We start from the raw sequence: 47,888 nt of genomic DNA, 5'->3' as shown, positions 1-47,888 counted from the left end.
CGTGTCGATGGAGGCGCATTATAGGGAGTCGACTCAGGAAGACAAGCGGAAAAATGCATTTTTGTTTCAACCGCTCACCTTTTATCCATAACGCTTACTTTTGCTGCTTTTTTATCGCCATTGGCAGGTCCGCCAGACTATTTAGCACTAAATCTGCCGCATTTTCTGCTTCCGGAGTGACTGGCTTGCCTGTGCGCACTAATACCTTCGTTCCTACATTTGCAGCTGTCGCCGCCTGCATATCTTCTATTTTGTCGCCCACCATATAAGAAGCGGCCATATCGATGTGCAGAAAGTCGCGGGCGGAGATCAACATGCCCGGATGCGGTTTACGGCAGTCGCAGACCTGGCGGTACTCTTCGACTGTGCCCTGCGGATGATGAGGACAATAATAGATACCATCCAGATCAACATCGCGATCGGCCAATGACCAATCCATCCATTCCGTTAACGTTTCGAATTGTGCCTCGGTAAATTTGCCACGGGCAATACCAGACTGGTTCGTCACGACAATCAGCGCATAACCCATCTTTTTAAGTTCACGCATAGCATCAATGACACCGTCGATAAATTCGAACTCGTCGATCTCATGGACGTAGCCGTGGTCCACATTAATAGTGCCGTCACGGTCGAGAAAAATTGCGGGTACAGACTTTGCCACCTTTTATAGCTCCTGAATAAGGCATGTTGCTCTAGTATCGCATGTTTCGGCGGGCAAGAAAGTGCTCATCGTGCAAAGCCCGATTGATTTAGACGTCTGGATGCCTTAACATCCATCTTGTTGACGGCGTCGACCGTACCAGACAGACGAAAATGCCACGGCTAACTTAATTACGATAATAAATAACTAATGATTAAACTTTCGAATATCACCAAAGTGTTCCAGCAGGGGACTCGCACCATTCAGGCGCTAAACAATGTCAGCCTGCATGTTCCTGCCGGACAGATTTATGGCGTTATTGGTGCCTCCGGTGCCGGTAAAAGCACACTCATTCGCTGCGTAAACCTGCTCGAGCGCCCAACTGAAGGTAGCGTTCAGGTCGGCGGTCAGGAGCTGACGACGCTTTCAGAGTCAGAGCTGACTAAAGCGCGCCGTCAAATTGGCATGATTTTCCAGCACTTTAACCTGCTCTCCTCCCGTACTGTTTTTGGCAACGTTGCGCTGCCACTGGAGCTGGATAACACGCCAAAAGAAGAGATTAAACGTCGTGTGACGGAACTGTTGGATTTGGTTGGCCTTGGTGACAAGCACGACAGCTACCCGGCGAACCTTTCCGGTGGTCAGAAGCAACGTGTGGCGATTGCCCGTGCTCTGGCAAGTAATCCCAAAGTGTTGCTGTGCGATGAAGCCACCAGCGCCCTCGACCCAGCGACGACCCGCTCGATTCTCGAATTACTGAAAGATATTAACCGTCGCCTGGGGCTCACCATTCTGCTGATTACTCATGAGATGGACGTTGTAAAACGTATCTGTGACTGCGTCGCAGTCATCAGCAATGGTGAACTGATTGAGCAGGACACCGTCAGTGAGGTGTTCTCACACCCCAAAACCCCGCTGGCGCAGAAGTTTATCCAGTCCACGCTGCACCTGGATATTCCGGAAGATTATCAGGAACGTTTAAAAGCTGAGCCGCAAGCCGACAGCGTGCCCATGCTACGCATGGAGTTCACCGGTCACTCTGTTGATGCCCCATTACTCTCGGAAACGGCCCGCCGCTTTAATGTGAATAACAACATTATCAGCGCGCAGATGGATTACGCCGGCGGCGTGAAGTTCGGCATCATGCTGACTGAAATGCACGGTACACAAGAAGATACACAAGCAGCCATTAGCTGGTTGCAGGAACACCACGTAAAAGTAGAGGTACTGGGTTATGTCTGAGCCGATGATTTGGCTGCTGGTTCGCGGCGTATGGGAAACGCTGGCAATGACCTTTGTGTCCGGTTTTTTTGGCTTTGTGATTGGCCTGCCCGTGGGCGTACTGCTGTACGTGACGCGTCCAGGACAAATCATTGAGAACGCGAAGTTGTACCGCACGCTTTCTGCGCTGGTTAACATTTTCCGTTCCATCCCGTTCATTATTTTGCTGGTGTGGATGATTCCGTTCACCCGCATGATTGTTGGCACATCTATCGGGCTGCAGGCCGCTATCGTCCCGCTAACCGTCGGCGCCGCGCCATTTATTGCTCGTATGGTGGAAAACGCCCTGCTGGAAATCCCGACCGGGCTGATTGAGGCCTCGCGTGCGATGGGCGCTACGCCGTTGCAGATTGTACGTAAGGTATTACTACCAGAAGCGCTGCCAGGACTGGTCAATGCGGCCACCATCACCCTCATCACGCTGGTTGGTTACTCGGCGATGGGCGGTGCCGTCGGTGCCGGTGGCCTTGGCCAGATTGGCTATCAGTATGGCTACATTGGGTATAACGCTACCGTAATGAATACAGTACTGGTATTGCTCGTCGTTCTGGTTTATTTAATTCAGTTATCCGGCGATCGCATCGTCCGGGCAGTCACGCACAAATAACGTTACACACAACACTAAAAACTCATTAAGAAAAGGAAATAAGCATGGCGTTCAAATTCAAAACCTTTGCGGCAGTTGGAGCCCTGATCGGTTCTCTGGCACTTGTGGGTTGTGGCCAGGATGAAAAAGATCCTAACCACATCAAAGTGGGTGTTATCGTTGGCGCAGAGCAGCAGGTTGCTGAAGTCGCACAGAAAGTGGCTAAAGAAAAATACGGTCTGGATGTTGAACTGGTAACGTTCAACGATTATGTCCTGCCCAATGAAGCGCTAAGCAAAGGCGATATCGATGCTAACGCCTTCCAACACAAACCGTACCTGGATCAGCAGATCAAAGATCGTGGTTACAAACTGGTTGCCGTAGGCAATACCTTTGTTTATCCGATTGCAGGCTACTCCAAAAAAATCAAATCACTGGATGAACTGCAGGATGGCTCTCAGGTCGCTATTCCAAACGACCCGACTAACCTCGGCCGTTCCCTGCTGCTGCTGCAGAAAGTCGGTTTGATTAAACTGAAAGATGGCGTTGGCCTGCTGCCAACCGCGCTGGACGTGATTGAAAACCCGAAAAACCTGAAGCTGGTTGAACTGGAAGCGCCGCAGCTGCCACGCTCACTGGACGACGCGCAAATCGCACTGGCAGTCATCAACACCACCTATGCCAGCCAGATCGGCCTGACTCCGGCAAAAGACGGGATCTTTGTTGAAGATAAAGATTCCCCATACGTAAACCTGATCGTGACGCGTGAAGACAATAAAGATGCTGAGAACGTGAAGAAATTCGTTGAAGCATACCAGTCAGACGAAGTTTACGAAGCGGCAAACAAAGTCTTCAACGGCGGTGCTGTTAAAGGCTGGTAATTTTAGGCTGTTTTCACAATCTGTAATATCATCAGGACGGGCGCTTGCCCGTCTTGTCATTTATGCAAGCACCTGATTCAATATCTGACGTTTAGATCATTCATTGAGGAAATATTATGCGTGCTTTACCGATCTGTTTAGTAGCACTCATGCTGAGCGGCTGTTCTATGTTAAGCAGATCCCCTGTTGAACCCGTTCAAAGCACCGCTACCCCGCCAAAAGCGGAGCCGGAAAAACCAAAAGCACCGCGCGCGACGCCGGTCAGAATTATCACCAACGCAGAAGATCTGGTCGGTAAACCCTTCCGCGATCTTGGCGAAGTGAGTGGAGAGTCCTGCCAGGCATCCAACCAGGATTCCCCTCCGAGTATTCCAACCGCACGCAAACGCATGCAGATAAACGCATCCAAAATGAAAGCCAATGCGGTATTACTGCACAGCTGCGAAGTTACCAGCGGGACGCCGGGCTGCTATCGTCAGGCGGTTTGCATTGGTTCTGCCCTGAATATTTCGTCTAAATGAGTCATTTTCAGTTCGAGCAAATAGGCGTTATCCGCTCTCCTTATAAAGAAAAGTTCGCTGTGCCACGCCAGCCGGGTCTGGTGAAAAGCGCCAACGGCGAACTGCATTTGCTCGCGCCCTATAACCAGGCCGATGCTGTTCGCGGCCTGGAAGCATTCAGCCATTTGTGGGTGATTTTTGTTTTTCATCAGACAATGGAAGGCGGATGGCGACCCACCGTGCGCCCACCCCGTCTGGGTGGTAACGCCAGAATGGGCGTCTTTGCCACGCGTTCAACCTTTCGTCCTAACCCTGTCGGCATGTCGCTGGTTGAGCTAAAAGAAATTGTCTGCCACAAAGAGAGCGTCATTCTGCAACTGGGGAGTCTGGACCTGGTCGACGGAACGCCGGTGGTCGACATCAAACCTTATCTGCCATTTGCAGAAGCACTGCCTGACGCCACTGCCAGCTACGCGCAGCATGCGCCGGTTGCCGAAATGGCGGTAAGTTTCACTACAGAGGTTGAACAACAGCTTCTGGCGCTGGAAAAATGTTATCCATTGCTGAAAACATTTATCGGTGAAGTACTGGCACAGGACCCACGTCCTGCGTATCGTAAGGGTGAAGAGACAGGCAAAACGTATGCCGTCTGGCTACACGATTTCAACGTGCGCTGGCGCGTAACGGAAGAAGGTTTTGAAGTCTTTGCGCTTGAACCCCGCTAATTTCGTGCCCTTCTCTTTTGACATCCCTTTCTCGCTGGTAAACTAAACCACTTTTTTTGTGTCAGGCTGGCATCCAGCCTGTTCGATCGTTCAACTGGAACCGTAACAACATGCGTACTAGCCAATATCTGCTCTCCACTCTGAAGGAGACACCTGCCGACGCCGAAGTCATCAGCCACCAGCTGATGCTGCGCGCCGGGATGATCCGCAAGCTGGCCTCCGGGTTATACACCTGGCTGCCGACCGGCGTGCGCGTCCTGAAAAAAGTCGAAAACATCGTGCGTGAAGAAATGAATAACGCCGGTGCGATCGAGGTGTTGATGCCGGTCGTTCAGCCTTCTGAACTGTGGGAAGAGAGCGGTCGTTGGGAACAGTACGGCCCGGAACTGCTGCGTATCGCAGACCGTGGCGATCGTTCATTCGTACTCGGCCCAACGCATGAAGAAGTCATCACCGACCTGATCCGTAATGAGCTGAGCTCTTACAAACAGCTGCCGCTGAACTTCTATCAGATCCAGACTAAATTCCGTGACGAAGTTCGCCCACGCTTCGGCGTGATGCGTTCCCGCGAATTCCTGATGAAAGATGCCTACTCTTTCCACACCTCTCAGGAATCCCTGCAGGAAACCTACGACGCGATGTACGCTGCGTACAGCAAAATCTTTAGCCGTATGGGGCTGGATTTCCGTGCAGTACAAGCGGATACCGGTTCTATTGGCGGCAGCGCCTCTCACGAATTCCAGGTGCTGGCGCAGAGCGGCGAAGACGATGTGATCTTCTCCGACTCTTCCGACTATGCGGCGAACATCGAATTCGCCGAAGCCGTTGCGCCGAAAGAGCCGCGCGCAGCAGCAACCCAGGAAATGACGCTGGTTGATACGCCGAACGCGAAAACCATCGCCGAACTGGTTGAGCAGTTCAACCTGCCTATCGAAAAAACCGTGAAAACCCTGCTGGTGAAAGCGGTTGAAGGCAGCAGCTACCCGCTGGTTGCTCTGCTGGTTCGCGGCGATCACGAACTGAACGAAGTTAAAGCAGAAAAACTGCCGCAGGTTGCCAGCCCGCTGACTTTTGCTACTGAAGAAGAAATCCGTGCCGTCGTGAAAGCAGGTCCGGGTTCCCTTGGTCCGGTTAACATGCCGATCCCGGTGGTTATCGATCGTACCGTTGCGGTAATGAGTGATTTTGCCGCCGGCGCCAATATCGACGGTAAACACTATTTCGGTATCAACTGGGATCGTGACGTAGCTACCCCTGAAGTTGCTGACATCCGTAACGTAGTCGCCGGCGACCCGAGCCCGGATGGCAAAGGTACGCTGATGATCAAACGCGGTATCGAAGTGGGCCACATCTTCCAGCTGGGTACCAAGTATTCTGAAGCGATGAAAGCTGCCGTTCAGGGTGAAGATGGCCGTAATCAGATTCTGACCATGGGCTGCTACGGTATCGGGGTGACTCGCGTGGTGGCTGCCGCTATTGAGCAGAACTTTGACGATCGCGGCATTGTATGGCCAGACGCCATCGCACCGTTCCAGGTCGCTATTCTGCCAATGAACATGCACAAATCCTACCGTGTGCAGGAACTGGCTGAGAAGCTGTACGCAGAACTGCGTGCACAGGGTATCGAAGTGCTGATGGACGATCGTAAAGAGCGTCCGGGCGTGATGTTTGCCGATATGGAACTGATCGGTATTCCGCACACTATCGTGCTCGGCGACCGTAACCTCGATAACGATGATATCGAATACAAATATCGTCGTAACGGCGAGAAACAGCTGATTAAAACCGGCGACATTGTCGACTATCTGGTCAAAGCCATTAAAGGCTAATATCAGCAAAAGGCCCTGATAATCAGGGCCTTTTTTTCATCAATTAATTACATCCTTTACCGGGGATAAATTTCGCATCTTTATCCGCCATCAGCGTTTTCACTTTTTCGCCGGTGTCCGGGTTCGCCTCCAGCGTGAAATGCGCTTCCAGCGTCAGCAATACAGATTGTCCGTTTTCCGCGCGCGCGGCTAAATAGTCACGTTCAAGCTGGGCGTTGTTCGCCACCGGCATCCGTTTACCCGTTGCGCAGTCGGTAAAGATTGCGGCATCCGCCATGTAGAAATACATTCCCCGCATCGGCATTGGCGTCACCGGTAGGCTGGCAGAAACCGGCTGCAAGGTGTAGTTGAGCTGTGACTCAATGGGATTGCCTTCACGATCGAGCATTTCCAGCGCTTCGCCTTTTGCCCGGTAGTAAGATTTTTCACCTTTGCTGTCGGTCAGCACCAGCTTGTCAGCCGTACGCGCCCACGAGCCATATGAAGCAAACGAAGACGGTTCATCACGTACGCCCTGATAGCGTTCGTTCATGACCCATGTTCCATCTTTTTCGAGGAACAAAGAGGTTTCAATCCCTTCGCAGTCCGCACACGGCAAGATGCCACGCCAACTTTGCTGCATCGGTTTTAATTCTGCCGCTTGCGTCGGTTGCAGAACATCAACTTCAGAGCGATTGTTACAGCCGATCAAGGCAAAGAGTGTAAATACAGCTGCTAATGACAGTATTGCTGTTTTCACCACAGATTCCTTCTCAATATTGTATTCCTATTCGTCAGTCCTGTGGACGACGAACTTTCCCGCGCAGTGCCTTCACCGTGGACTTTTGCGCCTTCGATGACAATCTGCGCTCTTTTGAAGCGCGTGTCGGGCGCGTGGCCTGCCTACTTTTCTGCACTGCGGTTAATTCTTTAATCACCGCCACCAGCCGGGATATTGCCGCTTCCCGGTTCAACTCCTGGCTACGGTATTCCTGAGCCTTAATAATAATGACACCCTCGCCGCAGATCAGATGATGGCTGGCAGCTAACAGGCGTTCCTTGTAATACTCTGGCAGGCTGGAGGCCCGAATGTCAAAGCGCAAATGAATAGCCGTTGAGGTCTTGTTAACGTGCTGACCGCCCGCGCCCTGTGCCCGAATCGCCGTGATTTCCAGCTCATTGTCAGGGATAGAGACGTTTCGGGAGATAACAATCATCAACGCGGCTGCCACGCGGTCAGATGAATTTCCAGATTGTTCTGAGAGTCGGACAGCCAGATAGCACCGTCCTGGATAGTTGCCTGCAGCGCCATTGTACGACCAGCAAAATCACTCAGTTGCGCCAGTTGTTCATCATCCAGGTACCACACGGTGAGATTTTTAAACTGCGCACATTTGTTCTGGTTTTGCTGCCACCAGATCTGAGCCGCACGGCTGTTGTAGGCAAACAGAGCAACCTCGCCAGACTGGTTACAGGCTTTTTTAATACGGCGCTCATCCGGCAGACCCAGCTCAATCCAAAGATCGATGCCCAGATGATCGTTACGCAGCCATGCTTCAGGCTCGTCTTCCGCGCTCAGGCCACGCGTGAACTGCAGCCGTTCATCGGCATATTTAATCCAGGCCAGCAGGCGCAACATCATGCGTTCCTGGGTTTCTGAAGGGTGACGCGCCAGCGTCAATGTCGCGTCAAGAAACTGGTTGCGGTCGAGATCCGCTACGTTGACGACGGCTTTATAGATTGTCGCTTTAAGCGCCATGGGAAAACTCCTTTTGAATCAGGCTGCCATTGTAGCGAAAACGGCGGCAAAAGGCTGCTAACGACTAACGTGTGTACCGTCCATCAAGGCGCTGATATTGCTTGAATGAGTATGGTATAGTCACCTTGCTAAACAGAGTTTATCTTCGTAGGCTTAGACTTGCATCCACGGTTAAGTCAGAGTGCTGACAGGAGGGCATGTGGAAAAATATTGTGAGTTAATACGCAAGCGGTACGCGGAAATCGCCAGCGGAGACTTAGGGTATGTCCCGGATGCGCTGGGTTGCGTATTGAAGGTACTTAATGAAGTGGCGGCAGACAGCGCCCTTTCAGAGTCGGTCAGGGAAAAGGCGGCCTATGCTGCCGCGAACTTACTGGTGAGCGATTATGTCAATGAATGAAACGTATCAACCCATCAACTGTGATGATTACGACAATCTTGAACTCGCCTGCCAGCACCATTTGTTACTGACGCTGGCGCTCAAAGATGGCGAAGTTCTACAGGCAAAAGCAAATGACCTGGTTTCACGCAAAAATGTGGAATATCTGGTCGCCGATGTCGCGGGTGAAACCCGTGAGCTTCGCCTCGACAAAATTGCCAGTTTCAGTCACCCGCAAATCGGTACCGTGGTCGTCAGCGAATCTTAACCTTTCTTGCACCTTATCCGGCCTACTTTCCATGCGATACGTAGGCCTGATAAGCACAGCGCCATCAGGCATGCCACATCAGACTCACGCCTTCTTCATCTACCGCCGCCCCTTCCCGCGTGACAAAAACCCCTGCTGCCGCAATCAGCGTGTCACCATAAAACAGTAATGGCGTGGTATCTCGCCGCCAGGGAGGAATACCCTGCTCCTGCCAGATTTTTTTAAGCTTACGCCCACCGTTGCGCCCGACAATATGCAATAACCCAGGCGCTTTAAAACGAATACTAACGGGTTCATCCGCACGCGGCATACGCAGCTCACCAGCTGGGAGTAATTGTATTTCTCCCAGCCCGGCTGGCAGCGTCAACGGCGTTTTCCAGGATTGCCACGGAATGACGGTTTCACTTTGCCCACCAACCGGCTTCACCCACCACAGCTGTGACTGATAACGGCGGACGTCATACTCACCCAGGCGAAAACAGGGCGATGCGTCCTCACGTGCCAACGCGACTTCCTGCCAGATACGTTCTAACGCATCACGGGAAGGCATCGGTGCATTTAATCCTGCCAGCCAGCGACGAAGCAGCGCAGCACGCCGTACGGTACTCATCGTCATTAATGGCCCGAGCAAGAGTGTACCTTGCGCCGTAACGCAGTTGGCTAAATCGCTGGCCAGCAGCTCATCCAGTAAGCTCTCCTGCTCAGCGCACAGCGCGGCGCTACGAGCCGTGGCTTGCGCGAAGTGCGGCCAGCGCTGTTGGAGCAATGGGGTAACGCGCAATCTGAGGAAATTGCGATCGTAGGCGTCATCCTGATTACTTTCATCTTCAATCCAGCGTAATTCATGCTGGCGCGCCCATGTTGCAAGCGCCTCTCGCGTTTGCGCCAGCAACGGTCGAATCAGTTGGGTTCCGGCGAACGGCGAGTTTTCCCCCATGGCGGAAAGTCCGGCAGGACCGCTGCCACGCTTAAGCGCTAACAAAAATGTCTCACATTGATCGTCCAGATGCTGAGCGGTCGTCAGCACCTCTCCAGGCAGCAGCGTCTGCGCAAAGGCCTGATAGCGCGCGCGTCGCGCCTGCGCTTCGATGCCCAGGCCATCATCCTCAAGATGGACCCGTTCAACCACCAGCGGCACCTGCCACTGCGCACATACCGACTCACAGTGCTGTACCCAACTGTCTGCGTGCGGGCTTAATCCGTGATGAATATGGATTGCGCGTAGGGCGACATCAGGATGCTGCATTCGCCACAGCACCAGTTGGTGCAACAGCACGGTAGAGTCGAGGCCGCCGCTAAAAGCAACGAGGATCGCGTTAGTGTTCAGAAGTGAAGTGTTCAGCGTAAGTGTCGTCATGATGATTGCTTACAATAGCATTGCCCGGCACGTTACCGGGCAAACGCCACAATGACAAGCCTTACAGCTCGTACAGTTCAAGCGGTAATCCGTCTGGATCGTTAAAAAACGTAAAGCGTTTACTGGTAAAGGGATCGATGCGCACCGGCTCACATTTCACGTGGTGGGCTTCAAGATGAGCAATCGACTTTTCCACATCCTCGACGCTGAACGCCAGATGGCGTAAACCGCAGGCTTCCGGTCTACTGGGGCGACAGGGTGGGAAAGGAAAAGAAAAGAGCTCAATCACGTACTGGCCGTTCAGCGCCAGATCGCCTTTCCAGGAGTCACGTTCTTCCCGGTAGGCTTCACTCATCAACGTGAAGCCTAATACATCACAGTAAAATGCCTTACTGGCCCTGTAGTCCGTCGCAATAATGGCAATATGGTGAACCTGTTTTAACCCCAGCATGTTCTTCGCCTCTTTAATTTTACTCTCAGCACGTTACTCGTGCGCAACGGGTTCCGGCAAGTCGTTATGCCATTTTCAGGACTCTCACGCGATACACGCCGTCCTCACCCAACTTAGCCCCATGAATGTCAGTTTCAAATCCAGGGTAGCGCTGCCCCACCGAGCACAGCATCAGCAAGAAATCGAGTACTGACCGGCTTTTTTCTGTGATCATTTCTCCGGGCATCAGCAGCGGGACACCTGGAGGATAAGGCAAGATCATATTGGCGGAAACACGCCCCACCAGTTGATCAAGAGTAACTGTCTCGACGTCACCTTTAATTTGCCGCTGCCAGGCCTGATGAGGCGTCATTTTCATTTCCGGCAACGTGTCGAATGCCCGCAGCATCAACCTGGAGAGATCGTGTTGGCGGATCAATCGATGGATTCCCTGAGCCAGATCCTGAATACGCATAGTGCGATAAAAATCGGGATCCTCAGCATACAGATCCGGCAGCATGTTTTTAACGCGTAAATTCAGATCGTACGAACGTTTAAATTCCGTTAGTCCACGTAGCAAACCCATCGCCCGGGTTTTATCAATACCAATACTGAACAGGAACAACAGATTATACGGGCCCGTTTTCTCGACGACGACGCCGCGTTCATCAAGGAATTTCGCCACCAGCGCAGCGGGGATCCCCTCTTCGCTCATATTTCCCTGCTCATCCATCCCTGGCGTCAGAATGGTCACTTTCACCGGGTCGAGGAACATGTGGTCGGCGTCAGCATCGACAAATCCGTGCCAGTCTTCACCAGGCGCTACTGGCCAGCACTCTGCTTCATCCACCTTTTCCGGCTGCCAGATATCAAAGAACCAGCCATCTGATTCTTCGCGTAGCCGCTGCACTTCTTTGCGAAAATGCAGTGCTCGTTCCACCGAACGATTGATTAACCGCTTACCTGAATTACCACGCAGCATTGCCGCCGCCGTTTCTATCGACGCCACTATCGGGTAGCTTGGAGACGTGGAGGTGTGCATCATAAAGGCTTCGTTGAACGTCTCTTCGTCATAATCGCCTTTAATATGAATCAGCGAAGCCTGCGACAGCGCCGCCAGCATCTTGTGGGTGGACTGGGTTTCAAAAATCACCTTCCCTGGCACCCGTTCACCGCTCATCCCGCTTTTCCCCTGATAGATCGGATGAAAATGGGTATACGGCACCCAGGCCGAATCAAAATGAATAGAGGGCACATCCAGCGTTTGCTTGATCCAGTTAGTGTTGTAGAGCAACCCGTCGTAAGTGGAGTTAGTAATTACCGCATGCACCGGCCATTGCGCCTGTACCGTCTCGGTGACCTTGCGCTCGATACTCTCCCGGGTAAATTCACGCTTAGGTATACCGCCAAGGATACCCAGCGCGTTGCGCGTCGGCTTGAGCCATACGGGCACGACATCGCTCATCATCAGCAAATGCGCCAGAGACTTATGACAGTTGCGGTCAATCAGTAGCGTACTTCCCGAAGGTGCGGCATACATGCCGACAATTTTATTCGATGTCGAGGTACCATTTGTGACCATATAGCTTTGCTCGGCACCAAACGTGCGCGCAATATACTCCTCCGCTTCGAGGTGCGGACCAGTATGGTCGAGCAGCGATCCCAACTCAGTCACCGAAATGGAGACATCAGCCTTAAGCGTATTGCCGCCAAAGAAATCATAGAACAGGCAACCGACCGGGCTTTTCTGGTATGCCGTTCCCGCCATATGCCCTGGGGTACAAAAAGTGTACTTTCCCTCTTTCACATAGGTAAACAGCGCTTTGGTAAAAGGTGGCGTAATGTTGTCGAGATATTCATTGGTGTACTGGCGAATACGCGTGGCAATATCGTCAGACTGACCCAGCGCATACTCAAAGAACCACAGCGCCATGCGCAGATCGTGTGCGCTGACATCCATCGTCGAATGAGTATTAATAAAGGCGTAAAGTGGGAGGTATTCGTTAAGCTGGTTGATGTCACTACACAAATCCAGGCTGTATTCATCCCAGTCAAAAATAACGCCACAGATACGCGGATTGTGCTCAATAAATTTCAGCAGGTCGTTGCTATTCTGCGGCCAGATTATCTGAAACCCCTGCTGCTGTAGCGCACGTTCAAGCTCCTTGATGGGCTCATCTTTGTAAAAGACGCCATGCGGTCCCATGATGGCAATGATATTCATGCGTTCCTCCTGGAAAAACCTTAGTTAATCATAGCCTGGTCAAACCGCAGGTAAAAAAAAGGGCCACAACGTTGTGGCCCTTTTCAGAATAAATGCAGTTTAGGCGTAGCCGTAGCTCATCAGACGCTGATAACGACGGTTTTTCAAATCATCTTTGCTTAACACGTCAAGATCGGCAAGATCGGCCAGCAGCTGTGCTTTCAGTGATGCAGCCATCACTTCCGGGTTGCGGTGTGCGCCACCCAGCGGCTCCGGGATAATAGAGTCGATAAGCTTCAGCTCTTTCAGACGCGGCGCGATAATTCCCATCGCTTCTGCAGCCAGCGGGGCTTTGTCTGCGCTTTTCCACAAAATAGAAGCACAACCTTCCGGGGAGATAACGGAATAGGTGCTGTATTGCAGCATATTCACTTTATCACCCACACCGATCGCCAGTGCGCCACCGGAACCACCTTCACCGATAACGGTACAGATGACCGGCACGCTCAGACGTGACATCTCACGCAGATTACGCGCAATCGCTTCAGACTGGCCACGTTCTTCCGCGCCCACTCCCGGGTAAGCCCCAGGGGTGTCGATGAAGGTAATGATCGGCATATTGAAACGCTCAGCCATTTCCATCAGACGTAGCGCTTTGCGATAGCCTTCCGGCGCTGGCATGCCGAAGTTACGACGAATTTTCTCTTTGGTCTCACGGCCTTTCTGATGACCGATGATCATCACCGGACGGCCATCCAGACGCGCGATGCCGCCGACAATAGCCTTGTCATCCGCATAGGCACGATCGCCCGCCAGCTCATCAAATTCATCAAACGCCAGGCGGACATAATCCAGGGTGTATGGACGCTGTGGATGGCGAGCCAGCTGGGCTACCTGCCATGCGCCAAGATCGGCGAAGATTTTACGCGTCAGTTCTACGCTTTTTTCACGCAGACGATGCACTTCTTCATCGATGTTAATATCCAGTTTCTCATCCTGACGGCTAACCGCAGTCAGAGAATCGATTTTTGCTTCCAGCTCTGCAATCGGCTGTTCAAAATCAAGGAAATTCAGACTCATAGTATTCCTGTATTAGTCAAACTCCAGTTCCACCTGCTCCGAACCAATAAGGCCACGGAGATCGTTTAACAAACGATCGCTCGGAGAGACACGCCACGTTGCGCCAAAACGCAATCGTGCTCGTGCATCCGCCCTCTGATAGTAGAGATGTACTGGAATTGTCCCCGAGCGGTGGGGTTCCAGAGACTGACGGAGTCGGTTTAAAAGCTGGTCATCAATTTGCCTGTCCGTCAGCGAGATAGCAAGCCCGCGAGCATATTTTTCCCGGGCTTCGTCAATATCCATGACTTCACGGGCCATCATTTTAAGCCCACCGCTGAAGTCATCAAAGCTGACCTGTCCGCTGACGATAAGTATGCGGTCTTTTTCCAGCAAATGCTGGTATTTATCCAGAGCATCGGTAAATAACATCACTTCCAGACGCCCGGAACGGTCATCCAGTGTACAGATGCCGATACGATTGCCGCGCTTGGTGACCATTACCCGCGCTGCAATGACGAGCCCCGCAGCCGTGGTAACTTTACCACGTTCTGTCGGATGCATGTCTTTCAGCCTGTAGCCTCCGACATAGCGCTCAATTTCTTTTAAATACTGATTGATAGGGTGTCCCGTCAGGTAAAGCCCTAACGTTTCACGCTCACCGTCCAGTACCACCTGTTCCGGCCACGGCTGGCAGCTGGCATAGGATTGCTCAATTTGTTCCGGCTCTTCCGCCAGTACGCCAAACATATCGGCCTGACCGATAGCTTCCGCTTTCGCATGTTGATCGGCGGCTTTAAGCGCATCGTTCAGTGAGTTCATCAGTGCTGCGCGATGCGGCCCCAGGCGGTCAAACGCCCCGGACATAATCAGCTTTTCCAGCACCCGGCGATTGAGTTTTTTGATATCCGTGCGGGCACAGAGATCAAACAGCTCGCGGAAGTAACCGCCTTTATTACGCGCCTCAATGATAGCTTCAATTGGCCCCTCACCCACGCCTTTTATCGCGCCGATACCGTAGACAATCTCGCCATCATCATTAACGTGAAAATGGTACAACCCGGAGTTGATATCTGGCGGCAGGATTTTCAGCCCCATACGCCAGCATTCATCCACTAATCCCACCACTTTCTCGGTGTTATCCATATCGGCCGTCATCACCGCCGCCATAAACTCAGCGGGGTAATGCGCTTTCAGCCACAGCGTCTGGTAAGAGACCAACGCATAGGCGGCGGAGTGCGATTTGTTAAATCCATAACCGGCGAATTTCTCCACCAGGTCAAAGATTTTCATCGCCAGCTCGCCGTCTACACCACGCTTTTTCGCCCCTTCTTCAAAGGTGCCACGCTGCTTAGCCATCTCTTCCGGCTTTTTCTTACCCATCGCACGACGCAGCATATCCGCGCCGCCAAGGGTGTATCCGGACAGCTCCTGGGCAATCTGCATAACCTGTTCCTGATACAGGATAATTCCGTAGGTTGGCTCCAGTACCGGTTTCAGACACTCATGCTGCCACTGCACATCCGGGTAAGAGATCTCTTCACGCCCGTGCTTACGGTCAATAAAGTTATCTACCATCCCCGACTGTAGCGGACCGGGGCGGAACAGTGCCACCAGGGCTATCATATCTTCGAAGCAGTCAGGCTGCAGTCGCTTGATAAGATCTTTCATACCGCGGGATTCAAGCTGGAAGACGGCTGTCGTCTCCGAGCGTTGCAGCATGTCAAAACTTTTCTTGTCGTCCAGCGGAATCGCGGCGATATCCAGCGGCGGTTCGCCGTTCTTCTCACGCCGCGCGTTGATCATCTCCAGCGCCCAGTTAATGATAGTGAGCGTGCGCAGGCCGAGGAAGTCGAACTTCACCAGGCCGGCGTATTCCACGTCGTTCTTATCAAACTGGGTAACCGGGTGCAGCCCCTGCTCATCACAGTACAGCGGTGCAAAATCAGTAATTTTTGTCGGGGCGATAACGACACCACCAGCGTGTTTACCCGCGTTACGCGTGACGCCTTCCAGCTTGCGCGCCATATCAATAAGCGCCCTAACCTCTTCATCTGCCTCATAGATTTCCGGCAGTTGGGGTTCAGCTTCAAAGGCTTTCGCCAGCGTCATGCCTGGATCGGGCGGCACCAGTTTCGAAATACGGTCAACGAAGCCGTACGGGTGACCGAGCACACGGCCCACGTCGCGGATAACCGCCTTCGCCGCCATCGTACCGAAGGTAATAATCTGCGAAACCGCATCACGACCGTACATTTCCGCGACGTGTTCAATAACCTGGTCGCGTTTCTCCATACAGAAGTCAACGTCGAAATCAGGCATCGAGACACGTTCCGGGTTCAGGAAGCGTTCGAACAGCAGGTCAAATTCCAGCGGATCAAGGTCGGTAATTTTTAACGCGTAAGCCACCAGCGAGCCCGCACCAGAACCACGTCCTGGGCCTACCGGTACACCGTTATCTTTCGACCACTGGATAAATTCCATAACGATCAGGAAGTAGCCCGGGAACCCCATCTGGTTGATAACTTTAAGTTCAATCTCCAGACGTTCGTCGTAAGGCGGGCGCTTCTGCGCGCGAACTTCAGGATCGGGGAACAGAAACGCCAGACGTTCTTCCAGGCCTTCACGCGATTTCGCGACGAGGAAATCCTCGGTGGTCATGTCGCCGGTCGGGAATTGCGGCAAGAAGTATTCGCCCAGGCGCACCGTCACGTTACAGCGTTTGGCAATCTCGACGGTGTTTTCCAGCGCTTCCGGGATATCGGAGAACAGCTCGCACATCTCCTCTTCGCTGCGCATATACTGCTGCGGCGAGTAGTTGCGCGGGCGTTTGGGATCATCAAGCGTAAAGCCGTCGTGGATCGCCACGCGGATTTCGTGTGCGTCAAAGTCACCGGTTTCAAGGAAGCGAACATCGTTGGTCGCGACCACTGGCAGGCCACGTGTTTCGGCCAGCGCTACTGCAGCATGCAGGTAATTTTCTTCATCCTGGCGACCGGTACGGATCAGCTCAAGGAAGTAGCAATTAGGGAAATGCTCTTCATAAAACGCCACGCACTCGTCAACCAGTGCGCTATTACCGCGCAGCAGGCTGCGTCCGACATCGCCCATGCGACCGCCGGAGAGCAAAATCAAACCTTCTTTTAGCTCGACCAACCAATCCCGGTCGATAACCGGTCCTTCTGCGCCATAACCGCGCTGATAGGCTTTCGAAATCAACAACGTCAGGTTCTGGTAGCCCGTATTATTAGCCGCCAGTACCGTCAGTTGCGTGAGTTCATCACCCAATAGTTCGCTACGGACATGAAAATCTGCGCCAACAATCGGTTTAATACCTGCGCCATGACCCGCTCCGTAAAACTTCACCAGACCACACAGGTTGGTAAAATCGGTGATCGCCAGCGCAGGCATGCCCAACGCGGCCGCCTTTTTCACCAGCGGCCCGGTTTTCGCCAGCCCATCGATCATGGAGTAGTCGCTGTGCACCCGCAGGTGGACGAAACGAGGTTCAGACATCTTCAGATTCCTTTAACACAAGAATCAGGACGTGAGTCCCAGTGCGCGTTTGACAGGAGCAAAACTGCGACGATGGTGCTCAATTGCACCATGCTCAGCGAGCGCAGCCAGATGAAAAGCGGTTGGATAACCTTTGTGCTGAGCAAAACCATACTGCGGGAACACCTTATCCAGCTCGGCCATTTCAGCATCGCGCGTTACTTTCGCCAGGATGGACGCTGCGCTGATTTCCGCAACGCGGCTGTCACCTTTTACCACCGCCATCGACGGTACCGGCAATGTCGGGCAACGGTTTCCGTCGATCAGGATGTATTCCGGCGCAATATGCAAACCCGCAACCGCACGCTGCATTGCCAGCATCGTGGCGTGCAGAATGTTCAGCTCATCGATTTCATGCGGTTCCGCACGACCCAGGCTCCAGCTTAACGCTTTATCTTTGATTTCATCAAAAAGCGCCAGCCGACGCTTTTCCGACAATTTTTTGGAGTCGTTAAGACCCACTATCGGACGTGCCGGGTCAAGAATAACGGCGGCAGTCACTACCGCGCCAACCAATGGGCCACGTCCAACTTCATCCACACCCGCCACCAAATGCGTATGTGGATAAACAAATTCAATCATTGTGCTAACTCCAGAACTGCATCCGCTGCCTGCTCATCCGCATTGCAACGGATCTGCTGATGCAATTCGCGGAACGTGTCGTGCATCGCATGGCTGGTTTTACCGTTCGCCAGCAGAGGCAGCAACGCGTGCGCCAGCGCCTGCGGTTCACATTCATCCTGCAACAGCTCTTTGACGAGTTCTCTTCCCGCCAGCAGGTTAGGCAGTGATACGTAATCGGTCTTCACCAGACGTTTTGCCAACCAGAAAGTGAAAGGTTTCATACGATAGCCGACAACCATTGGGCATTTCGCCAGCATACATTCCAGTGCAGCCGTGCCTGAGGCTAACAGCGCAGCATCACTGGCGATCATCGCTTCACGTCCCATTCCGTTGAGCATATGCACGGAAAGCTCCGGGGCAACCTCAGCCTTGATACGTTCAAATTGCTCGCGCCGTTTGGCATTGACCAACGGCACGACAACTTCGAGATCCGGATAATGCTGACGTAATAGCTGCGCCGTTTTCAGGAAATCGGCGCTGAGCATCTCCACTTCTGCACCACGACTCCCAGGCAAAAGCGCCAGGCAGTGAGCATCATGAGGAATGCCTAACACATCACGCGCCGCGTTTTTATCCGGGTCCAGCGGCATGGCGTCCGCCATGGTGTGACCGATAAAGCGACACGGGACGTTAAATTTGTCATAAAACGCTTTTTCGAAAGGCAGAAAGGCCAACACCATATTGGTGGATCTGCCTATTTTGAAAACGCGTTTCTGTCGCCACGCCCATACAGAGGGGCTGACATAATGAATGGTTTTAATACCCTGCGATTTCAGGTTACCTTCAAGGGTAATGTTGAAATCAGGCGCATCGATCCCGACGAAAACATCCGGCTTAAGGTCGGTGAATCGGCGAGTGAGATCGGCACGAATATGCAGTAAACGGCGCAGGCGCCCGAGCACTTCTACAATGCCCATTACTGCCAGTTCTTCCATTTCGTACCAGGCTTCACAGCCTTCCGCCTGCATCAATGGCCCCGCAACGCCAACAAAACGCGCATTGGGAACACGAGCCTTGAGTGCACGAATTAAACCGGCACCAAGAATATCGCCGGAGGTTTCTCCGGCGACAAGGGCAATCGTTAAAGGACGCTGCTCAGTCATTAACGAATCAGACCACGCGTTGAGCGTTCAAAAAAGTCACTAAAAGCCTGAACATCGGGGTACTGCTTCGCCAGTTCGGCGATTTCAGGTTTCACTTCCTCAAGCGTTTTACCGCTGCGATACAGCGCCTTATAGGCGTTGCGGATCGCGGTAATCGCTTCACGGGTGAATCCACGGCGTTTCAGACCTTCGATGTTAACGCCAAATGGCGTTGCGTGGTTGCCCTGGGCGATAACGTACGGCGGGACGTCCTGGGCTACGCCAGAGCAGCCACCCACCATTACGTGTGCACCAATAATGCAGAACTGATGCACCGCGGTCATGCCGCCGATGATAACAAAATCATCCAGCGATACATGTCCGGCAAGTGTCGCGTTATTCGCCAGAATGCAGCGGTTACCTACCGTACAATCATGCGCAACGTGTGCGTTGATCATCAGTAAGTTATCGCTGCCCACCTTCGTCAACCCACCGCCTTGCACTGTGCCACGATGAATGGTGACGCTTTCGCGAATGCGGTTGCGATCGCCAATTTCCACACGGGTCGGTTCACCAGCATATTTCAGGTCCTGGTTCACTTCACCAATGGAGGCAAACTGATAAATCTCGTTATCGCGACCAATTTTTGTGTGGCCATTCACGACAACGTGAGACTTCAGTACGGTACCCTCACCAATTTCAACATGGGGTCCAACAATACAAAATGGGCCAATGTGAGCATTAGCGCCAATGCTGGCGCCGTCTTCGACAATGGCAGTTGGGTGAATAAAGGCGGATTTATCAATCACGTATCAGGCCTCCCGGCTACGGGCACACATCATCGTTGCTTCGCACACAACTTTACCGTCGACCAGCGCAACCCCTTTGAAACGGGTCAGGCCGCGGCGCGTTTTCTCGAAAGTCACTTCCATGATCATCTGATCGCCAGGCACGACGGGACGCTTAAAGCGTGCTTCATCAATACCGGCGAAATAATACAGTTCGCCTGGCTCCAGTTTTCCTACGCTTTTAAACGCCAGAATACCCGTAGCCTGCGCCATCGCTTCCAGAATCAACACGCCCGGAAAAATCGGTTTACCCGGGAAGTGGCCCTGAAAGAAAGGCTCGTTAACGGATACATTTTTCACTGCGCGCAGAAAACGACCTTCTTCAAAATCCAGCACGCGGTCTACCAGTAAAAACGGAAAACGGTGCGGCAGAAGTTCTAAAATCTCTTCAATATGCAGAGTATGAGTGTTAGTAGTCAAAATACTCTTCCTGTCTAAATATACTAAAAGGCAATAATAACACGGCCTGCCGCAATCCCAGGAATGTGACAGGCCGTAAAGTCAGACATGCGTAAAACGATGTATTAGTCTTGTTGATTAACCTTGCGCTCAATCGCTTTGAGGCGCTTGCTCATATCATCAATGTTCATCACCAGTGCAGCTGTTTTACGCCATACCTTGTTGGGTTGTAGCGGAATGCCTGAGGAGTAGACGCCAGGTTCTGTGATAGGACGCATCACCATACCCATGCCAGTTACCGTGACTTTGTCGCATATTTCCATATGCCCATTAATCACGCTGGCGCCGCCAATCATGCAGTAACGGCCAATCTTCAGGCTACCCGCCATAATGACGCCACCGGCTACCGCCGTATTGTCGCCAATCACGACGTTATGCGCAATCTGGCACTGGTTATCAATGATAACACCATTACCGATCACGGTATCGTCCAGCGCACCACGGTCAATCGTGGTACATGCGCCAATCTCAACACGATCGCCAATAATCACGCGACCCAGTTGCGGGATCTTCACCCAGTTACCGCGATCGTTCGCGTAACCAAATCCGTCGGATCCGACAACAGTGTTGGACTGGATCAGGCAATTTTCACCGATCTGAATGTCGTGGTAAATCGTCACATTCGCCCACAAGCGTGAACCTGCGCCGATTTTTGTGTTTTTTCCAACGAAGCAACCTGCGCCGATAACCACGTTATCGTCCAGTTCTACGCCAGACTCAATGACCGCATTCGCGCCCACTGAAACATTGTTACCCAACTTCGCCGTTGCATCGATCACTGCACTGGGTGCAATGTTTTGCGCAGGCTGAGGCGTGGTATCTAAAATTTGCGCCATTCGTGCATAGGTCAGGTAGGGATTCTTCACTACCAACACAGCACTCTTAGCAAACGGAAGGGAGTCCTGCGTCATCACAACGGCAGAAGCCTGGCATGCACTCAGGTGCTCACGGTACTTTGGATTCACCATGAACGTGATGTTGCCAGTTTGCGCAGATTGCATGGACGCTACGCCGGTGATGACGATATCGCCATCACCGTGTAATTCTGCATCCAACTGCTCTGCTAAATCAGCCAGTCGAATTGAAGGCATTACTTATTTAACCTGTTTCAGTACGTCAGCGGTGATGTCTTTTACATCGCTGCTGTTGTATGCAACGGTGTTCGCGTCAACAACCAGATCGATGCTCTGGCTGCTCGCAACAGATTTCACAGCTGTCTGGATACGATTAACCAGCTTGCCGCGTTCTTCGTTAGAACGACGTTGACGATCCTGCTCGAAAGCCTGCGCTTTCTGAGAGAAAGTCTGGCGCTGAGCCATGACGTCTTTTTCCAGCTTGGTACGGTCGCTGCCTGCTTTCATTGATTGCAGACGCTGCATTTTAGATTGCAGGTCGGATTCCATACGCTGCAGTTCGCTGGCACGGCCTTTGAACTCATTTTCCAGCGTAGTAGAAACACCCGTCTTCTGTGCAACCTGTTGGAACAGGCTACCCATGTTGACGATTGCAATTTTGTCAGCAGCCTGTGCGGACGTTGCCATCGCTAAACCGAGACCTGCAGCTAATAACCACTTTTTCACAATTAACTCCTTACCATCCCATTTGCACCCGAAGGTGCAGTTCTTTGCGTGGCCAGGCGATCCCATGCAAGATCGCCTAAAGTCAGCGCTACACTACCACTACATTCCTTTGCGAAGAACAATTACCAGGTTTTACCAATGTTAAACTGGAACTGTTCCGCTTTGTCTCCATCGTACTTCTTGAACGGTTGGGCGTAGGAGAAAACCAACGGCCCCAATGGGGACATCCATTGTAACGCGATACCCGCAGACATACGGATATTATTCGGATCACTGTAGTCTGGTACGCCAATTGCACGAGTGTCGGCAGTGTTCTGCCAGTTTGTATCCCACACGGTACCCATATCCCAGAAGAAGGAGGTACGCACCGAGTTAGCATATTTATCGCTGATAAACGGCGTAGGTGTGATGAATTCCAGGCTGGCTACAGCCATGGCGTTACCGCCGACCGCATCGTCTGATTTACACAACGCAGCGCCCGTACACTCTTCGTAGTTGTTATTATTGTCTCTATCGCCAGAATAAGCCCCGTTCTTATAGACGGCTTTCGGGCCGATAGTATTGGACTGGAAGCCACGCACGGTACTGGAACCACCCGCGTAGAAGTTCTCATAGAATGGCATCTCTTTACTGCCAATGCCATCACCATAGCCCAGCTTGGTACGTCCCAGAACCACCCACTTGTGGTCGTCATCGATCGGCACATAGGTCGCCGTATCCAACGTCGCTTTGTAGTATTCGTTATCAGACCCCGGAACAGTCACTTTACCGTTCAGGTTGACACGCGTACCTTCCGTAGGGAAATACCCACGGTCCAGCTTGTTGTAGGTCCAACCGTAGTTGAAGGTGAAGTCATCCGCGGCAAAACTGCTGGTATCATCTTGTCCCATTGAATCAAGATAACGATCCATCGCAATCTGCGGCTGCATGTTGGACAGTTTGTTATGCACATAACCCAGGCCTGCGCGCAACGTGTTGTATTCGTTGACCGGGAAGCCCAGCGTTACGTCCGTACCATAGCTTTTGTTGGTATAGTCGGACAGATCTGCATCATCTGCCTCAAAGTCGTTATAGAAGACACGACCACCGAGACTCACACCATCGACGGTGAAGTACGGGTTGGTGACAGACAGTTCAGTATAGGTCTGATAGTCGTTTTTGGTACCGCTAATCCCGACGGAATAACCGGTACCTAACCAGTTATCCTGCTGAACGCCCGCCTGGAAGCTCACGCCACTTTCTGTGCCGTAACCCACACCGAAGTTAAAGCTACCGGTGTTGCGTTCTTTCACCTTATAGACCACATCAACCTGATCAGGACTGCCCGGAACACGTTGAGTATCGGTATCGACAGTTTCAAAGTAACCCAGGCGGTTCAGACGCTCTTTACCCTGGTCAACCAGATCGCTGCCCAACCAGGCACCTTCCATCTGGCGCATTTCGCGACGCAGCACGGAATCTTTCGAGGTGTCGTTACCTTCAAAACGGATCTTACGCACATAGAAACGGTTACCCGCATCCACGTTTACACGCAATTTAACGGTTTTGTCTGCATCGTTGATTTCAGGCTGCGACTGTACACGCGGGTAGGCATAACCATAGCGTCCCAGAAGCTTCTTGATATCATCTTCCATTTTGGTCACTTTGGTGCCGTTATAGAGTTCACCCGGTTCGATTTTCGTCAGGGTCTCAATTTCGGCAGAGTGTCCAGCCAGGTTACCACTCACCTGGACCCCAGAAAGCTTGTACTGCTCGCCTTCTGTGATGTTAACGGTGATATAGATACCTTTTTTATCCGGCGTCAGGCTAACCTGCGTGGAATCGATATTAAAGCGAGCATAACCGCGATCCAGATAGTAACTGCGCAGGGTTTCAAGGTCGCCCGCCAGTTTCTGTTTCTGGTATTTACGATCGCCCACCACGTTCCACCACGGTACTTCATCGCGCAGTTGGAAGTGAGAGATAAGCTCGTCGGTTGTGAAGGCATGGTTGCCGACGATATTGATCTGTTGGATCTTCGCCGAAACGCCTTCCTGGAAGACCAGTTTGAGGTCAACGCGGTTACGCGGCAACGGCGTGACCACCGCTTTCACACTGGCGCTGTATTTACCGACGCTATAGTAGAAATCTTCCAGGCCTTTTTCGATATCGGCAAGCGTTGTGCGATCCAGAGACTCGCCAACACGTACGCCAGACGCCTCGAGGTTTTGCTTCAGCATGTCATCTTTCACCGATTTGTTACCGGAGAAAGTGATGCTGGCAATCGTCGGACGTTCTTTTACCTGAACCAGAAGGGTATCACCATCGCGCAGGACGCGGACATCCTCAAAGTTACCGGTGGCGAACAGAGCACGAATGGTATTACTGATATCTTCATCATTAACCGTGTCGCCTGTGCGCACCGGCATACTGAGGAGAGCCGCACCAACGGCGACTCGCTGTAGGCCTTCGAAATGAATGTCCTTCACTACGAACCCTTCAGCACCGTATACGGTGGCGCTGCTAAACAGCAGCGACGCTATGAGCAACTTTTTCATCGCCATCGTTATTATGCGTTCTTCCTAACACTCTCTTACAACCGAGAGAAATCATTGAAAAGTGCAAGCCCCATTAACAACACCAGCAAGATAGAGCCAATGCGATAACTAAAGTCTTGAACCCGCTCGGATACCGGACCGCCCTTCAGCTTTTCAATCGCCAGGAACAGCAGATGCCCCCCGTCAAGAACGGGCAACGGAAACAGGTTAATTATCCCTAAGTTCACGCTGATAAGCGCAAGGAACATCAGGTAATAAATAACCCCGAACTCCGCTGACATCCCAGCCCCCTGGGCGATAGAAATCGGCCCACTGAGGTTGTTCAGTTTTACATCACCGGTAATCAATTTTCCCAGCATACTGACCGTTAGCTTCATCAACTGCCACGTTTTATCCGAGGCTTCGAGGATGGCGCTGAATGGCCCATACTGGCGTACAGTCTTATACTCATCAGGCAGAGGGATAATTTTAGGCACTACGCCCGCAAAACCTTCGGCCTTTCCGTTACCCGGTTTTGAATCCGGGATTAACGTCAAAGACAAGGAGTCCCCTTGTCTTTCAATTTCTAGCGCTAACGGCTTATCCGGATTATCGCGCACCAACGTCACGAACGTCATCCATTGCGTCAGCGGCTGACCATTGACTTTAACGATCCTGTCGCCAGCTTGCAAACCCGCCTTACTTGCCGCGGAGTTAACCTGCACTTCTGACAGCACCGGTTCAATCTGCGGACCACGTGGACGAATGCCCAAACTAGAGACGGGATCCTCTTTGTCTGGCTCAAATGCCCAATGGCGTAAATCCAGCGTTTTGTCCTGTCGCTGGTCACTGCCAAACTGCGCCACGCTGAGGGTCGTATGCTCATCACCAATTTTGGATACCAGCTGCAATCGGACAGTATCCCAATCAGGGGTTTCGATACCATCAACCGCTTTTAGTTCCGTACCTGGCTGAATTTGCGCCTGGGCAGCAATCGAGTTGGGTGTTATTTCACCAACAACCGGGCGAACGCCAGGGACACCGATGATAAAGACCAGCCAGTAGGCAAAAATAGCGAAGAGGAAATTTGCAATTGGGCCTGCAGCGATAATAGCCGCGCGCTGCCCAACTGTTTTATTGTTGAAAGCGTAGTGGCGCAGCTCCGGTACAACTGGCTCAGCGCGCTCATCCAGCATTTTGACGTAACCGCCAAGGGGAATTAAGGCGATAACGTATTCCGTACCCTGTTTATCGGTACGGCGCCAAAGCGCTTTTCCAAAGCCAATGGAAAAGCGCTCGACGCGGACTCCGCAGCGCCGCGCAACCCAGAAATGACCAAATTCATGCACGGTGATAAGCACACCAAGTGCAACGATGAATGCAGCCAGATTCCAGAGAATACTCAGCATAAGACCATCCGTTAGAGCGTCCTGAATACCAGTAACAACAGGCAAGCAAAGACCGGCACCGCAGCCGTCAGGCTGTCAATACGATCCAGAATACCGCCGTGCCCTGGGATTAAGTGACCACTGTCCTTAATACCTGCTTCACGCTTAAACATACTCTCGGTCAGGTCACCCAGCACGGAGGCCAGGGCTGCAACGATGGAGCAAATGAGCAAGGTGACAGGCGCAACTTCAAGATTCGCCCACATACCATAACCCCACGAGATTACAGCTGCAGTGGCAAGTCCGCCAATAAAACCCTGCCAGGTTTTACCAGGAGAAACCTTCGGCGCCAGTTTATGTTTGCCAAACATCTTACCAAACATATACGCACCTGAATCCGCTCCCCAAACGAGGATCATGACATAGAGCAGCCATAGCGCGCCACTATAATGATTCTCATCATAGTGCCAGGCACGTAGCGCCAGCATTCCCCAAAAGAAAGGAACAATGGTTAACACGCCGAAAATTATGCGTAATGTTTTGGAATTACGCCAGACCGAGGCTGAACCGGGGTAAAACAGCACCAGTAATAACGCCACGGCCCACCAGCCCAGCGACGCCCAAAGCGACACTTCAACCAGCGGTTGGTGAATATTATGATGATACTCAGGCAGCAAAAACAGCATCAGTGCCAGCAATAGCCCGCACAAAACCGCCAACCAGACTCGCTGTGTACGCGTAGTAAAACCGCTTAACTGTCCCCATTCCCAGGCGGCCAGCATACAGACGACCAGCGTAACAATGGCGAACCCCACCGGCGGCAGCAAAAACAACGCCGCGATGACAACGGGTATTAAAACAAAAGCAGAAATCAGGCGATACTTCAGCAAAAGCGACCCCCATCAGGCTTTTTCATCACCGGGCTCGGTGCCGCCGAAACGACGCTCACGATTAGCAAAGGCATGTAGCGCACCTTCAAAGTCTTGTTCATCGAAATCGGGCCAGAGAACATCCGTAAAGTAAAGTTCGGCATAGGCAATTTGCCACAACAAAAAATTACTAATTCGATGCTCTCCCCCAGTCCTTATCACTAAATCCACAGGAGCCAGCTCATGCATACACACTTGCTGACCAAGCATCTCTTCATCAATTTGCTCTGGACGCAACAGACCTTCCTGCACCTGTTGTGCCAGTTGCCTGACGCCCTGGACAATATCCCACCGTCCACCGTAATTCGCGGCAATATTCAGCGTTAACCCGGTATTCTGGGCGGTAAGCGCTTCCGACTTGCGAATCCGTTCTTGCAAACGAGTGTTAAATCGACTGATATCCCCAATAATACGCAGGCGCACGTTATGGCGGTGCAGGTTTTTCACTTCGCTATCAAGTGCCCACACAAACAACTCCATTAACGCACTGACTTCCTGCGCTGGTCGGTTCCAGTTCTCACTGCTAAAGGCATACAGCGTTAACGCATCAATACCGTTATTGGCAGCAAAAGAGACAGCCCGGCGGACGGATTTTGCTCCGGCCTTATGCCCAAAGGCACGAATCTTCCCTTGCTTTTTCGCCCAGCGGCCATTGCCATCCATGATAATTGCGACATGGCGACAACCATGTGCTGGCAAATTTTCGCTTAATGGTTTAGTTGCAGACAACATAACGCGTTTTTAGTCCCTGAAAGGATTATACGGTACTCAGGAATACTGAAGCCTATCCACAAAAAAGCCGTGTCAAACCACGGCTTACCCGATCGAAAAAAAGCAAATACCTGCGATCAGGTGGCGCAGACTATATCACCGAAGCCCAACGCTAACAAATAGCACGATCCCTCACAGAGGGATTATCATCAGCTTGAGAGTCGTGTCACTTGTTTTGTCGCGACATCTCTGGCGATGGCATCGACCCTCAGCACATCATCAACGCTCTGCGGTTCCTGCAAATCCATCTTATCCAGTACGGACAAATTAAGATCGGCGATATCCGTAAATCGAATCTGCTGCGCCAAAAATGCGGCAACGGTAATCTCATTTGCGGCGTTCAGCGCAGTTGTCGCAGCCTGTCCTTGCTCAAACGCGTCCATCGCCAGTTTCAGGCACGGATAACGCTGATAATCAGGTGCGGAAAACGTCAGCGCACTGAGTTGGCAAAAATCGACAGGCTTAACGCCAGAGCTCACACGTTCCGGCCATGCCATCGTATGGGCGATAGGCGTGCGCATATCAGGCTCACCCAACTGAGCCAGAACGCTACCATCCTGATAACGGACCATCGAATGAATAACCGACTGTGGATGGATCAGCACTTCCATCTGGCTTGCACTGGCATTAAACAACCAACGCGCTTCAATGTATTCCAGACCTTTATTCATCATGGTGGCAGAATCGACGGAGATTTTTCGTCCCATCGACCAATTCGGATGACGGCATGCCTGATCGGGAGTCATTAGCGCCAGATCGGGCAATGGCGTTTCACGGAAAGGGCCACCAGACCCGGTAAGCAGAACAGACACAACGCCGTTTTGCTCAAGGTCAGCGTATCCCAGATTGTGTTGGATAGGTTGCGGTAAACTCTGAAAAATCGCGTTATGTTCGCTATCTACCGGCAAAAGCCGCGCTTTATGCCGTTTCACGTCGTCCATGAACAGACGCCCGCAGGTTACCAGAGACTCTTTATTCGCCAGCAAAATATTTTTGCCCGCGCGGATTGCCGCAAGCGTTGGCAACAAACCTGCCGCGCCGACTATCGCCGCCATGACCTGATCGACATCATCCAGCGCGGCCATATCACAGGCAGCCTGCTGCCCGCACATCACCTCGGTACGGCTTCCCTGCTCGCGCAATGCGGCTTTCACCAGCGCTGCACTTTTTTCGTCATCCATCACCGCGTAGCGGGGGGAAAACTCCAGACATTGCTCCACCATACGGGCGACATTTTTACCCGCTACCAACGCAGCAACACGAAATTTATCCGGGTTATGGCGTACTACATCGAGCGTACTGCAACCAATAGAGCCGGTTGAGCCCAGGATGGTTAATTGCTTCATGAGACATCCAGAAGAATTGAGACAGGATAAAAAGCAAAACGCCGCCATCCAGCCTTCTCAGGCCTTCTAAGCGGCGTTTTTAGCGTACAGGCGAATCAGAACTGCATCAGTTCCGCTTCTTTCTCTGCCAGCGCCGCATCAACTTTCTTGATTGCAGCATCGGTCAGTTTCTGTACGTCGTCCTGAGAACGGCGATCGTCATCTTCGCTGATCTCTTTATCTTTCAGCAGCGCTTTCACTTTGTCGTTGGCATCACGGCGTACGTTACGCACAGCAACACGAGCACCTTCAGCTTCGCCACGAACGATCTTGGTCAGATCTTTACGACGCTCTTCGGTCAGCGGTGGCAGCGGAACGCGGATGTCAGAGCCCGCTGAGCTTGGGTTCAGACCGAGGTCGGAAGCCATAATCGCTTTCTCAACAGCAGGACCCATAGAGCGGTCAAACACGTTGATTTTCAGGGTACGGGAATCTTCAACCGTTACGCTTGCCAGCTGGCGCAGCGGAGTCGGCGTGCCGTAATATTCCACGATAATGCCATCCAGCAGGCTGGGAGAAGCACGACCCGTGCGAATTTTGCTGATTTGATTTTTGAATGCTTCAACGCATTTGTCCATGCGTACTTCAGCATCTTTTCTGATATCGTTGATCACGTTACGAATCCTTGAAAGCTTGTTTCAGTCAGACCATACCCACTACGCAAGGTGTGACAAGTATAGTCTTGATTAATTTTGAGGGACGTATCCCGCGACATTAAAGCGGAATATTACCTGCATTTAGCCGCAACGGGAATTATTCCGTGATTAACGTGCCTTCTTTTTCACCCATCACTACACGGCGCAGCGCACCCGGTTTGTTCATGTTGAAGACACGAATCGGTAATTTGTGGTCACGAGCCAGCGTGAACGCAGCCAGATCCATCACTTTCAGTTCTTTATCCAGTACTTCAGCATAGGTCAACTGTTCGTACATGGTTGCTGTTGGATCTTTAGCCGGATCGGCGGTAAACACACCATCAACTTTAGTGGCTTTCAGAACCACATCCGCTTCAATTTCAATACCACGCAGGCAGGCTGCGGAGTCGGTGGTGAAGAACGGGTTGCCTGTACCGGCGGACAAAATAACCACGCGGTTGTTACGCAACAGGCTGATCGCTTCCGCCCAGCTGTAGTTATCACACACGCCGTTCAGAGGAATTGCGGACATCAGGCGAGCGTTCACATAGGCGCGGTGAAGCGCATCGCGCATCGCCAGACCGTTCATGACGGTGGCTAACATGCCCATGTGGTCGCCCACGACGCGGTTCATCCCTGCTTTCGCCAGACCAGCACCACGGAACAGGTTACCACCACCGATCACTACGCCAACCTGGATTCCCAGCTCGACCAGCTCTTTGATTTCCTGAGCCATACGGTCAAGTATGCTTGCATCAATACCGAAGCCTTCTGAACCTTGCAGAGCTTCGCCACTTAACTTAAGCAGAATACGTTTGTAGACGGGTTTTGCATTGGTAGCCATGTTTCTTTCCTGAGACTGTCAACGAATGAGATGAGTTAATTCCAGCGACATTGTATGTCGCTTTTCAGCCTTGCCACTATAGCGCTTAGCTGAATTTACAAGTCGGACGCAAAAAGAAGCCGCCCTCAGGCGGCTCCTTTTAAAATTAAGACTGCTTGGACATCGCAGCAACTTCTGCTGCAAAGTCAGTCTCAACTTTCTCGATGCCTTCACCCACTTCGAAGCGGATGAAACCCGTTACGTCAGCGTTGTGCTCTTTCAGCAGCTGGGCAACAGATTTGCTCGGTTCCATAACGAAAGGCTGACCAGTCAGAGAAACTTCGCCGGTGAATTTCTTCATGCGGCCTTCAACCATTTTCTCTGCGATTTCTTTCGGCTTACCAGACTGCATCGCGATGTCCAGCTGAACCTGGTATTCTTTTTCTACTACTTCAGCAGAAACGTCTTCCGGCTTGACGAATTCTGGTTTGCTTGCAGCGATGTGCATTGCCAGCTGTTTAACCAGTTCTTCATCAGCACCAGTTGCAGCAACCAGAACACCGATACGCGCACCGTGCTGGTAGCTACCCAGTACTTCGCCTTCCAGGGAAGCAACGCGACGGATGTTGATGTTCTCACCGATTTTAGCAACCAGAGCAACACGTTCTTCTTCGAACTGTGCTTTCAGAACTTCAACATCAGTGATTTTGCCAGCAACGGCAGCGTCCAGTACTTTGTCAGCAAATGCCTGGAAACCAGCATCTTTAGCAACGAAGTCAGTCTGGCAGTTAACTTCCAGAATGAAAGCGATATTGCCGTCGATTTTGGTTTTGATTACGCCGTCAGCAGCAACGTTGCCTGCTTTTTTCGCTGCTTTGATAGCACCGGACTTACGCATGTTTTCGATTGCCAGCTCGATGTCACCATTAGCTTCAGTCAGTGCTTTTTTGCAATCCATCATGCCTGCGCCAGTACGCTCACGCAGCTCTTTTACCAGGGATGCGGTAATTTCAGCCATTCTAAAATCCTCGGAAGATTTGATCTGCCCGGCATGAAACCGCACAGATTTAAAAGTGAAAAAGGGGCCTGAAGGGCCCCTAACCAAACATGATACTACCTGGTTTATAAGGGGGCTCTAACGAGCGTGCCTTATTATTCAGCTTCTACGAAGCTTTCTTCCGCCTGGGAAGCCAGATCCTGAGAACGGCCTTCACGAACGGTAGTAGCTACAGCGCCCAGGTACAGGGTCACAGCACGGATTGCGTCGTCGTTACCCGGGATAACGAAGTCAACACCGTCCGGATCAGAGTTGGTATCAACGATAGCAAATACCGGGATACCCAGGTTGTTTGCTTCTTTGATAGCAATGTGCTCGTGGTCAGCATCGATTACGAACAGAGCGTCCGGCAGGCCGCCCATGTCTTTGATACCGCCCAGGCTGTTTTCCAGTTTCTCAAGCTCACGAGTGCGCATCAGCGCTTCTTTCTTGGTCAGCTTTTCGAAAGTACCGTCCTGAGACTGAGTTTCCAGATCTTTCAGACGTTTGATGGACTGACGAACGGTTTTCCAGTTAGTCAGCATACCGCCCAACCAGCGATGGTTCACGAAGAACTGATCGCAGCTGTTAGCAGCGTCTTTCACCGCTTCGCTTGCAGCGCGTTTAGTACCAACGAAAAGGATTTTACCTTTACGAGCAGAGATCTTGTTCAGTTCAGCCAGAGCTTCGTTGAACATCGGTACAGTTTTCTCAAGGTTGATGATGTGAACTTTGTTACGCGCACCGAAGATGAACGGCTTCATTTTCGGGTTCCAGTAACGGGTCTGGTGACCGAAGTGAACACCAGCCTTGAGCATGTCGCGCATGGAAACAGTTGCCATGATTAAAACCTCTATATATAAAAGTTGGGGTTAAGCCTCCACGCATCCCATATTACCGACCCTTAAGGGCACCCCGGAATATGTGTCGATACGTGTGTGTTGTTACACAAAGTGAGATTTGTCGCTCCCGTCCATCGTGTGTAGTCTGCGAATAGAACGGAAGTCCGGCGCGCTTTATACCATAAATACGCCAGCGACACCAATAATTGTTGGCGGTCTGTGCTGGATTGAACGATGAATTTCGTGTTACAGGCAGGCGGCAAATTTTTGAATCCTCGGGAGCTTACGGCCGGTAAGTGACTGGGGTGAAAAAATGTAGCCAACGCACCTGTGGCACGAAAGGCGAAGTTCAGAATGATTCTCAATTTGGCAGCATGTATGCGGGACTGATACCATTGACGACACTTACACAATTATTGTCGAAATAATCGACACTGATGGACAGAATTCATGGCTATCTCAATTAAGACTCCTGAAGAAATCGAAAAAATGCGCGTCGCTGGCCGTCTGGCAGCCGAAGTGCTGGAGATGATCGAACCGTTTATCAAACCGGGCGTGAGCACCGGCGAGCTGGATCGCATCTGTAACGACTACATCGTGAATGAACAGCAGGCGATTTCCGCATGCCTGGGTTATCACGGTTATCCGAAATCCGTGTGCATCTCTATTAATGAAGTCGTGTGCCACGGGATCCCGGATGACGCTAAGCACCTGAAAGACGGCGACATCGTCAACATCGACGTCACCGTGATTAAAGACGAGTACCACGGCGATACGTCCAAAATGTTTATCGTCGGTAAACCTACCATTCTTGGCGAGCGTCTGTGCCGCGTAACGCAGGAAAGCCTGTATCTGGCACTGCGCATGGTAAAACCGGGTATTCGCCTGCGTACCCTGGGTGCTGCAATTCAGAAATACGCAGAAGGCGAAGGCTTTTCTGTGGTACGTGAATACTGCGGCCACGGTATCGGTCGCGGCTTCCATGAAGAACCTCAGGTTCTGCACTACGATGCAGACGACGGCGGTGTGGTACTGCAGCCGGGCATGACCTTCACCGTAGAACCGATGCTGAATGCCGGTGATTACCGTATCCGCACCATGAAAGATGGCTGGACGGTGAAAACCAAAGATCGCAGCTTGTCTGCTCAGTACGAGCATACTATTGTGGTAACGGAAAACGGCTGTGAAATTCTGACGTTACGCAAGGATGACACCATCCCAGCGATTATTACGCACGACGAATAACTTATTGCCTGATGGCGCTGTCGCTTATCAGGCCTACAAATGGCACTCTCCCGTAGGCCGGATAAGCGTAAGCGTCATCCGGCTTTTTAATGGGTGGTAACAATGAATACTCTTCCTGAACAGCACGCAAATACTGCCCTCCCCACCCTGCCTGGCCAACCGCAAAACCCAGGGACATGGCCACGGCACGACCTCAACTGTACCGGCATTAAAGCCCATATCGATAATTTCCAGCACTGGCTGGGGGAAGCTTTTGACAGCGGAATTTCCGCTGAACAGTTAATCGAAGCCCGCACCGAATTTATTGACCAGTTGCTGCAGCGCCTGTGGATTGAAGCAGGTTTCGGTCAGATTGCCGATCTGGCGCTGGTTGCCGTTGGCGGCTACGGGCGTGGTGAACTGCATCCACTGTCCGATATTGACCTGCTGATCCTTAGCCGTAAAAAGCTGCCTGACGCGCAGGCGGAGAAAGTCGGCGAGTTATTAACGCTATTGTGGGATGTGCGGCTGGAGGTAGGACACAGCGTGCGTACGCTGGAAGAGTGTCTGCTGGAAGGACTGTCAGATTTAACCGTCGCCACCAACCTGATTGAAACACGGCTGCTGATTGGCGATGTCGCGCTGTTCCTTGAACTGCAAAAGCATATTTTCAGCGAAGGTTTCTGGCCATCCGATAAATTTTACGCAGCCAAAGTAGAAGAACAGAATCAACGCCACCAGCGCTATCACGGCACCAGCTACAATCTGGAGCCGGATATCAAAAGCAGTCCTGGTGGGCTACGCGACATCCACACCCTGCAATGGGTCGCCCGCCGTCATTTTGGTGCCACGTCGCTGGATGAGATGGTCGGCTTCGGCTTCCTGACGCTAGCGGAGCGCGCCGAACTGAATGAATGTTTGCATATTCTGTGGCGGATCCGCTTCGCATTGCATCTGATCGTGAACCGTTACGACAACCGTCTGCTGTTTGATCGACAGCTCAGCGTGGCTCAACGCCTCAATTATGGCGGTGAAGGCAATGAGCCGATCGAGCGGATGATGAAAGACTATTTCCGGGTCACACGGCGAGTAAGTGAACTGAACCACATGCTGCTCCAGTTGTTTGACGAGGCGATCCTCGCCCTGCCAGCCGATGAAAAACCGCGCCCAATTGATGATGACTTTCAGCTACGTGGCACATTGATTGACCTGCGCAATGACGACCTGTTTATCCGCGAGCCCGAGGCCATTTTGCGGATGTTTTACATCATGGTACGCAATAGCGCGATCACCGGAATTTACTCCACCACACTGCGTCATTTGCGTCATGCCCGCCGTCATTTAACTCAACCGCTGTGCTACATTCCGGAAGCACGCTCGCTATTTCTCAGCATGTTGCGCCATCCGGGCGCAGTGAGTCGCGGTCTGCTGCCAATGCATCGCCACAGCGTGTTATGGGCCTATATGCCGCAGTGGTCACATATTGTCGGTCAAATGCAGTTTGACCTGTTTCATGCTTATACGGTGGATGAGCACACTATCCGCGTGATGCTGAAACTGGAAAGTTTTGCCAGGGAAGAGACCCGCCAGCGCCATCCGCTGTGTGTGGATCTGTGGCCGCGCTTGCGTCAACCGGAACTCATTCTGATTGCTGCGCTGTTCCACGATATCGCCAAAGGTCGTGGCGGCGATCACTCTATTCTGGGGGCTCAGGACGTACTCAAGTTCGCCGAATTACACGGACTCAACTCTCGCGAAACGAATCTGGTCATGTGGCTGGTGCGCCAGCATCTGTTGATGTCGGTAACCGCTCAGCGCCGTGATATTCAGGACCCGGAGGTGATTAAGCAATTCGCCGAAGAAGTACAAACGGAGCACCGTTTGCGCTTCCTGGTCTGCCTGACCGTCGCCGACATCTGCGCCACAAACGAAACGCTATGGAATAGCTGGAAGCAAAGCCTGCTGCGCGAATTATACTTCGCCACGGAAAAACAGCTGCGTCGTGGAATGCAAAATACCCCGGATATGCGCGAGCGTGTGCGCCATCATCAGCTTCAGGCGCTCGCGTTGCTGCGAATGGACAACATTGACGAAGAAGCGCTGCACCATATCTGGTCACGCTGTCGCGCCAACTATTTCGTGCGCCACAGCCCAAATCAGCTGGCCTGGCATGCGCGCCATTTGCTGCAGCACGATCTGAGCAAACCGCTCATTTTACTCAGCCCGCAGGCAACGCGAGGCGGAACGGAGATTTTCATCTGGAGCCCGGACCGTCCTTACCTGTTTGCCGCCGTCTGCGCCGAGCTGGACAGACGTAATCTTAGCGTTCACGATGCACAGATTTTCACCACCCGTGACGGCATGGCGATGGATACGTTCATCGTTCTGGAGCCGGACGGCAGTCCGCTGTCGTCAGACAGGCACGAAGCGATCCGTTTTGGGCTGGAACAAGCTATTACTCAACGCAGTTGGCAGCCGCCGCAGCCGCGCCGTCAACCGGCAAAATTACGCCACTTTACCGTCGATACCGAGGTTACTTTTTTGCCGACCCATACCGACCGTAAATCATTCCTCGAACTTATCGCACTCGATCAACCAGGCCTGCTGGCGCGAGTCGGGCAGATTTTTGCCGATCTGGGAATTTCGCTGCATGGCGCCCGAATTACAACTATTGGCGAACGAGTAGAAGATTTATTCATAATCGCCACCGCCGACCGGCGTGCCCTTAATAATGAGCTGCAGCAGGAAGTACATCAACGGTTGACAGAGGCCCTCAATCCAAACGATAAAGGGTAATGTTTTTATTTATTATGGAAAGAGTTTAACAATGCAGCAGTTACAGAACGTTATTGAGTCCGCTTTTGAGCGTCGTGCCGACATCACTCCGGCAAATGTGGATACCGTAACCCGTGAAGCGGTTAATCAGGTTATTTCTTTACTGGATTCCGGTGCACTGCGTGTCGCAGAAAAGATTGACGGCCAGTGGGTCACCCATCAGTGGCTGAAAAAAGCGGTCCTGCTCTCTTTCCGTATTAACGATAATCAGGTTATCGACGGTGCGGAAAGCCGCTACTTCGATAAAGTGCCGATGAAATTTGCTGACTACGATGAAGCACGCTTCCAGAAAGAAGGCTTCCGCGTGGTTCCGCCTGCGGCCGTGCGTCAGGGGGCATTTATCGCCCGTAACACCGTGCTGATGCCGTCTTACGTTAACATTGGTGCGTATGTCGATGAAGGTACGATGGTCGATACCTGGGCCACCGTAGGTTCTTGTGCGCAAATCGGTAAAAATGTTCACCTGTCCGGCGGCGTTGGCATCGGCGGTGTGCTGGAACCATTACAGGCAAACCCGACCATCATCGAAGATAACTGCTTTATCGGTGCGCGTTCTGAAGTCGTGGAAGGCGTGATCGTCGAAGAAGGCTCCGTCATCTCAATGGGCGTATATATCGGTCAGAGCACCCGTATTTACGATCGTGAAACCGGCGAAGTGCATTATGGCCGCGTACCGGCGGGTTCTGTTGTCGTTTCCGGCAACCTGCCGTCGAAAGATGGCAAATACAGTCTGTACTGCGCGGTGATCGTGAAGAAAGTCGACGCCAAAACGCGTGGCAAAGTGGGTATCAACGAACTGTTGCGTACCATCGACTAACAGCAATTTGAAAAAGCGGGCTTAGCCCGCTTTTTTTACATCTGCGAGTGGCATAAACAAGGCTTTTCGTTAATTATTCAATGGTTATAGTGAGCTTAAGGGTACCGCTATGTATGACAATCTGAAAAGTCTGGGCATTACTAATCCTGAAGAGATCGATCGTTACAGCCTGCGGCAAGAAGCCAACAACGATATCCTGAAAATCTATTTCCAAAAGGATAAAGGCGAGTTTTTTGCCAAGAGCGTGAAGTTCAAATATCCCCGTCAACGTAAAACAGTGGTCGCTGATGGCATCGGTCAGGGTTACAAAGAGGTGCAGGAGATCAGTCCAAACCTGCGCTATGTGATCGACGAGCTGGATCAGATCTGCCAGCGCGATCGCAGTGAAGTCGATCTTAAACGCAAAATCCTCGATGATTTACGTCATCTGGAAAGCGTCGTGACCAATAAGATCAGCGAAATTGAAGCCGATCTGGAAAAACTGACGCGCAAATAACTGCGAGTGGATGTATTCGTAGGCCGGGTTAAGGTGAAGCCGCCACCCGGCATTTTGCTTGATGCCGCAACGCTTATCGGGCAATTAATCAATGCTGCTCATCCAGTTGCAACGCCACATACAGCAGCAGTCTGTCATCAAAATTACCCAAATCCAGCCCGGTAAGTTCTGAAATACGATTCAGGCGATATTCAAGCGTATTGCGGTGGATAAATAGCGCCTTTGAGGTCGCCAGCGGCTGTACGTTGTGGCGAAACCATGCCGCTAATGTCCTCCGCAGCAAGCCATTGTTATCCATCGCTTTCAGTCGTACCAGCGGACGAGCCAGCTCATTAGCCTGCCAGCCACCACGCAGGCTGTCTAACAGCACTGGCAACATTAAATCCTGGTAAAAATAGCTGCGGCTTTCCGGCATGCGCTGCTTACCGACCATCATGGTCGTACGTGCGGTACGATACGAGCGGGCAATGCTGCCCGGCCCGGTAAAATAGTTGCCCAGCGATACGCGAAAGCGTAGCTGTCCGTTCTCTTTCATACGGGCGATCAGCTGTTCAACACGCTTACGATGATCTTCTGCATCCCAGCGGCCAAACTGATTCAGTGCGGGTTTCAGAACCACCATCTCAGTCAGTGAAACAATCGCAATCAGGTTATTTCGTTCTGGTGTCGTCAACGCATTTTGTAATTGCTGTAGTTCAGCCATGGCGCTGTCTACACCAAGCTGCCCGCTGTCGACTTCCACCACCGCTACCACACGTGGCTGGTTCAGATCTATACCTAGCCGCTGCGCCCATTCCACCAGCGCCGGGGTGTTCTCTTCAGCCTGAATCAGGTTCATCACCAGTTCTTCGCGCAGACGACTGTCCTGCGCGAGCAGATGCATCAAACGCGACTGCTCCAGCATCATTTCGGCGGTCATACACACCAGTTCACCGTACTTACGCAAATGCTCCGGCTCACCGGTTAAACCAATAACGCCAACAATTTCGCCTTCAAGCCGCAGCGGCAGGTTTATTCCCTGTCGCACGCCGTGCAGGTGTCGCGCTACCGCATCATCAATATCGACTACCCGGCCCTGTGAGAGCACCAGCAGCGCACCTTCGTGCAATTCACCAATACGTTCACGATCGCCGCTGCCGATGATCCGCCCACGGGCATCCATTACGTTGATGTTGGTATCAATGATGCGCATCGTGCGCGCCACGATATCCTGCGCCATTTTGGTATCGAGATGCCAGCCAGCCATAAAGCCCTCCTGTGAGCAGTGCTCAAGCATAGGGAAGAAAACAGGCTGCGACATTGTGCAAATGCACAAAGCAGAAGAGAGAAGTATGGAGTTGTGGTAGGTATCACAAAAAGAAACCCCTTCCCTGATATGGGAAGGGGTTCTGAGGGATTACTGCATCAACAGATAGATAGAGCTATCACCACGCTGAATGTTCAGCGCCAGAACAGCCGGTTTACTGTCGAGAATTTTGCGCAGTTCCGCGATGTTTTTCACCGGTTGCTGGTTAGCACCAATGATGACATCCCCTTTCTTCAGGCCAATCTGTGCCGCCGGCGAATTCGGTTTCACATCGCTCACCACGACACCTTTGTCCTGGCCTTTGTTGCTCATATCCGCGCCTTCAATGCCTTTGAAGATAGAGCTGGAATCAACCTGAGTCTGGCTGCTCTGCTGCAGCTCCAGGTTCACCGTTACCGGCTTACCGTCGCGCAGCAGGCCAAGGTTAATTTTGCTACCCACTGGCATGGTGCCAACCTGAGCACGCAGGGCAGCGAAGCTGCTGATGGGTTTACCGTTCAGTGATGTAATCACGTCACCCGCTTTGATACCGGCTTTCGCTGCAGAAGAGTTCGGCATAACCTGGCTGACGAATGCCCCGCGCTGGGCATCCACTTTCATCGCTTTCGCCAGCTCAGAGCTCAGCTCAGTCCCCATAATACCCAGCTCACCGCGTTTAACCTGGCCGAACTCAACCATCTGCGAAGTCAGGTTTTTCACCATGTTGCTTGGGATAGCAAAACCGATCCCGATGTTGCCGCCGTCCGGCGCGAGGATCGCGGTGTTAATCCCGATCAACTCGCCATTCAGGTTAACCAGCGCACCACCAGAGTTACCGCGGTTGATCGCCGCATCCGTCTGGATGAAGTTCTCGTAGTTTTCGGCATTCAGGCCACTACGCCCCAGTGCAGAAACGATACCTGAAGTCACCGTTTCACCAAGGCCAAACGGGTTACCAATCGCTACAGTGTAATCACCCACGCGCAGCGCATCAGAATCAGCCAGCTTAATTGCCGTCAGGTTTTTCGGATCCTGAATTTGGATCAGCGCGATATCAGAGCGCGGATCTTTTCCGACGATCTTCGCGTCAAACTTACGCCCATCGCTCAGTTGAACCTTGATCACCGTAGCGTTATCGACCACGTGGTTGTTGGTCACAACATACCCTTTCGCGGCATCAATGATGACGCCAGACCCCAGCGCCATAAATTTCTGCTGCTGTCCGCCGCCGTTGTCAGCGCCCGGAGCACCGCCCTGGCAGAACGGTGAGCTCTGGAACGGAGAACCGTCCTGGCAGAACGGAGAATTATCCCCGAAGAACTGCTGGAAATTACGCGGCATGCGCGGCGTATTGACCGTCGTGCTCCCCTCGACATTAATACTCACCACCGATGGCATCACTTTTTCGAGCATCGGGGCCAGGCTTGGCATCTGTTGGGCTGTTGTTGCTGAAGACGCTGTCTCAGCCGCCGTTGCAGACAGGGGGGACAACGCCAAACCTAAACTCAGAGCCAGTGCACTCATTGCTAATGTGGTTTTTTTCATGTGTTTCGTTCTCGATTAACAGGTCACGCAAAATTGCTGTATACCTCAGAGTCGTTTTATAGCGCTAAGTTCCAGAATGAAGTTTAAGGAAAAAGTAAAATTTTATTGTCAGTCTTTACAAATGAGTATTTATTGTTCTACCGCCATCAGCCGTCTATATTCATCCCAGGCATACAAGTCAGTCATCCCGCTGATATAATCCTGAATTAAACGGCAGCGATAATAATATTCCATGACCGGGAACCCGGCACTACCCGGCATTATTTTACTGACCGCCTCAACATAAGCAAGACGATGGCGGGTAGACAACTTTTGAAATAATCGTGATTCGATAGGGAACTGTTTTAATCTTTCGTGTTCAACCAGTCCGCTAAAGTCGGATAATGACATTTTTAACAGTGGTTGGTAGATTTCCAGAAGCCCACTGATAACCCGATAGCCTTGCAATTCCAGTTGCTCTACATCTGGATGGCTAAACACATGTTTTATCGCTACATTTTTATATACCCCAAGCAACTGGCTGAAGCTACTGGCATCTTCTAATAAAGCGTGATTAAAACTCCCCTCAAAAATTTGCGGCAAATTATCAATAAAACGTTGAGCGGCGTACGGTACCAGCTTATTCAGCGTGTTAACGCGTAAATACATAAAGAACTGATCTTCCGTACTGCGGCTTAATGTATTTGAGCGAGATTTTTCCCAGGCGTTCTCAACAACCTGGCTAAACAGGGAACCTTTTTCATGCTCCCCCCACGCCTCATACAGATGGTGGTAAAGCTGCTCGACGCTGAAGATTCTTTTCTCAACAGCATCCTCCAGATCAGCCACACAATAAGAGATGTCGTCCGCTGCTTCCATAATCCAGGTTAATGGAAAGCGACTGTAAGGCGCTAAGGATAATTCTTTACGTAACCGCTCAATATACGATTCTTCGGAAAGGTAATATCCCGGTTTCTTCATTAAATAGTTATGCGTTGCCGGTGTACCTCCACGCCACCATGCCGGGCGCGTATATTTTAAAATCCCCCCCACCTGCGACCAGGTCAGGTTCATGCGCATCAGGGTATGCACCAGCCGAATGCCCTGCGCATTGCCTTCAAAATGGCACAGGTCCTGACGTACCTTGCGGCGAATATCATTGAGCGACTCTTCACCTTCACGCAAACGTAACGCAGACACCAGGCAGCGATCGTCGCTTAAGGGCTGACTTTCAGCATCAGCCGGATAGAGTCGCTGGCGGAACCAGTCATTAATCGCTGCCTCGCCAAAGTGACCAAACGGCGGATTGCCGATGTCATGCATCAGGCAGGACATTTCGACGATGCTTTCAAAGGGACCGGTCAACTCATCCAGGCCGTACTGCTCCAACAGCTTTTGCTCTTTCAGTCGGCTGAGGATCTCTTTGGCGATATAACGCCCTACCTGCTGAACTTCCATCGAGTGCGTCAGACGCGTACGTACCGCCGCATTACGCTCCAACGGAAAGACCTGGGTTTTTTGCTGCAGTCGGCGAATAGCCGGAGAATTGATAATACGTCCGCGGTCGCTTTCGAAAATGCGCAGGATCTCATGCTCAGATTTCACGCCCTGCGGCGAACGGTAACGACGATGCCAGTTTATTTTTTTTCGGAAATCGATCTGTGCCATGTCCTCTCCCGCCTGAGAAATGCGCTACCCCTTAAGCGCATGATAGACTATGCCCTCAAATCTGGCTTATCGCGAGTAAATCTATGAAAATCGGCATCATTGGTGCAATGGAAGAAGAAGTTACGCTGCTGCGTGACAAAATCGAAAACCGTCAGACAATCGCTCTTGGCGGTTGTGAAATTTACACCGGCCAACTGAACGGTACTGAGGTTGCGCTACTGAAATCAGGCATCGGTAAAGTGGCTGCGGCGCTGGGCGCTACGCTGCTGCTTGAACACTGCAAGCCAGATGCCATCATCAATACCGGTTCAGCGGGTGGCCTGGCTTCTACGCTGAAAGTGGGTGATATCGTGGTTTCTGACGAAGCGCGCTATCACGACGCTGACGTCACCGCATTCGGCTATGAATTTGGCCAGCTACCGGGCTGCCCGGCCGGTTTTAAAGCCGACCCGGCACTGATTGCTGCAGCGGAATCCTGCATTGCCGAACTCAATCTGAACGCCGTCCGTGGACTGATCGTCAGCGGCGATGCCTTCATTAACGGTTCCGTTGGCCTGGCAAAAATTAAGCATAACTTCCCACAGGCGATTGCCGTTGAGATGGAAGCAACCGCAATTGCGCACGTGTGTCACAACTTTAACGTGCCGTTTGTTGTCGTTCGCGCTATCTCTGACGTTGCCGATCAGCAGTCCCATCTCAGCTTTGACGAGTTCCTGGTCGTTGCCGCGAAACAGTCAAGCCTGATGGTTGAAACGCTGGTGCAGAAACTGGCACATGGCTAAATACATCTTCAGGGCGCTGGTCGCCCTGCTTTTCACTCTTCCGGCGTGGCTTTACGCCGCGCCGCGTGTTATTTCGCTTTCTCCAGCCAACACTGAACTGGCCTTTGCCGCCGGTATTACTCCCGTTGGCGTCAGCAGCTATTCAAACTACCCGCCCGAGGCCAAAAATATTGAAGAGGTCTCAACCTGGCAAGGCATGAACCTGGAACGTATTGTGGCGCTCAAACCCGATTTGGTTATTGCCTGGCGTGGAGGGAATGCTGAGCGGCAGGTTAATCAACTGACCGCTCTGGGCATTAAGGTCATCTGGGTCGATGCCGTCACCATCGAGCAGGTCGCTGATGCATTGCGTCAACTTGCGCCATGGAGCCCCAAGCCTGAACAGGCAAAACAGGCAGCCCAAACCTTGCTTGATGAGTATGCTTTACTAAAATCTCAGTATGCCAACAAACCGAAAAAACGTGTGTTTCTCCAGTTTGGCGCAAATCCTCTGTTTACCAGTGGAAAAGGTTCCATTCAAAACCAGGTTCTTGAGGTCTGTGGTGGAGAAAACATCTTTTCCGGCAGCCGGGTTCCATGGCCGCAGGTCAGCCGCGAACAGGTCCTGGCAAGAGCCCCTCAGGCAATTGTTGCGACCGGCGGTTCGGGCGAAACTCTTAAAATTGAGCAATACTGGGGAAATCAGCTTAAAATCCCGGTTATTACGCTTGATAGTGACTGGTTTGAACGCGCGAGCCCGCGTATTATCCTCGCCGCAAAACAACTCTGTAATGCGCTTTCACAAGTAAATTAGCGCCTGCCCCCACCAGGTTTGTTGTGAGGATTTAAAAATGCTCGTCTATTGGCTGGATATTGTCGGTACCGCGGTATTTGCTATCTCTGGCGTATTGCTGGCCGGAAAACTGCGTATGGACCCCTTCGGCGTTCTGGTCTTAGGCGTGGTAACCGCCGTCGGTGGCGGTACGATCCGCGATATGGCGCTGGATCACGGCCCCGTATTCTGGGTTAAAGATCCCACAGATCTGGTGGTGGCGATGATCACCAGTATGTTGACGATCGTGCTGGTGCGCCAGCCAAGACGTTTACCGAAATGGATACTTCCGGTGCTGGATGCCGTGGGTCTGGCGGTGTTCGTGGGTATTGGCGTGAATAAAGCGTTTCTCGCAGGAACCGGACCACTGGTGGCAATTTGTATGGGGGTCATTACCGGTGTAGGCGGCGGAATTATTCGCGACGTGTTAGCACGTGAAGTGCCGATGATCTTGCGTACCGAAATCTATGCTACGGCATGCATCATTGGCGGGATCGTCCACGCCACCGCGTTTTATACCTTTAATGTGTCGCTGGAAAACGCCAGTATGATGGGGATGGCCGTTACCCTGCTGATTCGGCTTGCCGCTATTCGTTGGCATTTGAAACTGCCGACGTTTGCGCTGGATGATAACGGACGTTGATGTGACGATGCAGAACATGTAGGCCGGATAAGGCGTTTACGCCGCCATCCGGCACATTGCCCGGTGGCGCTACGCTTACCGGGCCTACACCATCAGACCGTCGGTATTACAGACAGCAATCAGATGCTGAAAGAGGAACCACACCCGCAGGTGCTTTTGGCGTTCGGGTTAGTCACAACAAAGCGAGAACCTTCCAGACCTTCGGTGTAATCAACCGCACCGCCTACCAGATACTGCAGGCTCATCGGATCAACCACCAGACCAACACCTTGCTTCTCAATGGTCATATCACCATCGTTTACCTGATCATCAAAGGTAAAACCGTACTGGAAACCGCTGCAACCACCGCCGGTGATATACACGCGTAATTTCAGATTTGGGTTATCTTCATCTGCGATCAGGCTTTTTACTTTATTGGCTGCTGCTTCAGTAAATTGCAGTGGCAGCGCTACGTCATCACTCATATTTTGCTCCAAACGACAATGGCAATTGGGCAAATTATAACCCAATGGTTGAGGCCATTATCTAATACCCTGGTATTTCGTTCAAGTATTCTCGCCCGTGGCGGTACTCTGGCTTTTTGCCGCCTGCTCCGCTTCCTGTTTTGCCAGTGTGCGGGCAAGGATAGTCGAGTATAGCGGTTTTCCACCCATAAACTGGGCTAATAGTGTTGCGCCAAGACAGGTAATAATCATTGGCAAAATGAGCTGATAGTTATCCGTCATTTCCAGCACCAGCACAATGCCCGTTAACGGCGCACGCACTGAAGCGGCCAGCAATGCCCCCATCCCGGCAATAGCAAACGTCCCCGCCTCCAGATGATACTGCGGAAAAGAGGCCGCTGCAGCCATGCCAAATGCCGTTCCCAGCAATGTGCCTAATGCCAGCATCGGGGCAAATATCCCTCCAGGCGCGCCGGAAGAGAAACACAGCAGCGTGGTGATAACCCTGGCGATAAAGATGAACAGCAGCAGGCCCACGCTGAAATTGCCCGCAGCGGCAATCGGGATCAGATTAAATCCACCGCCTGCCGCTTCAGGTTGAATCAAACCGAGGATCCCGCACAGGCCGCCGATCGCGCCGCCCATCAGCACCCATTTTTTAATTTCACCACCGTGGAAGCGTTGAAACATATCCTGGGTACGCAACACCATGGTATTGAACAACGGCCCGACGCAACCAAAAATAATCCCAAGGATGAGGTACAACCACAGCGTATTAACCGGCGCATTGGAGAGTTTCCCAACCTCAATAATCGGGGCCTCGCCGTTGAAAATACGAAACACAATGCTCGACATAATCACGCCGGTAAATACGGCTTTGATCGACACGAGGTTATAACGAAACTGTGGTCGCATCTCTTCAATAATGAACAGAATGCCGGCCAGAGGCGCATTAAACGCGGCCGACAGGCCCGCAGCCGCACCGGTTGCCAGTAAGGTGTGCCGCGCTTCGGCGCTACGCATGCGGAAAATATCCAGCACCATGCGCCCAATATTGCCACCAATTTGCACCGTTGGCCCTTCCCGGCCAAGCACCATCCCGGCACCCAGCGTTCCCATACCACCGATAAATTTTACCGGCAGCACACGCCACCAGCGCACAGGTCGCAATTCTTCCAATGCGCCTTCAATCTCCGGGATCCCTGAACCACCGGCTTCCGGGGCAAATTTACGCACCAGAAAATAGCCGACCATCGCCAGCAGCGCGGAGAGAATAAACGCCAGCGGCCACAGCAGAATGGCATGGTCCGCAACCTGAGCCAGCGCGCCAATGCGGTGGTTCTGTACCCAGGTCACCGCTTTTTCAAATGCCACGCCAACCAGTCCCGTCACGGTACCGACAACTGCGGCCATCAACAGGATCGCCAACGGCGTTTTGTCTCGTTCCAGGAGTCGACGGATTTGATCCCTGCGGCGTAAACGCACAATTTGTTGTGCTTCAAAAGAGGGAGAGTCAGTCTTCATCAGATGATCATTAATTGGTAATACAAATACGGAATCGGCATTCTACTCGCACATTTCACGAAAATCCCCTGCAAATCGCATTGTTTCAATTGCGTAAAACTTTCATAACCTTCTCTGAATAACTAGAATAGCGGGCATTTACTTTTTCTACGAACCAGGACCCCATCCATGAGTAAGTCTGAAAATCTCTACAGCGCAGCACGCGAACTTATCCCCGGCGGCGTTAACTCCCCCGTTCGCGCCTTTACTGGCGTGGGTGGTACTCCGCTGTTTATTGAAAAAGCGGACGGCGCATACCTGTATGATGTCGATGGTAAAGCCTATATCGATTATGTCGGCTCCTGGGGGCCGATGGTGCTGGGTCATAACCACCCGGCAATTCGCAATGCCGTGATTGAAGCGGCAGAGCGTGGTTTAAGCTTCGGCGCGCCGACCGAGATGGAAGTAAAAATGGCGGCGCTGGTCACTGAGCTCGTGCCGACCATGGACATGGTACGTATGGTGAACTCCGGTACCGAAGCCACAATGAGCGCGATCCGTCTGGCGCGAGGTTTCACCGGGCGCGATAAAATCATCAAATTTGAAGGCTGCTACCACGGTCATGCTGACTGCCTGCTGGTCAAAGCCGGTTCTGGGGCATTGACGCTGGGTCAGCCTAACTCTCCGGGGGTTCCGGCAGATTTCGCAAAACATACCCTGACCTGCACCTATAACGATCTTGCCTCAGTACGTGCGGCATTCGAACAGTATCCGCAGGAAATCGCCTGTATTATCGTTGAACCGGTTGCCGGCAACATGAACTGCATCCCGCCGCTGCCGGAATTCCTGCCGGGCCTGCGTGCGCTGTGTGATGAGTTTGGCGCACTGTTGATCATCGATGAAGTCATGACCGGTTTCCGCGTCGCACTGGCGGGGGCGCAGGATTATTACGGCGTAGTACCGGATCTGACTTGTCTGGGTAAAATCATCGGTGGCGGCATGCCCGTCGGCGCATTTGGCGGCCGTCGTGATGTGATGGATGCCCTGGCGCCAACCGGTCCGGTTTACCAGGCGGGTACGCTGTCCGGTAACCCAATTGCGATGGCGGCAGGTTTTGCCTGTCTGAATGAAGTCGCCCAGCCGGGGATTCATGAGACGCTGAACGAACTGACGACGCGTCTGGCGGAAGGTCTGCTGGAAGCCGCTCAGGAAGCAAATATTCCGCTGGTGGTTAACCATGTCGGTGGGATGTTCGGGATTTTCTTCACTGACGCAGAAACCGTGACCTGCTATCAGGACGTGATGTCCTGCGACGTTGAACGCTTTAAGCGCTTCTTCCATATGATGCTGGATGAAGGTGTTTACCTGGCGCCGTCCGCCTTTGAAGCTGGCTTTATGTCTGTCGCGCATAGCGAAGACGATATCAATAACACCATCGACGCTGCACGTCGGGTGTTTGCGAAATTGTAAGTGATGAATTGCCGGGTGGCGCTTACGCTTACCCGGCC

Annotated in this window: 45 protein-coding genes and 1 pseudogene; 16 read left to right on the top strand and 30 right to left on the bottom strand. The window is 52.2% G+C overall.

The annotated features are described in order from the left end of the window. Window positions 1-94: 94 nt before the first annotated feature. The gene (gmhB, locus tag FDX19_RS14635; RefSeq protein ID WP_137383261.1) at window positions 95-661 is read right to left on the bottom strand and encodes a D-glycero-beta-D-manno-heptose 1,7-bisphosphate 7-phosphatase; all 567 of its coding nucleotides are present in this window, start codon (window positions 659-661) and stop codon (window positions 95-97) included. 189 nt (window positions 662-850) lie between these two features. On the opposite strand from gmhB, the gene metN reads away from it, so the two are divergent. The 6 genes from metN (at window position 851) to proS (ending at window position 6,442) form a co-directional block, all read left to right on the top strand. Continuing rightward, entirely contained in the window at window positions 851-1,882 is a 1,032-nt protein-coding gene (metN, locus tag FDX19_RS14630) for a methionine ABC transporter ATP-binding protein MetN (RefSeq protein WP_005132072.1), read from the top strand. Continuing rightward, on the top strand, window positions 1,875-2,528 hold the full coding sequence (locus tag FDX19_RS14625; RefSeq protein WP_005132073.1) for a methionine ABC transporter permease MetI: 654 nt from the start codon (window positions 1,875-1,877) through the stop codon (window positions 2,526-2,528). Before metN ends, FDX19_RS14625 begins: the two co-directional genes overlap by 8 nt. A gap of 44 nt (window positions 2,529-2,572) precedes the next feature. Next, a complete protein-coding gene (metQ, locus tag FDX19_RS14620) occupies window positions 2,573-3,388 on the top strand; it encodes a methionine ABC transporter substrate-binding lipoprotein MetQ (protein WP_003829145.1) in 816 nt (271 codons plus the stop codon). 116 nt (window positions 3,389-3,504) lie between these two features. Further along, a complete protein-coding gene (gene rcsF, locus FDX19_RS14615; protein ID WP_040230040.1) occupies window positions 3,505-3,909 on the top strand; it encodes an Rcs stress response system protein RcsF in 405 nt (134 codons plus the stop codon). Next, entirely contained in the window at window positions 3,906-4,613 is a 708-nt protein-coding gene (gene tsaA, locus FDX19_RS14610; protein ID WP_137383260.1) for a tRNA (N6-threonylcarbamoyladenosine(37)-N6)-methyltransferase TrmO, read from the top strand. The genes rcsF and tsaA overlap by 4 nt, the downstream gene beginning before the upstream one ends. A gap of 110 nt (window positions 4,614-4,723) precedes the next feature. Continuing rightward, entirely contained in the window at window positions 4,724-6,442 is a 1,719-nt protein-coding gene (gene proS / locus FDX19_RS14605; protein WP_137383259.1) for a proline--tRNA ligase, read from the top strand. 43 nt (window positions 6,443-6,485) lie between these two features. On the opposite strand, the gene nlpE is transcribed toward proS, so the two are convergent. Genes nlpE through FDX19_RS14590 form a run of 3 tightly spaced genes read right to left on the bottom strand, consistent with a single transcriptional unit; the run spans window position 6,486 to window position 8,180 of the window. Further along, a complete protein-coding gene (gene nlpE / locus FDX19_RS14600) occupies window positions 6,486-7,184 on the bottom strand; it encodes an envelope stress response activation lipoprotein NlpE (protein WP_137383258.1) in 699 nt (232 codons plus the stop codon). Window positions 7,185-7,215: 31 nt separating this feature from the next. After that, window positions 7,216-7,638, bottom strand: coding sequence for an alternative ribosome rescue aminoacyl-tRNA hydrolase ArfB (arfB, locus tag FDX19_RS14595; protein WP_137383257.1), 423 nt, complete (start codon window positions 7,636-7,638; stop codon window positions 7,216-7,218). Further along, entirely contained in the window at window positions 7,638-8,180 is a 543-nt protein-coding gene (locus FDX19_RS14590) for a YaeQ family protein (RefSeq protein ID WP_137383256.1), read from the bottom strand. Before FDX19_RS14590 ends, arfB begins: the two co-directional genes overlap by 1 nt. Before the next feature lie 199 nt (window positions 8,181-8,379). Here FDX19_RS14590 and FDX19_RS14585 point away from each other — a divergent pair, with 199 nt between their 5' ends. Together FDX19_RS14585 and rof are read left to right on the top strand one after the other, a co-directional pair. After that, window positions 8,380-8,580 carry a YaeP family protein gene (locus FDX19_RS14585; protein WP_005132083.1) on the top strand — a complete coding sequence of 67 codons (201 nt, stop codon included), beginning with the start codon at window positions 8,380-8,382 and terminating at the stop codon, window positions 8,578-8,580. Further along, the gene (rof, locus tag FDX19_RS14580; RefSeq protein ID WP_003018503.1) at window positions 8,567-8,827 is read left to right on the top strand and encodes a Rho-binding antiterminator; all 261 of its coding nucleotides are present in this window, start codon (window positions 8,567-8,569) and stop codon (window positions 8,825-8,827) included. Before FDX19_RS14585 ends, rof begins: the two co-directional genes overlap by 14 nt. Before the next feature lie 64 nt (window positions 8,828-8,891). Here rof and tilS read toward each other — a convergent pair whose 3' ends face one another. From tilS to rpsB, 20 genes are all read right to left on the bottom strand, one after another. Continuing rightward, window positions 8,892-10,184 (bottom strand): tRNA lysidine(34) synthetase TilS, encoded by a 1,293-nt coding sequence (gene tilS / locus FDX19_RS14575; RefSeq protein ID WP_137383255.1) that lies wholly within the window; start codon window positions 10,182-10,184, stop codon window positions 8,892-8,894. 61 nt (window positions 10,185-10,245) lie between these two features. Continuing rightward, window positions 10,246-10,635 (bottom strand): VOC family protein, encoded by a 390-nt coding sequence (locus FDX19_RS14570; RefSeq protein ID WP_137383254.1) that lies wholly within the window; start codon window positions 10,633-10,635, stop codon window positions 10,246-10,248. 64 nt (window positions 10,636-10,699) lie between these two features. Beyond that, complete coding sequence (ldcC, locus tag FDX19_RS14565; RefSeq protein WP_137383253.1) at window positions 10,700-12,838, bottom strand: lysine decarboxylase LdcC; 2,139 nt, start codon at window positions 12,836-12,838, stop codon at window positions 10,700-10,702. 99 nt (window positions 12,839-12,937) lie between these two features. Next, window positions 12,938-13,897, bottom strand: coding sequence for an acetyl-CoA carboxylase carboxyl transferase subunit alpha (gene accA / locus FDX19_RS14560; RefSeq protein ID WP_003018513.1), 960 nt, complete (start codon window positions 13,895-13,897; stop codon window positions 12,938-12,940). Between the two features lie 12 nt (window positions 13,898-13,909). Next, window positions 13,910-17,392 (bottom strand): DNA polymerase III subunit alpha, encoded by a 3,483-nt coding sequence (gene dnaE / locus FDX19_RS14555; protein ID WP_137383252.1) that lies wholly within the window; start codon window positions 17,390-17,392, stop codon window positions 13,910-13,912. Window positions 17,393-17,416: 24 nt separating this feature from the next. Continuing rightward, complete coding sequence (gene rnhB, locus FDX19_RS14550) at window positions 17,417-18,013, bottom strand: ribonuclease HII (protein ID WP_137383251.1); 597 nt, start codon at window positions 18,011-18,013, stop codon at window positions 17,417-17,419. Then, a complete protein-coding gene (gene lpxB / locus FDX19_RS14545) occupies window positions 18,010-19,158 on the bottom strand; it encodes a lipid-A-disaccharide synthase (RefSeq protein ID WP_137383250.1) in 1,149 nt (382 codons plus the stop codon). Before lpxB ends, rnhB begins: the two co-directional genes overlap by 4 nt. Beyond that, window positions 19,158-19,946, bottom strand: coding sequence for an acyl-ACP--UDP-N-acetylglucosamine O-acyltransferase (gene lpxA / locus FDX19_RS14540; protein WP_005132096.1), 789 nt, complete (start codon window positions 19,944-19,946; stop codon window positions 19,158-19,160). The genes lpxB and lpxA overlap by 1 nt, the downstream gene beginning before the upstream one ends. Window positions 19,947-19,949: 3 nt before the next feature. After that, window positions 19,950-20,405 (bottom strand): 3-hydroxyacyl-ACP dehydratase FabZ, encoded by a 456-nt coding sequence (gene fabZ, locus FDX19_RS14535; RefSeq protein ID WP_003018528.1) that lies wholly within the window; start codon window positions 20,403-20,405, stop codon window positions 19,950-19,952. 104 nt (window positions 20,406-20,509) lie between these two features. Then, entirely contained in the window at window positions 20,510-21,535 is a 1,026-nt protein-coding gene (lpxD, locus tag FDX19_RS14530) for a UDP-3-O-(3-hydroxymyristoyl)glucosamine N-acyltransferase (protein WP_137383249.1), read from the bottom strand. A gap of 3 nt (window positions 21,536-21,538) precedes the next feature. Next, window positions 21,539-22,024 (bottom strand): molecular chaperone Skp, encoded by a 486-nt coding sequence (skp, locus tag FDX19_RS14525; RefSeq protein WP_005132103.1) that lies wholly within the window; start codon window positions 22,022-22,024, stop codon window positions 21,539-21,541. A gap of 122 nt (window positions 22,025-22,146) precedes the next feature. After that, window positions 22,147-24,567 carry an outer membrane protein assembly factor BamA gene (bamA, locus tag FDX19_RS14520; RefSeq protein ID WP_137383248.1) on the bottom strand — a complete coding sequence of 807 codons (2,421 nt, stop codon included), beginning with the start codon at window positions 24,565-24,567 and terminating at the stop codon, window positions 22,147-22,149. A 29-nt stretch (window positions 24,568-24,596) separates the two neighbouring features. Continuing rightward, window positions 24,597-25,949 carry a sigma E protease regulator RseP gene (gene rseP / locus FDX19_RS14515; RefSeq protein WP_137383247.1) on the bottom strand — a complete coding sequence of 451 codons (1,353 nt, stop codon included), beginning with the start codon at window positions 25,947-25,949 and terminating at the stop codon, window positions 24,597-24,599. Between the two features lie 11 nt (window positions 25,950-25,960). Further along, a complete protein-coding gene (cdsA, locus tag FDX19_RS14510) occupies window positions 25,961-26,818 on the bottom strand; it encodes a phosphatidate cytidylyltransferase (RefSeq protein ID WP_137383246.1) in 858 nt (285 codons plus the stop codon). Between the two features lie 12 nt (window positions 26,819-26,830). Continuing rightward, window positions 26,831-27,589 (bottom strand): (2E,6E)-farnesyl-diphosphate-specific ditrans,polycis-undecaprenyl-diphosphate synthase, encoded by a 759-nt coding sequence (ispU, locus tag FDX19_RS14505; RefSeq protein ID WP_040230029.1) that lies wholly within the window; start codon window positions 27,587-27,589, stop codon window positions 26,831-26,833. A 188-nt stretch (window positions 27,590-27,777) separates the two neighbouring features. Continuing rightward, window positions 27,778-28,974: a 1-deoxy-D-xylulose-5-phosphate reductoisomerase gene (gene ispC, locus FDX19_RS14500; RefSeq protein ID WP_137383245.1), complete on the bottom strand. Its 1,197-nt coding sequence runs from the start codon at window positions 28,972-28,974 to the stop codon at window positions 27,778-27,780. Window positions 28,975-29,069: 95 nt separating this feature from the next. Next, a complete protein-coding gene (gene frr, locus FDX19_RS14495) occupies window positions 29,070-29,627 on the bottom strand; it encodes a ribosome recycling factor (RefSeq protein ID WP_005132113.1) in 558 nt (185 codons plus the stop codon). A gap of 139 nt (window positions 29,628-29,766) precedes the next feature. Continuing rightward, window positions 29,767-30,492, bottom strand: a complete 726-nt coding sequence (gene pyrH, locus FDX19_RS14490) for a UMP kinase (RefSeq protein ID WP_005132114.1) — start codon at window positions 30,490-30,492, stop codon at window positions 29,767-29,769. A gap of 145 nt (window positions 30,493-30,637) precedes the next feature. Beyond that, entirely contained in the window at window positions 30,638-31,489 is an 852-nt protein-coding gene (tsf, locus tag FDX19_RS14485; RefSeq protein ID WP_005132116.1) for a translation elongation factor Ts, read from the bottom strand. 134 nt (window positions 31,490-31,623) lie between these two features. Beyond that, window positions 31,624-32,349 carry a 30S ribosomal protein S2 gene (rpsB, locus tag FDX19_RS14480; RefSeq protein WP_005132117.1) on the bottom strand — a complete coding sequence of 242 codons (726 nt, stop codon included), beginning with the start codon at window positions 32,347-32,349 and terminating at the stop codon, window positions 31,624-31,626. Between the two features lie 450 nt (window positions 32,350-32,799). Between rpsB and map the strand changes: the two genes are divergently transcribed. The 4 genes from map to FDX19_RS14460 all read left to right on the top strand — a co-directional run bounded on the left by map (window position 32,800) and on the right by FDX19_RS14460 (window position 37,721). Beyond that, window positions 32,800-33,594, top strand: coding sequence for a type I methionyl aminopeptidase (gene map, locus FDX19_RS14475; protein WP_137383244.1), 795 nt, complete (start codon window positions 32,800-32,802; stop codon window positions 33,592-33,594). Between the two features lie 102 nt (window positions 33,595-33,696). Next, on the top strand, window positions 33,697-36,369 hold the full coding sequence (gene glnD, locus FDX19_RS14470) for a bifunctional uridylyltransferase/uridylyl-removing protein GlnD (protein ID WP_137383243.1): 2,673 nt from the start codon (window positions 33,697-33,699) through the stop codon (window positions 36,367-36,369). A 31-nt stretch (window positions 36,370-36,400) separates the two neighbouring features. Continuing rightward, window positions 36,401-37,225, top strand: coding sequence for a 2,3,4,5-tetrahydropyridine-2,6-dicarboxylate N-succinyltransferase (dapD, locus tag FDX19_RS14465; protein ID WP_039030312.1), 825 nt, complete (start codon window positions 36,401-36,403; stop codon window positions 37,223-37,225). Window positions 37,226-37,334: 109 nt separating this feature from the next. Further along, window positions 37,335-37,721, top strand: a complete 387-nt coding sequence (locus tag FDX19_RS14460; protein WP_005132126.1) for a DUF3461 family protein — start codon at window positions 37,335-37,337, stop codon at window positions 37,719-37,721. Between the two features lie 88 nt (window positions 37,722-37,809). Here the strand turns inward: FDX19_RS14460 and cdaR are convergent, their stop codons facing one another. The 3 genes from cdaR to dgt form a co-directional block, all read right to left on the bottom strand. Next, window positions 37,810-38,967, bottom strand: coding sequence for a DNA-binding transcriptional regulator CdaR (cdaR, locus tag FDX19_RS14455; RefSeq protein WP_005132128.1), 1,158 nt, complete (start codon window positions 38,965-38,967; stop codon window positions 37,810-37,812). Between the two features lie 150 nt (window positions 38,968-39,117). Further along, complete coding sequence (gene degP / locus FDX19_RS14450) at window positions 39,118-40,551, bottom strand: serine endoprotease DegP (protein ID WP_005132129.1); 1,434 nt, start codon at window positions 40,549-40,551, stop codon at window positions 39,118-39,120. 129 nt (window positions 40,552-40,680) lie between these two features. Further along, window positions 40,681-42,198 (bottom strand): dGTPase, encoded by a 1,518-nt coding sequence (gene dgt / locus FDX19_RS14445; RefSeq protein WP_137383242.1) that lies wholly within the window; start codon window positions 42,196-42,198, stop codon window positions 40,681-40,683. A gap of 83 nt (window positions 42,199-42,281) precedes the next feature. On the opposite strand from dgt, the gene mtnN reads away from it, so the two are divergent. Genes mtnN through FDX19_RS14430 form a run of 3 tightly spaced genes read left to right on the top strand, consistent with a single transcriptional unit; the run spans window position 42,282 to window position 44,434 of the window. Further along, window positions 42,282-42,980, top strand: a complete 699-nt coding sequence (mtnN, locus tag FDX19_RS14440; protein ID WP_137383241.1) for a 5'-methylthioadenosine/S-adenosylhomocysteine nucleosidase — start codon at window positions 42,282-42,284, stop codon at window positions 42,978-42,980. Continuing rightward, window positions 42,973-43,773 carry a vitamin B12 ABC transporter substrate-binding protein BtuF gene (gene btuF, locus FDX19_RS14435; RefSeq protein WP_137383240.1) on the top strand — a complete coding sequence of 267 codons (801 nt, stop codon included), beginning with the start codon at window positions 42,973-42,975 and terminating at the stop codon, window positions 43,771-43,773. The genes mtnN and btuF overlap by 8 nt, the downstream gene beginning before the upstream one ends. Before the next feature lie 37 nt (window positions 43,774-43,810). Next, a complete protein-coding gene (locus FDX19_RS14430) occupies window positions 43,811-44,434 on the top strand; it encodes a TRIC cation channel family protein (protein ID WP_137383239.1) in 624 nt (207 codons plus the stop codon). Window positions 44,435-44,553: 119 nt separating this feature from the next. On the opposite strand, the gene erpA is transcribed toward FDX19_RS14430, so the two are convergent. The 3 genes and pseudogenes from erpA to clcA all read right to left on the bottom strand — a co-directional run bounded on the left by erpA (window position 44,554) and on the right by clcA (window position 46,401). Next, window positions 44,554-44,898 carry an iron-sulfur cluster insertion protein ErpA gene (gene erpA, locus FDX19_RS14425; protein ID WP_003018581.1) on the bottom strand — a complete coding sequence of 115 codons (345 nt, stop codon included), beginning with the start codon at window positions 44,896-44,898 and terminating at the stop codon, window positions 44,554-44,556. Next, window positions 44,891-44,956 (bottom strand): annotated as a pseudogene (yadW, locus tag FDX19_RS25335) (small protein YadW). Before yadW ends, erpA begins: the two are co-directional and overlap by 8 nt. Before the next feature lie 23 nt (window positions 44,957-44,979). Next, window positions 44,980-46,401: a H(+)/Cl(-) exchange transporter ClcA gene (gene clcA, locus FDX19_RS14420; RefSeq protein ID WP_137383238.1), complete on the bottom strand. Its 1,422-nt coding sequence runs from the start codon at window positions 46,399-46,401 to the stop codon at window positions 44,980-44,982. A gap of 168 nt (window positions 46,402-46,569) precedes the next feature. On the opposite strand from clcA, the gene hemL reads away from it, so the two are divergent. Then, window positions 46,570-47,850, top strand: a complete 1,281-nt coding sequence (gene hemL, locus FDX19_RS14415) for a glutamate-1-semialdehyde 2,1-aminomutase (RefSeq protein WP_137383237.1) — start codon at window positions 46,570-46,572, stop codon at window positions 47,848-47,850. Window positions 47,851-47,888: the final 38 nt, after the last annotated feature.

It is taken from the genome of Citrobacter sp. wls619 (genome assembly GCF_005281345.1).
In the GTDB taxonomy this organism is placed as follows: domain Bacteria; phylum Pseudomonadota; class Gammaproteobacteria; order Enterobacterales; family Enterobacteriaceae; genus Citrobacter.
Note: the sequence above shows the minus strand (reverse complement) of the source record. Positions and strands in the feature narration are given on the sequence as shown.

Bases quoted from the DNA above. Each gene is read 5' to 3' on its own strand.
- dgt (WP_137383242.1), bottom strand. From the start codon at position 42,198: ATGGCACAGATCGATTTCCGAAAAAAAATAAACTGGCATCGTCGTTAC.
- lpxD (WP_137383249.1), bottom strand. From the start codon at position 21,535: ATGCCTTCAATTCGACTGGCTGATTTAGCAGAGCAGTTGGATGCAGAA.
- tilS (WP_137383255.1), bottom strand. From the start codon at position 10,184: ATGACGACACTTACGCTGAACACTTCACTTCTGAACACTAACGCGATC.
- lpxB (WP_137383250.1), bottom strand. From the start codon at position 19,158: ATGACTGAGCAGCGTCCTTTAACGATTGCCCTTGTCGCCGGAGAAACC.
- FDX19_RS14625 (WP_005132073.1), top strand. From the start codon at position 1,875: ATGTCTGAGCCGATGATTTGGCTGCTGGTTCGCGGCGTATGGGAAACG.
- ispU (WP_040230029.1), bottom strand. From the start codon at position 27,589: ATGTTGTCTGCAACTAAACCATTAAGCGAAAATTTGCCAGCACATGGT.
- rcsF (WP_040230040.1), top strand. From the start codon at position 3,505: ATGCGTGCTTTACCGATCTGTTTAGTAGCACTCATGCTGAGCGGCTGT.
- bamA (WP_137383248.1), bottom strand. From the start codon at position 24,567: ATGGCGATGAAAAAGTTGCTCATAGCGTCGCTGCTGTTTAGCAGCGCC.
- ispC (WP_137383245.1), bottom strand. From the start codon at position 28,974: ATGAAGCAATTAACCATCCTGGGCTCAACCGGCTCTATTGGTTGCAGT.
- degP (WP_005132129.1), bottom strand. From the start codon at position 40,551: ATGAAAAAAACCACATTAGCAATGAGTGCACTGGCTCTGAGTTTAGGT.
- clcA (WP_137383238.1), bottom strand. From the start codon at position 46,401: ATGAAGACTGACTCTCCCTCTTTTGAAGCACAACAAATTGTGCGTTTA.
- map (WP_137383244.1), top strand. From the start codon at position 32,800: ATGGCTATCTCAATTAAGACTCCTGAAGAAATCGAAAAAATGCGCGTC.
- pyrH (WP_005132114.1), bottom strand. From the start codon at position 30,492: ATGGCTACCAATGCAAAACCCGTCTACAAACGTATTCTGCTTAAGTTA.
- FDX19_RS14460 (WP_005132126.1), top strand. From the start codon at position 37,335: ATGTATGACAATCTGAAAAGTCTGGGCATTACTAATCCTGAAGAGATC.
- FDX19_RS14570 (WP_137383254.1), bottom strand. From the start codon at position 10,635: ATGCTGGGGTTAAAACAGGTTCACCATATTGCCATTATTGCGACGGAC.
- accA (WP_003018513.1), bottom strand. From the start codon at position 13,897: ATGAGTCTGAATTTCCTTGATTTTGAACAGCCGATTGCAGAGCTGGAA.
- FDX19_RS14430 (WP_137383239.1), top strand. From the start codon at position 43,811: ATGCTCGTCTATTGGCTGGATATTGTCGGTACCGCGGTATTTGCTATC.
- rof (WP_003018503.1), top strand. From the start codon at position 8,567: ATGTCAATGAATGAAACGTATCAACCCATCAACTGTGATGATTACGAC.
- mtnN (WP_137383241.1), top strand. From the start codon at position 42,282: ATGAAAATCGGCATCATTGGTGCAATGGAAGAAGAAGTTACGCTGCTG.
- proS (WP_137383259.1), top strand. From the start codon at position 4,724: ATGCGTACTAGCCAATATCTGCTCTCCACTCTGAAGGAGACACCTGCC.
- cdaR (WP_005132128.1), bottom strand. From the start codon at position 38,967: ATGGCTGGCTGGCATCTCGATACCAAAATGGCGCAGGATATCGTGGCG.
- glnD (WP_137383243.1), top strand. From the start codon at position 33,697: ATGAATACTCTTCCTGAACAGCACGCAAATACTGCCCTCCCCACCCTG.
- hemL (WP_137383237.1), top strand. From the start codon at position 46,570: ATGAGTAAGTCTGAAAATCTCTACAGCGCAGCACGCGAACTTATCCCC.
- arfB (WP_137383257.1), bottom strand. From the start codon at position 7,638: ATGATTGTTATCTCCCGAAACGTCTCTATCCCTGACAATGAGCTGGAA.
- rseP (WP_137383247.1), bottom strand. From the start codon at position 25,949: ATGCTGAGTATTCTCTGGAATCTGGCTGCATTCATCGTTGCACTTGGT.
- btuF (WP_137383240.1), top strand. From the start codon at position 42,973: ATGGCTAAATACATCTTCAGGGCGCTGGTCGCCCTGCTTTTCACTCTT.
- metN (WP_005132072.1), top strand. From the start codon at position 851: ATGATTAAACTTTCGAATATCACCAAAGTGTTCCAGCAGGGGACTCGC.
- erpA (WP_003018581.1), bottom strand. From the start codon at position 44,898: ATGAGTGATGACGTAGCGCTGCCACTGCAATTTACTGAAGCAGCAGCC.
- FDX19_RS14590 (WP_137383256.1), bottom strand. From the start codon at position 8,180: ATGGCGCTTAAAGCGACAATCTATAAAGCCGTCGTCAACGTAGCGGAT.
- rnhB (WP_137383251.1), bottom strand. From the start codon at position 18,013: ATGATTGAATTTGTTTATCCACATACGCATTTGGTGGCGGGTGTGGAT.
- rpsB (WP_005132117.1), bottom strand. From the start codon at position 32,349: ATGGCAACTGTTTCCATGCGCGACATGCTCAAGGCTGGTGTTCACTTC.
- dapD (WP_039030312.1), top strand. From the start codon at position 36,401: ATGCAGCAGTTACAGAACGTTATTGAGTCCGCTTTTGAGCGTCGTGCC.
- dnaE (WP_137383252.1), bottom strand. From the start codon at position 17,392: ATGTCTGAACCTCGTTTCGTCCACCTGCGGGTGCACAGCGACTACTCC.
- metQ (WP_003829145.1), top strand. From the start codon at position 2,573: ATGGCGTTCAAATTCAAAACCTTTGCGGCAGTTGGAGCCCTGATCGGT.
- tsaA (WP_137383260.1), top strand. From the start codon at position 3,906: ATGAGTCATTTTCAGTTCGAGCAAATAGGCGTTATCCGCTCTCCTTAT.
- tsf (WP_005132116.1), bottom strand. From the start codon at position 31,489: ATGGCTGAAATTACCGCATCCCTGGTAAAAGAGCTGCGTGAGCGTACT.
- ldcC (WP_137383253.1), bottom strand. From the start codon at position 12,838: ATGAATATCATTGCCATCATGGGACCGCATGGCGTCTTTTACAAAGAT.